General features: G+C 42.0%; 49 protein-coding genes and 5 pseudogenes (1 of these 54 running past the window's edge). 24 read left to right on the top strand and 30 right to left on the bottom strand.

What is annotated here, in order from left to right; all coding sequences use genetic code 11:
* A protein-coding gene (locus V7K30_RS12495) for an MvdC family ATP-grasp ribosomal peptide maturase (protein WP_334999510.1) crosses the window boundary here: on the bottom strand, nt 1-8 show its beginning. It extends 1,006 nt beyond the left edge of the window; the window shows 8 of its 1,014 coding nt (coding positions 1-8); it begins with the start codon at nt 6-8; its stop codon lies off the left edge, out of view.
* Nucleotides 9-196: 188 nt separating this feature from the next.
* A complete protein-coding gene (locus tag V7K30_RS12490; RefSeq protein WP_334999756.1) occupies nt 197-523 on the bottom strand; it encodes a microviridin/marinostatin family tricyclic proteinase inhibitor in 327 nt (108 codons plus the stop codon).
* A gap of 956 nt (nt 524-1,479) precedes the next feature.
* On the opposite strand from V7K30_RS12490, the gene V7K30_RS12485 reads away from it, so the two are divergent.
* Entirely contained in the window at nt 1,480-1,857 is a 378-nt protein-coding gene (locus V7K30_RS12485; protein ID WP_334999509.1) for a hypothetical protein, read from the top strand.
* A 190-nt stretch (nt 1,858-2,047) separates the two neighbouring features.
* Here the strand turns inward: V7K30_RS12485 and V7K30_RS12480 are convergent, their stop codons facing one another.
* From V7K30_RS12480 to V7K30_RS12465, 4 genes are all read right to left on the bottom strand, one after another.
* A complete protein-coding gene (locus V7K30_RS12480) occupies nt 2,048-3,052 on the bottom strand; it encodes a transaldolase (protein ID WP_334999508.1) in 1,005 nt (334 codons plus the stop codon).
* 150 nt (nt 3,053-3,202) lie between these two features.
* Nucleotides 3,203-4,633, bottom strand: a complete 1,431-nt coding sequence (pyk, locus tag V7K30_RS12475) for a pyruvate kinase (RefSeq protein WP_334999754.1) — start codon at nt 4,631-4,633, stop codon at nt 3,203-3,205.
* Between the two features lie 226 nt (nt 4,634-4,859).
* Nucleotides 4,860-5,903: a type I glyceraldehyde-3-phosphate dehydrogenase gene (gap, locus tag V7K30_RS12470; RefSeq protein WP_334999506.1), complete on the bottom strand. Its 1,044-nt coding sequence runs from the start codon at nt 5,901-5,903 to the stop codon at nt 4,860-4,862.
* A gap of 359 nt (nt 5,904-6,262) precedes the next feature.
* A complete protein-coding gene (locus tag V7K30_RS12465; RefSeq protein WP_334999504.1) occupies nt 6,263-7,306 on the bottom strand; it encodes a DUF2891 domain-containing protein in 1,044 nt (347 codons plus the stop codon).
* A gap of 45 nt (nt 7,307-7,351) precedes the next feature.
* Between V7K30_RS12465 and V7K30_RS12460 the strand changes: the two genes are divergently transcribed.
* Together V7K30_RS12460 and V7K30_RS12455 are read left to right on the top strand one after the other, a co-directional pair.
* Complete coding sequence (locus V7K30_RS12460; RefSeq protein WP_334999502.1) at nt 7,352-7,525, top strand: hypothetical protein; 174 nt, start codon at nt 7,352-7,354, stop codon at nt 7,523-7,525.
* A gap of 130 nt (nt 7,526-7,655) precedes the next feature.
* On the top strand, nt 7,656-8,033 hold the full coding sequence (locus tag V7K30_RS12455; protein ID WP_334999500.1) for a nuclear transport factor 2 family protein: 378 nt from the start codon (nt 7,656-7,658) through the stop codon (nt 8,031-8,033).
* Nucleotides 8,034-8,098: 65 nt separating this feature from the next.
* Here the strand turns inward: V7K30_RS12455 and V7K30_RS12450 are convergent, their stop codons facing one another.
* Nucleotides 8,099-9,697 (bottom strand): B12-binding domain-containing radical SAM protein, encoded by a 1,599-nt coding sequence (locus V7K30_RS12450; protein WP_334999498.1) that lies wholly within the window; start codon nt 9,695-9,697, stop codon nt 8,099-8,101.
* A 190-nt stretch (nt 9,698-9,887) separates the two neighbouring features.
* Between V7K30_RS12450 and V7K30_RS12445 the strand changes: the two genes are divergently transcribed.
* A complete protein-coding gene (locus V7K30_RS12445) occupies nt 9,888-10,307 on the top strand; it encodes a hypothetical protein (RefSeq protein WP_334999496.1) in 420 nt (139 codons plus the stop codon).
* Nucleotides 10,308-10,349: 42 nt separating this feature from the next.
* Here the strand turns inward: V7K30_RS12445 and V7K30_RS12440 are convergent, their stop codons facing one another.
* The 5 genes from V7K30_RS12440 to V7K30_RS12420 all read right to left on the bottom strand — a co-directional run bounded on the left by V7K30_RS12440 (nt 10,350) and on the right by V7K30_RS12420 (nt 15,748).
* Complete coding sequence (locus V7K30_RS12440; RefSeq protein WP_334999494.1) at nt 10,350-11,333, bottom strand: CHAD domain-containing protein; 984 nt, start codon at nt 11,331-11,333, stop codon at nt 10,350-10,352.
* A 566-nt stretch (nt 11,334-11,899) separates the two neighbouring features.
* A complete protein-coding gene (locus V7K30_RS12435; protein ID WP_069068529.1) occupies nt 11,900-12,304 on the bottom strand; it encodes an NIL domain-containing protein in 405 nt (134 codons plus the stop codon).
* 418 nt (nt 12,305-12,722) lie between these two features.
* Nucleotides 12,723-13,430: an actin-binding WH2 domain-containing protein gene (locus V7K30_RS12430; RefSeq protein ID WP_334999491.1), complete on the bottom strand. Its 708-nt coding sequence runs from the start codon at nt 13,428-13,430 to the stop codon at nt 12,723-12,725.
* Between the two features lie 42 nt (nt 13,431-13,472).
* Nucleotides 13,473-14,177, bottom strand: a complete 705-nt coding sequence (locus tag V7K30_RS12425; RefSeq protein WP_334999489.1) for an actin-binding WH2 domain-containing protein — start codon at nt 14,175-14,177, stop codon at nt 13,473-13,475.
* Between the two features lie 23 nt (nt 14,178-14,200).
* Nucleotides 14,201-15,748: an FAD-binding oxidoreductase gene (locus V7K30_RS12420; protein ID WP_334999486.1), complete on the bottom strand. Its 1,548-nt coding sequence runs from the start codon at nt 15,746-15,748 to the stop codon at nt 14,201-14,203.
* A gap of 57 nt (nt 15,749-15,805) precedes the next feature.
* Here V7K30_RS12420 and V7K30_RS12415 point away from each other — a divergent pair.
* From V7K30_RS12415 to V7K30_RS12400, 4 genes and pseudogenes are all read left to right on the top strand, one after another.
* A pseudogene (locus tag V7K30_RS12415) lies at nt 15,806-16,021 on the top strand (protease HtpX); the annotation flags it as partial.
* Between the two features lie 58 nt (nt 16,022-16,079).
* A pseudogene (locus V7K30_RS12410) lies at nt 16,080-16,334 on the top strand (hypothetical protein); the annotation flags it as partial.
* 269 nt (nt 16,335-16,603) lie between these two features.
* Nucleotides 16,604-17,908 carry a M16 family metallopeptidase gene (locus tag V7K30_RS12405; protein ID WP_334999484.1) on the top strand — a complete coding sequence of 435 codons (1,305 nt, stop codon included), beginning with the start codon at nt 16,604-16,606 and terminating at the stop codon, nt 17,906-17,908.
* 93 nt (nt 17,909-18,001) lie between these two features.
* Nucleotides 18,002-18,886 carry a fructosamine kinase family protein gene (locus V7K30_RS12400; RefSeq protein ID WP_334999752.1) on the top strand — a complete coding sequence of 295 codons (885 nt, stop codon included), beginning with the start codon at nt 18,002-18,004 and terminating at the stop codon, nt 18,884-18,886.
* A gap of 17 nt (nt 18,887-18,903) precedes the next feature.
* Here the strand turns inward: V7K30_RS12400 and V7K30_RS12395 are convergent, their stop codons facing one another.
* Together V7K30_RS12395 and V7K30_RS12390 are read right to left on the bottom strand one after the other, a co-directional pair.
* Complete coding sequence (locus V7K30_RS12395) at nt 18,904-19,155, bottom strand: hypothetical protein (RefSeq protein ID WP_334999482.1); 252 nt, start codon at nt 19,153-19,155, stop codon at nt 18,904-18,906.
* Nucleotides 19,156-19,230: 75 nt separating this feature from the next.
* Complete coding sequence (locus V7K30_RS12390) at nt 19,231-19,551, bottom strand: TMEM14 family protein (RefSeq protein WP_334999480.1); 321 nt, start codon at nt 19,549-19,551, stop codon at nt 19,231-19,233.
* Nucleotides 19,552-19,638: 87 nt separating this feature from the next.
* Here V7K30_RS12390 and V7K30_RS12385 point away from each other — a divergent pair, with 87 nt between their 5' ends.
* The 3 genes from V7K30_RS12385 to V7K30_RS12375 all read left to right on the top strand — a co-directional run bounded on the left by V7K30_RS12385 (nt 19,639) and on the right by V7K30_RS12375 (nt 23,964).
* Complete coding sequence (locus tag V7K30_RS12385; RefSeq protein WP_334999478.1) at nt 19,639-20,988, top strand: ATP-binding protein; 1,350 nt, start codon at nt 19,639-19,641, stop codon at nt 20,986-20,988.
* A gap of 261 nt (nt 20,989-21,249) precedes the next feature.
* A complete protein-coding gene (locus tag V7K30_RS12380) occupies nt 21,250-22,539 on the top strand; it encodes a tellurite resistance TerB C-terminal domain-containing protein (RefSeq protein WP_334999476.1) in 1,290 nt (429 codons plus the stop codon).
* Nucleotides 22,540-22,635: 96 nt separating this feature from the next.
* Nucleotides 22,636-23,964 carry an ATP-binding protein gene (locus V7K30_RS12375; RefSeq protein ID WP_334999474.1) on the top strand — a complete coding sequence of 443 codons (1,329 nt, stop codon included), beginning with the start codon at nt 22,636-22,638 and terminating at the stop codon, nt 23,962-23,964.
* Between the two features lie 262 nt (nt 23,965-24,226).
* Here V7K30_RS12375 and V7K30_RS12370 read toward each other — a convergent pair whose 3' ends face one another.
* Both V7K30_RS12370 and V7K30_RS12365 read right to left on the bottom strand, forming a co-directional pair.
* Complete coding sequence (locus tag V7K30_RS12370) at nt 24,227-24,709, bottom strand: cupin domain-containing protein (RefSeq protein WP_334999472.1); 483 nt, start codon at nt 24,707-24,709, stop codon at nt 24,227-24,229.
* Between the two features lie 222 nt (nt 24,710-24,931).
* On the bottom strand, nt 24,932-26,113 hold the full coding sequence (locus tag V7K30_RS12365; RefSeq protein ID WP_334999470.1) for an AGE family epimerase/isomerase: 1,182 nt from the start codon (nt 26,111-26,113) through the stop codon (nt 24,932-24,934).
* Between the two features lie 191 nt (nt 26,114-26,304).
* On the opposite strand from V7K30_RS12365, the gene V7K30_RS12360 reads away from it, so the two are divergent.
* Complete coding sequence (locus V7K30_RS12360) at nt 26,305-27,183, top strand: aspartoacylase (protein ID WP_334999468.1); 879 nt, start codon at nt 26,305-26,307, stop codon at nt 27,181-27,183.
* 15 nt (nt 27,184-27,198) lie between these two features.
* Here the strand turns inward: V7K30_RS12360 and V7K30_RS12355 are convergent.
* The 4 genes and pseudogenes from V7K30_RS12355 to V7K30_RS12340 form a co-directional block, all read right to left on the bottom strand.
* Nucleotides 27,199-27,572: pseudogene (locus V7K30_RS12355) on the bottom strand (FAD-binding oxidoreductase); the annotation flags it as partial.
* Nucleotides 27,573-27,835: 263 nt separating this feature from the next.
* Entirely contained in the window at nt 27,836-29,881 is a 2,046-nt protein-coding gene (locus tag V7K30_RS12350) for a pentapeptide repeat-containing protein (protein WP_334999466.1), read from the bottom strand.
* 889 nt (nt 29,882-30,770) lie between these two features.
* Complete coding sequence (locus V7K30_RS12345) at nt 30,771-32,987, bottom strand: hypothetical protein (RefSeq protein WP_334999464.1); 2,217 nt, start codon at nt 32,985-32,987, stop codon at nt 30,771-30,773.
* A gap of 258 nt (nt 32,988-33,245) precedes the next feature.
* Nucleotides 33,246-34,306: pseudogene (locus V7K30_RS12340) on the bottom strand (IS630 family transposase).
* 400 nt (nt 34,307-34,706) lie between these two features.
* Between V7K30_RS12340 and V7K30_RS12335 the strand changes: the two are divergent.
* Nucleotides 34,707-35,879 carry a glycosyltransferase family 4 protein gene (locus V7K30_RS12335; protein WP_334999462.1) on the top strand — a complete coding sequence of 391 codons (1,173 nt, stop codon included), beginning with the start codon at nt 34,707-34,709 and terminating at the stop codon, nt 35,877-35,879.
* A 187-nt stretch (nt 35,880-36,066) separates the two neighbouring features.
* Nucleotides 36,067-37,212, top strand: a complete 1,146-nt coding sequence (locus V7K30_RS12330; RefSeq protein ID WP_334999460.1) for a glycosyltransferase family 4 protein — start codon at nt 36,067-36,069, stop codon at nt 37,210-37,212.
* 100 nt (nt 37,213-37,312) lie between these two features.
* Here the strand turns inward: V7K30_RS12330 and V7K30_RS12325 are convergent, their stop codons facing one another.
* Both V7K30_RS12325 and V7K30_RS12320 read right to left on the bottom strand, forming a co-directional pair.
* Nucleotides 37,313-37,684, bottom strand: coding sequence for a hypothetical protein (locus V7K30_RS12325; protein ID WP_334999458.1), 372 nt, complete (start codon nt 37,682-37,684; stop codon nt 37,313-37,315).
* A 621-nt stretch (nt 37,685-38,305) separates the two neighbouring features.
* The gene (locus V7K30_RS12320; RefSeq protein ID WP_292720957.1) at nt 38,306-38,575 is read right to left on the bottom strand and encodes a hypothetical protein; all 270 of its coding nucleotides are present in this window, start codon (nt 38,573-38,575) and stop codon (nt 38,306-38,308) included.
* Nucleotides 38,576-39,110: 535 nt separating this feature from the next.
* Here V7K30_RS12320 and V7K30_RS12315 point away from each other — a divergent pair.
* Nucleotides 39,111-40,409, top strand: a complete 1,299-nt coding sequence (locus tag V7K30_RS12315; RefSeq protein WP_334999456.1) for a cation:proton antiporter — start codon at nt 39,111-39,113, stop codon at nt 40,407-40,409.
* A gap of 187 nt (nt 40,410-40,596) precedes the next feature.
* On the opposite strand, the gene V7K30_RS12310 is transcribed toward V7K30_RS12315, so the two are convergent.
* The 4 genes from V7K30_RS12310 to V7K30_RS12295 form a co-directional block, all read right to left on the bottom strand.
* Complete coding sequence (locus V7K30_RS12310) at nt 40,597-40,986, bottom strand: hypothetical protein (protein ID WP_334999454.1); 390 nt, start codon at nt 40,984-40,986, stop codon at nt 40,597-40,599.
* A 278-nt stretch (nt 40,987-41,264) separates the two neighbouring features.
* Complete coding sequence (locus tag V7K30_RS12305; RefSeq protein WP_334999452.1) at nt 41,265-42,371, bottom strand: saccharopine dehydrogenase family protein; 1,107 nt, start codon at nt 42,369-42,371, stop codon at nt 41,265-41,267.
* 198 nt (nt 42,372-42,569) lie between these two features.
* A complete protein-coding gene (crtD, locus tag V7K30_RS12300; protein ID WP_334999450.1) occupies nt 42,570-44,087 on the bottom strand; it encodes a C-3',4' desaturase CrtD in 1,518 nt (505 codons plus the stop codon).
* A 154-nt stretch (nt 44,088-44,241) separates the two neighbouring features.
* A complete protein-coding gene (locus V7K30_RS12295; protein ID WP_334999448.1) occupies nt 44,242-46,257 on the bottom strand; it encodes a pentapeptide repeat-containing protein in 2,016 nt (671 codons plus the stop codon).
* Between the two features lie 757 nt (nt 46,258-47,014).
* On the opposite strand from V7K30_RS12295, the gene V7K30_RS12290 reads away from it, so the two are divergent.
* From V7K30_RS12290 to V7K30_RS12270, 5 genes are all read left to right on the top strand, one after another.
* Nucleotides 47,015-47,488 carry a DUF29 domain-containing protein gene (locus V7K30_RS12290; protein ID WP_334999446.1) on the top strand — a complete coding sequence of 158 codons (474 nt, stop codon included), beginning with the start codon at nt 47,015-47,017 and terminating at the stop codon, nt 47,486-47,488.
* A gap of 303 nt (nt 47,489-47,791) precedes the next feature.
* Complete coding sequence (aspS, locus tag V7K30_RS12285; protein ID WP_334999445.1) at nt 47,792-49,579, top strand: aspartate--tRNA ligase; 1,788 nt, start codon at nt 47,792-47,794, stop codon at nt 49,577-49,579.
* A gap of 95 nt (nt 49,580-49,674) precedes the next feature.
* A complete protein-coding gene (locus V7K30_RS12280) occupies nt 49,675-50,847 on the top strand; it encodes a DNA cytosine methyltransferase (protein WP_334999443.1) in 1,173 nt (390 codons plus the stop codon).
* Between the two features lie 3 nt (nt 50,848-50,850).
* Nucleotides 50,851-51,513, top strand: a complete 663-nt coding sequence (locus V7K30_RS12275; RefSeq protein WP_334999441.1) for a restriction endonuclease — start codon at nt 50,851-50,853, stop codon at nt 51,511-51,513.
* A gap of 55 nt (nt 51,514-51,568) precedes the next feature.
* On the top strand, nt 51,569-52,318 hold the full coding sequence (locus V7K30_RS12270) for a Uma2 family endonuclease (protein WP_334999439.1): 750 nt from the start codon (nt 51,569-51,571) through the stop codon (nt 52,316-52,318).
* Nucleotides 52,319-52,449: 131 nt separating this feature from the next.
* Here the strand turns inward: V7K30_RS12270 and pirA are convergent, their stop codons facing one another.
* A complete protein-coding gene (pirA, locus tag V7K30_RS12265) occupies nt 52,450-52,605 on the bottom strand; it encodes an arginine synthesis PII-interacting regulator PirA (protein ID WP_334999437.1) in 156 nt (51 codons plus the stop codon).
* Nucleotides 52,606-52,717: 112 nt separating this feature from the next.
* Here pirA and V7K30_RS12260 point away from each other — a divergent pair, with 112 nt between their 5' ends.
* Nucleotides 52,718-53,521, top strand: coding sequence for an SAM hydrolase/SAM-dependent halogenase family protein (locus V7K30_RS12260; RefSeq protein WP_334999435.1), 804 nt, complete (start codon nt 52,718-52,720; stop codon nt 53,519-53,521).
* Here V7K30_RS12260 and V7K30_RS12255 read toward each other — a convergent pair.
* Both V7K30_RS12255 and V7K30_RS34230 read right to left on the bottom strand, forming a co-directional pair.
* Nucleotides 53,518-54,183 (bottom strand): GUN4 domain-containing protein, encoded by a 666-nt coding sequence (locus V7K30_RS12255; protein WP_334999433.1) that lies wholly within the window; start codon nt 54,181-54,183, stop codon nt 53,518-53,520. The two genes, V7K30_RS12260 and V7K30_RS12255, sit on opposite strands and share 4 nt — an antisense overlap.
* Before the next feature lie 219 nt (nt 54,184-54,402).
* Nucleotides 54,403-54,492 (bottom strand): annotated as a pseudogene (locus tag V7K30_RS34230) (IS982 family transposase); the annotation flags it as partial.
* A gap of 49 nt (nt 54,493-54,541) precedes the next feature.
* On the opposite strand from V7K30_RS34230, the gene V7K30_RS12250 reads away from it, so the two are divergent.
* Nucleotides 54,542-55,987 carry an alpha-L-fucosidase gene (locus tag V7K30_RS12250; RefSeq protein WP_334999431.1) on the top strand — a complete coding sequence of 482 codons (1,446 nt, stop codon included), beginning with the start codon at nt 54,542-54,544 and terminating at the stop codon, nt 55,985-55,987.
* Nucleotides 55,988-56,778: 791 nt separating this feature from the next.
* A complete protein-coding gene (locus V7K30_RS12245) occupies nt 56,779-57,024 on the top strand; it encodes a nuclear transport factor 2 family protein (RefSeq protein ID WP_334999429.1) in 246 nt (81 codons plus the stop codon).
* Between the two features lie 113 nt (nt 57,025-57,137).
* On the opposite strand, the gene V7K30_RS12240 is transcribed toward V7K30_RS12245, so the two are convergent.
* On the bottom strand, nt 57,138-57,293 hold the full coding sequence (locus V7K30_RS12240; protein ID WP_334999427.1) for a hypothetical protein: 156 nt from the start codon (nt 57,291-57,293) through the stop codon (nt 57,138-57,140).
* A 170-nt stretch (nt 57,294-57,463) separates the two neighbouring features.
* On the opposite strand from V7K30_RS12240, the gene V7K30_RS12235 reads away from it, so the two are divergent.
* Nucleotides 57,464-57,589: an SDR family NAD(P)-dependent oxidoreductase gene (locus V7K30_RS12235; protein ID WP_334999425.1), complete on the top strand. Its 126-nt coding sequence runs from the start codon at nt 57,464-57,466 to the stop codon at nt 57,587-57,589.
* The last annotated feature ends 82 nt before the right edge of the window (nt 57,590-57,671 follow it).

Raw genomic sequence — 57,671 nt, 5'->3', positions numbered from 1 at the left:
TGGTGCATAAAACATTTTAATAAGTTCTTGTGTTTTGCTTACTGCAAACTATTAACAGGGGAAAACACTAAAAAAGCAAGCATACTAATCATGGGAAGCCAACCCCTAGATGGAGTTGGCAAAGCTAACAGTATTTTTGTTCTAGAAATAGTTTTCAAAGCCGCATCTCTGGTGTACTCAAAAATAGAAAGTACAGTTATCTTGTGGCCAAAGACTCATCGCCGTCTGAAGGGTACTTCAAAGTTACTACACGCCCATCTTTATGATCAGAAGGGCACTTCTGAGTAACAGCCTCATCGCTATCAGAAGGGTACTTCTTAGTTACTACACCGCCGTCTTCATTATCAGAAGGGTACTTCTGAGTAATAGCCTCATCGCTATCAGAAGGGTACTTCTGAGTTACGACTATGTTTCCGCCGCTAATTGCTTCTGATTGTTGATCAGAAAGGTCTTCACAGTTTTGCCCTTCTAGGAATCGGGCGAAGAATGGTACTGCTTGTGAATTCAAATCTTCTGGTTTCATTTCAGACACAATCTTTCTCCTATTAAAAGTGAATCTCAATTTATACTACATCTGAATCTGATGATATTACATAAATGTACGTATAGCAAGTATTAATTTTTTGTTAACTCAATATTTAGTTATGTAAAAATACGTATCTGAAGTTGAAATTATAATAATTTTTCTTAAGTAGTTTATTAATAATTGCTACTGAGTACTGGTTTCACTTATTTGATTTTTGAAATACACGTAGGGGAGCCAGTGCGTTGCCGATACAGTTCGGTTAAAAAAGGAGTCGCCGCAGGCGGGGGGATCTTATCCGAACCGTATTGAGTCTTTATAGTTATTTTGTCCAGACTTTACCAATTAGCGATCGCTAGGGATTGGAATGTTTTTCGGATCTACTATTGGCAGCTATATCCCGATATTATGGGGTGAAAGTTTGCTCTCGATTACCTCGATCCTATGGAGCGTTATTGAGGCATTGTGGGTATTTGGATCGAGTATCGCATCTCAAAATATTTAAGATTTATATGAGTCAGGTTGACTGGAGCTAGAAACCTGATAACAGCTTATTATTTACAGTTTCCACTAAGAATATTTAGCAGTTATCGTTTACATTAAATCCACTTTTGATACTTGTGGGATGGAGAAAAGTCTAATTTAAGGCTTCCTTAAATCCAAACCTGGGAGCATCTTGCCCTTACTAAAAAAGGCTTTCCGGGCCATCTACCCAGAAAAAATGTAGTGTATTCAATTAATAAATGCTATTCTTTGTCGATGTAGAAAAAATTACATTTTGCTAGATACTGACTATTTATATACACAGATTAAAAATATTACAATTATCCATAAGGGTGAAATTGGAATATAAAATTTCATCCTAAATTAAGTTTAAAAAAAGTATAGAAGCGATAATTTGTTGACTTTAAGGTGTTTAATAAAGTTATTAGCGAAAGTTTAGTAGAGGCAAAAACATGAAAGGTTTCAGGAAGTTATCCTCAATAGCGCTATTGCTATGTGCCTTTGTGTATCCGCCCTCATTAGCTGAAGCGAAGGATATTTCTCTAAGTGATGTTCGCAATGAACAGAGCGCTGCGCCAGAGGCTAACCTAGTTGGAGATAAAACCGGAGGGCTTTTAATTGCTCAACGGCGCTCAGGACGATACCAAATCATCCGACGACGGGAGATTATCCGACAACGGCAGCCATTCGGACGATACGAAAATATCCAACGACGGGAGCGTTTTGGACGATACGAAAATAACCGACGACGGGAGCATTTTGAACGATACGAAAATAACCGACGACGGGAGCGTTTTGAACGATACGAAAATAACCGACGACGGTATTAATGACTGCTGATGCAACTAAGTAAATTGTTAATGGTTAGTGGTTATTAGAATAACCACTAACCATTAAATAATAGACCTCTTGCAAAAGTCCCTCACACCCTACCCCCAACCCCTCCCCGCTCTTCGGGAGGAGAGCGTTTGCGTTAGCAAATGGGGGTGGGGTTCTTAATTTTTGATTTATGCAAGAGGTCTAATGGCTTGCTACTACCTCTCCTTCAAGGCGAACTAGTCGGTCTGCCAAAAGTTTCTCAAGGTCTTCTAATGCCTTGGTGAAACCTTTGATGCCTTCGTCTAGTTTGTCAGTTGCCATGCGGTCAGCGGCGTGCAATTTGTCATAGGTAGCTTTGTCAATGGATATCTTTTCAATTTCTAAATTTGCTACCTTAGCGGGGTCGAGTTTGCGTGGCAGTTCTCCAACAGTTGCGTGCAATTCCGCTAAAAGGGATGGCGAAATTGTCAACAAATCACAACCTGCTAGTTCGGTAATTTCACCAATGTTGCGGAAGCTAGCTCCCATAACTTCGGTTTTATAGCCGAATTTTTTATAGTAGTTGTAGATTTTGGTGACAGACAAAACTCCTGGGTCTTCGGCTGCTGGGTAGCTATCGCGTCCTGTATCTTTTTTGTGCCAGTCGAGAATCCGACCGACGAAGGGAGAAATTAAGGTGACACCAGCTTCTGCACAGGCGATCGCTTGGTGAAGACCAAACAACAAGGTAAGGTTACAGTGAATACCTTCTTTCTCCAGAATTTCCGCAGCGCGAATGCCTTCCCATGTGGTGGCAATTTTAATCAACACGCGATCGCGGCCAACTCCAGCAGCTTTATACTGGGCAATTAATTCCCGTGCCTTAGTCAGGGTAGCTTCGGTATCGTAGGACAGGCGAGCATCCACTTCCGTAGATACGCGACCGGGAATGATTTGCAAAATCTTTAATCCAAAGGCAACTGCCAAACGGTCAAAAGCTAGAGAAACTATCTGTGCTTGGTTGGCTCCGGCTCCGGCATCTTTCTTTGCCTGGAGTAAAGTATGATCAACAATTCCCTGATATCCTGACATTTGCGCCGCAGCAGTAATCAGAGAAGGATTGGTGGTGGCGTCTTGGGGTTTGAACTTTTCAATTGCTTGAATATCCCCTGTATCTGAGACCACAACAGTCATTTTCCGCAATTGTTCTAGTAAATTCTTAGACATAAAATACTCCGTGATGAATGTTACAGGATTTACTTAATTCCCCAGTTCTTTACACTCTTTACTCTTCCTTCAATTCTGATTCTGGCAATTTTTCTTAATCATTGCCCAAGTTTGTTTACTATCCACAGCCACAGCCCTATTCTAAGTGGGTTATGCCGAAATTGGCTGTCCAATGGAATGCACTTTGATTAAACTAGTTGTGCCTGATTTACCAATAGGGACACCAGAGGTAATCACTACTTTATCGCCCTTATTCGCTAGACCCATATCTACAACTGTGTTCACCACATTGGTAAACATCTCTTCGGCATTGTGGACTGGTGGGATCAGCAAAGCTTCCACACCCCAAGAAAGCGCTAGTTGGCGATAAGCGGTGATGTCAGAGGTGAGGGCAATAATCGGAGAAGTAGGCCGATATTTAGACACCATTCTCGCCGTACTTCCTGATGAAGTATTACAGAGAATTGCCCGTGAGCCTGTTTCATAGGCGATGCGACACACAGATTCTGCCACAGATTCGGTAACGCTGAGACTGCCTGCTTCATGACACCAGGCATGTCTGCTACCTTCATCTAGAGCCTGTTCTGTCCGCACGGCGATATTGTGCATCATCTGGACGGCGGCGATGGGATATTGGCCGACAGCGGTTTCACCAGAAAGCATTACTGCATCCGTACCATCTAAGATGGAGTTGGCAACATCGGTTGCCTCGGCGCGGGTGGGGTCAGGGGCGCTAATCATCGACTCTAGCATTTGCGTGGCTGTAATCACCGGCTTGCCAGCCCGATTGCAACGGCGAATAATATCTTTTTGAATCAGGGGTACTTCGTGAATTGGTACTTCCACCCCTAAATCGCCACGGGCAATCATAATCGCGTCGGCAACATTCAGAATAGAATCAAAGCTCTCTACTGCCTCTGCTCTTTCGATTTTGGCAATTAAGCGGATGGAAGCGCCAGCTGCTTCAATCATCCGCTTGGCAGGTTCTAAGTCTTGTGGCGATCGCACGAAGGACACTGCCACCCAGTCTACACCCAACTGAATCCCAAAGCGCAGATCCAGCAAGTCTTTTTCGGTGATTGAGCTGACAGGTAAAGGAGTTTGGGGCAGGTTTACTCCTTTGTGCGTAGAAATTAGCCCGCCAATTTTCACCTGGGCGCGAATGCGATCGGCATCGCGAGCGGTAACAATCAACTTAACGCGACCATCATTAATCAAAATCGGTTCACCTGGTCGCACCATTGCAAACAAAGTCGGCAGTGGTAGAGGTATTTCGTCAATACTCTCACCCTTTTCTTGCAAAACAAAGGTAACTTCACTACCAGCTTCCAGATTTAACCCTTCTGGTGGTAAAATTCCTAAGCGAATCTTCGGGCCACAGAGGTCTTGCATAATTGCGATCGGCTTTTGCTGCTCAGTACTAATTTGCCTAAGATAGTGAGCAGTTTGGGCGTGGAATTCATAAGCCCCGTGGGAGAAATTCAACCGTGCCACATTCATTCCAGCTTCTACTAAAGCTTGTAGCTTTTCAGGTGCAGATGAAGCCGGCCCAACAGTACAAATGATTTTGGTTCGACGCATAGGGATTGGGGGTTGAGGAATAACCTGCAAATTTGGATGCTTTGTGCGATCGCAAACCATCCAAATTTGCACGTGCTTCATATCACTGGTTTGCTAAGTAAAGATACTAAATTACGTTTTATTTTTGGAGTATTTACCATTTGACCCAAATCCCAAAAGTCAAGGGTCAAAAGTCAAAAGTTAATGACTAATGACCAATGACCAATGACAAATGACTAATGACCAATCAAACCACAACTGCTGTCGGTGCGAGTTTTTCCTTTTGTGACATAGACAACATCAGGTCAATCACACGATTCGAGTAGCCCCACTCGTTGTCATACCAAGCAATTACCTTGAAGAAGTTTGAGTTCAACTCAATCCCAGCACCTGCGTCGAAGATACTGGAATGAGTATCGCCTTGAAAATCTGTGGAAACTACTTCTTCATCTGTGTATCCTAAAATACCCGCTAGTGAACCTGCGGCAGCCTCCTTCATGGCAGCACAGATTTCCTTGTAACTGGTGGCTTTGGCAGTTTTGAAAGTTAAATCAACTACAGAGACATCGGGAGTCGGAACTCGTAATGCCATACCAGTTAACCTGCCCTTCAATTCTGGTAAAACCAGTGCCACGGCTTTAGCTGCGCCTGTGGAGGAGGGAATAATATTCTGGCTTGCACCTCGACCACCCCGCCAATCTTTCTTGCTGGGGCCGTCTACAGTTGGCTGAGTGGCAGTCATGGCATGGACTGTGGTCATCAACCCTTCAGTTAACCCAAAGTTGTCATTGATCACCTTAGCTATGGGAGCTAGACAGTTTGTTGTGCAGCTAGCATTGGAGACAATGATATCCTTGCTGGGGTCAAATAGGTGATGATTGACACCCATTAGCAGGGTAGGAACTCTATCTGGATCTTTGGTGGGAGCGGAAATTACCACTCGCTTTGCACCTGCCTTCAGGTGGTTTGCGGCTCCTTCATAGTCAGTGAAGAGTCCCGTAGATTCCACGACATAATCTGCACCTAATTTTCCCCAAGGTAACTCTGCTGGATTCCTCACCGACACACAAGGTATGAAGTGCCCATCAATGAGGATGCCATCTTCCTTGGCTTCAACCTTGAGCTTTAATTTCCCGTGGGTTGAGTCGTACTTTAATAGGTAAGCGAGGTTATCTGGTGGTACTAGGTCGTTAATCCCTACAAACTCGATATTGGGGTTCTCGATGCCAGCGCGAAGCACAAGTCGCCCGATTCGACCGAAGCCATTGATACCAACTTTCAATTTAGTCAAGATTAAACCTCCCGTTGTGGAAGTTGAACAAAAGGAGAAAGTTAAAAGTCAAAATAGATTGCCTTTTACTCTTTACTCTTTGATCCTGACAGTATCAGTCAGCTAAGGCATATTTGCTTGGCATCTTTTAAGGTTTGGGGCATTAGGCATTGGGCATTGGGCATGAGAAAATCCCCATTTAAACAGTTTGATAGATTGTTATACCGATTCTCTGCCAACTTGCACTTAATAATTAATTCCTCAACTGGTCTCTTACTTTGCGTACTTTGCAGTAGCCTGCGGCAAGCCGCTCCGCGTCTACGTTTAATAAATATTAAGTCCATTTTCATGGAGAATTTGTATTAGATCGCCCAGACTGTTCAACTAATTTGCCCTTGCAGTCCACGATTCGTTAGGAGGTAAACAGCAAAAGTTCCTAGCCAGTGACTAGCTGCATAATGTTCACTTACAACATTTGCTAGTCCATGCTGACGATGGTGAAGGGCAGCAGAGCGAAGTGTTTCTATGCGGCGATCGCTATTTGCCAATCCAGAGATGATACCATCAAGCATCCAAGCGCGACTGAGATTAAGACCGTAAAAGTGGGCTTGCATATAATCTTGAGGATTATCTACTCTGGCTGGTTCTAACCAATTTGCTGAATTCTCAATGGGTATTTGGGGAAGAAAATCGGTCAGCCAGTCAGTGAAAGCTGTTTGTGGTAGGATTCGCCGCATCAAGTCTGCTTCAGCAAGTCCAGGAGAGAGAAAATCGTAGCCAAGTGGCTCAAATTGTAAGGAATAATTGCGATCGCTAAAATAGAATTGCCGTGCTTTGTTCTCCACTAACTGAGTGAAGTCAGTATTTTCGGTAATCTTTGCCCAATCTAGCATTAAACCAAGTGCAAAAGCTGTTTGGCTATGCATCCCTGTGCGATTGGGGAGTTTTAGTCGGTCAATCCAACGGTGTAAGTTACCTGCAATTAACTTTTCTAGCGGTTCCAATACAACCCGCCATTCTTTGGCTTGAGGATGATTCCACTCGTGAAGTTCCGCAGCGAGTTGCAGAAGCCATGCCACACCATAAGGAAATTCATAAAAGGGCAACCTTTGGAAATGGGCAATCTCTCCTTGAATCTTCTCAGGTGTTAGGCTTTGCTCAAGTGCTTGCTTTGAGGCTGCATTGAAAGAGGCTTCAGGAAAGTGACGCAGCAGACGTACTAGTAACCAGTGACCATGTACGGCTGAATGCCAATCTAAGCAGCCATAAAAAACCGGAGTCAATTTACGCGGTGGTTTTATATCCTCGTCGCTATCAGCCCAATACAGATTACTGTTGGGATACTCCCGCTCAATACAATCCAGCACTAATTGAGTAAATTGTGCTGCGATCGTTTCATTAATCTCTAAATTATCGGGTGGCATGGTTATATTATGTCCGCATAATTAGTTACAAGGGATGCATTCACATTGCAGGGGGACGCATTGGCATTGCATCGGGATGCATTCACATTGCAGGGGGACGCATTGGCATTGCATCGGGATGCATTCACATTGCAGGGGGACGCATTGGCATTGCATCGGGATGCATTGGCATTGCAAGGTCTTGAAGCGATGTCTACGACGGGCTACGCCTACGCCTAATTCATATTTTGATTCAGCAACACCAAAGGGCGTGGGTGATTTTCTTGTAAGAATGTCCTTGTCTGATAAACTCAAAAAATATCTTAACTAGTATGTTAAGCCCTGCTGCATGTCCTTCACCACACCTCTTATGCCAGATAAATCTGCACCAGAAATTGAACTGATACGCGCGGCATACGCTGCCTTCAACGCGCGAGATATTGATGCCGCCCTCGCCACAACGACTCCTGACGTGGCTTGGCCGAAAGCGTTTGAAGGCGGTTATGTCGATGGACATCAAGCAGTCCGCGCTTACTGGACGAGGCAATGGTCTGGCATCAATCCGCACGTTGAGCCGATTTCCTTTCACCGAGAGGATTCCGGGCGTATTTTAGTCGATGTGCATCAGGTCGTGCGCGACCTAGCTGGAACAGTTCTTTCCGATCAGCACGTTGGTCATCGTTATACCATTGAGCATGGCTTGATTCAAAACATGGAAATCTGTCCACCTCCATTGTCCGGCCACTGAGCCTAACAAGGCGCTGCAACGAACGGCGGGGTAGTGTCTGATGCAGCGTATTGTGATCTGAGTTATTATTTGAAGCTTCCTAACACTTCCATCACTTCTGCTTCAGGTTTTACCCTAGCTTCTGCTTCCAGAAATCCAGCTACTTGAGCCTCAATTTCATCCCGGACAATCTGGCGATACTCCAAGAAATGCTCAATTTGGGCACAAACAGCTAAGTAGCTACTCACCCCCCCCGGATTATGCTGATACATGTTCCACAAGTTGGGCCAGAATTGCCAGCGCGTTTGACGAAGTACACCCTGCCGCCAGCAAATCACCAGCAACGCCCGGAGTACTTTCCAGTTCAATGGTTTCTTAGCAGCTTTGCCCTTTTTCGGATAGGTTGCTTCGCCCAAAATTCGGAAGTGTTTGTATGTACGCTCCAAAAACCGCTCTGGCTCATACAAATCACAGAATGCCTGCACATATTCACGAGCGATGTCTTCTAACGGTCGAGTTGGGACAAAATTCATCAACGTGGTTTGGTTGATGTTGGCCGATTTATTGCGGAGTCGTCCTTCCTTTTCTAATCTATGCCAGAGGGCTGTATCTGGAAGGGCTTGCAGCATACTAAATAAGGCCGTGGGAATTGCTGTTTGCTCGACAAACTTGACAATTCGTGCGCCGGCTCCTACTTTCTCGCCATCAAACCCAATGATAAAGCCTGCCATGACTCGCAACCCTGAACGGGTAATCTTATGCACCGCTTCACTGAGTGAGTCTCGCGTATTCTGGTATTTCTGAGTGAAAGTGAGACTTTCTTCGTCGGGGGTTTCAATTCCCAGGAAAACCGCTCCAAAATTACACGCCACCATCAAATCCATCAGTTCTTGATCTTGGGCTAAATCAACTGAAGCCTCTGTGGCAAAAGAAAAGGGATAGTTATGTTCCACCATCCAGGGTAGAAGAGACTTCAAAAATAATTTGACATTCCGCTTATTACCAATGAAATTGTCATCCACCATAAAAATACTGCGCCGCCAACCCAGTTTGTAGAGATAATCAAGTTCTGCTAACAGTTGTTCTGGGTTCTTGGTGCGGGGTTTGCGACCGTATAGCACAATAATGTCGCAGAATTCACACTGGAAGGGACATCCACGCGAAAATTGTACCGACATCTCTGCATAAGCTTCAAATTCTAGCAAGTCAAAGCGAGGAATCGGAGTGTTGGTAACATCTGGTTTTTCACCGCCAGAGCGAAAGATACCTGTGCGATCGCCCTGTGCGATCGCTGCTACAAATAAGGGTAGGGTGATTTCCCCTTCGTCTAATATCAAGTAATCTGCACCGACGGATGTCATTTCATTCGGTAGCGCTGTCGGGAACGGCCCACCCACAGCGACTCGCTTACCTCTCTGCTTTGCTTCTAATATCTGAGAGAGCAAATCCTCTTTTTGCACAATCATCGCCGACATAATAACCAAATCTGCCCAAGCCCATTCTGCTTCTGTACAGACGCGAACATTTCGATCTACTAGCTTATACTGCCATTCTTGGGGTAGAATTGCGGCTACAGTTACCAAGCCTAAAGGCGGTAGCATTGCTTTCCGGTCTAATAAAGCCAGTGTTTTTTCAAAAGACCAAAAACTTTTTGGAAAACGGGGATATACAAGTAAAACGTTCATATTTGATGCTTATAACCCTTGATGTTTGCTGCTGCTTGAGTTCATGTCAAACTAAACCAGTCTGACAACAGATTAGATGAGCTTCTGTATACAGTAGCTATAAGCTCTACTATGACTTATTTAGACAAAGCAATATTTTGTGAGGGCAATTATTATTGTTTTCAGACCAGAGAGAACTCAAAATTGCTCAATGAATGTGAGGAGTGCGATCGCAATTTCCATAATTCCTCAAACATGTATCGGTAAAGGATTTAGCCGGAAATACCAGAACTTGTGGGAGGATTCTAAATCTGTTCTTTTTATGACTTGGCAAATTGGCAACTCTGAGAAAATTAACTATGTTATTTTCAACACTATACAAGGTGTATTTGCACTTTCAAGCTATTTAGACGGGCTGCAACCCGTCTTTATTTATCGCCAGACGCCTTTTAAATCCCGTAAATCTCGTTTCCAGGTTCTACCTGGAAATACATTTCAAAACGGCTCTGCCCCGAAGTTGGGAGGCAAAGCCTTTCTATGGGCATTCCCAACCAGAGACTGGGAACGAGTTAAGAAATTAAAGTTCCCCACCCTCAACTTTAGTAGGGTGGGGATGGGCACTCGCCTATGAGTACAGAAGCTCAGACAACAGAGGCAGGCAAGTCTGAGTAGTTCACTTTATTACTCCTGAAAGTGGGTGCAGTATTGTTAAATGAAAACTATGCCTAGTTTCAGCTTTTAGATACCGTTCTTGCAAGGGTTGCCATTGCTGCCACGACTGGTAACGATTTTCAGTTAACAAGTTAGCAAGGGTGGGCATCTGGGTCTGAATTTCTGACTTGAAGACATCTGTAAGCCAGTCAGTTAAGACCGCACTATCTTGCATCGTACCCAAAATTTCTTGGATACTTTTTACTTCTGTAAGATAAGCTGCGTAAGACTCGCCATATAAGTCAGTAAATAACTCCATCTGGTAGCGTATACGTTTAGCTTCTTTTCGCAAACTATGAATAATTTCACCTTCTGTTGTCAATTGTTTTTCTATCTTTTCTGGTTTCCAGTTTTTCTGGATTTTCACTTCTGATTCCACAAATTGGGTGCCAACTAGCCAACCCGGATGCAGTAAAAAGCTACTCACTTCTGGCAAAAGTAAATCTGGTAGCACCTGCTGAATAGTAATAGATGCCAAAGGTTGATAACTGGGTTTCTCTAACCATTTCTCTAATGCATCTTTTAGAGACTTGTAAGATTCATCCTTTAATGTTTTCTGTACATTCGATAGTACATCTTCACGTTGTTCCGCCAAAGCTGTGAAAACTGTTTGCAGAGATTCCTGCTCTTTGCGGGGTAAGTTTGGTTTGTAATTATTTTCCAAACTTTCTTTGAGTACGTCTAAATCTCTGAGACTACCAAGACGACGGGCTATTTTACCGATATTTTTATCGCTGACTGGTTTCGGCACATCCACCGCTAGCCCAAACCGAGTTACCGCTGTCCGTAGGCGACGCATTCCCACTCGCATTTGGTGCAGCGCTTCTGGATCTTCATCTTTCTTTACTGATTTTTCCCACTTCAAGGTTTTCTTAAAGTGTTTTTCAATCGCTTGGTAGGCATAGTCCCCTAGAGTTTTTACTGTGGGTTGTGTGGCTAATTTCATAATTGTTCTTAATGACTACCTCATGAGGTTATTGCATAATAACATTAGTTAAAAATTTGCATCTACTACTTTTGATATTTTTTTATTTAATGAAAGTTGCAAAACATTATTATGACTATTGATAGTTGCATACTATTCTATAAATATGCAATATCTATCAAAGGTCTAAATAGCAGATTACCCCTGGCGATTTGATATAAACTATAGTTTATAGATAATTTTTTAGGGGTATTTAACTTTATATTAAAATGGCATGATTAACATTTTTGTAAATATTAACATGATTTAGAATGCCAAACTCACATTTGCTCAATCAAGTTTCTTTGACTTTTGTAGATAATTTTAAAGAACATAGAGAAGACTTATCAGCAGTGTTGCTAACACATCAGAAATGAAGAGTGGTGAGTTCCGAGTGCTGAGTGCTGAGTTAAAAGACCACCCACAAGGGGCCTTGCTCGTACCAAGTACATAAGTGCTGAGTAGTTTTTTACTTGACTCAACTCAGCACTCAGCACTCAGGACTGAGTGTTGTCAATTTTGGATTTTGGATTTTGGATTTTGGATTGTTAAAGGTTAGTGGAGATTGCTTGTACGGGACAACTGGGGATACACTGCTCACAGACGATACAGCGCGATCGCGTGAATGTCAACTTGTATGTCTCTGGGTGGAGGGTGAGGGCTTCGGTAGGACAAACCCCAGTACACAAACCACAGTGGACACACACATCCTCGTCGATCGCAATTTCGCCTAATGTATAAGAAACGTTAACATGGCGCGATCGCATCCACTCGATCGCTGCATCTAACTGATCGATATCTCCCGCTAGTTCCACTACCAGTTTGCCAATTTGATTTGGGGCAACTTGGGCGCGGATAATATTGGCGGCGACGTTGAACTCTTTGGCCAGTACATAAGTGACTGGCATTTGCACGGCACGTTTCGGGAAGGTGAGTGTTACTCGTTTTTTCACAGGTTTAGCAGAAGGTTTTTTCTGTTGTAGCGCACTGGGAGTTTTATGACTCCAAAGATCATTACTTAGTTAGAGAATGCAATGCAGTGTCGTAGGGTAGCACAGCTAGCGGTGCTACCCTACTCTATAGTTTAATTACCTAAAAAACTTTTTAGTTTACTGAGATTAAAACACCAGCAGTGGTTAGTAAGTAAAAACTAATCAATTGTGAACATTACATTGCATTTCGTTGCACTCGCAATTATATATTATAAGGAATTTACCGGACATGATTAGGACTTACGCAGAAGAGATCCCCCAACCCCCTTAAAAAGTTGGCTCTTTCAGATCCCCCCCTTTTTAAGGGGGTTAGGGGGGATCGAGGTTTCAGGTTGCAGTGCGTAAGTCTTAATGATATAAAACACGTATAAATCTTAGATTAACGCAAACCTAAAATTTCGGAAATCGCCGCTACAATATCCAGATAGAAGTTGCCTTTCACTGCCCGAAACAATTCAAATTTAGAGTCAGGGGCACCAAAAAACGGTCTGAGAAACCATCCCAACTGCATACCAACAAAGGCATAAAGCAATAACCAGGATCTTAAAATAGTGGTGCGGGTTTTTTTGCCAACTTCATCTTGTTGAGAAAGTAATTGCATTCCTTCATAAAGGAATTTAACGCCAAAGATGCCTGTAATGCCAAAAATTAACACATTCAATAGTTTAAAAAATTGATAAGAATCGGGTGTAGTGATCAGAAAAAATAACGTAACTGGTGCCAAGCTGAATAAAAGCACACTAATCACCGATACAGATGTGAGCAACACAACGAAATGCTGTTGAATACTACTCCGGGAACCAAACAAAACATTAAAAAAGAATAAAGTCGGGAAACAAATAATCAGTGTTAATAAATAAAATGCCGGAAGTTTAATAGCACCAGATAATGCCTGTGCCCAACTGTTAGATGCACCGATAATTGCGCCATAGATGGCAAAGAAAATGGAACTAGTTACGAACAAAGAACTGATTTTATTTTGTAATCGGACTCCCTGACGAATTTCTTCTAAGAATGCCTGGCGATCGCGGAGTAAATTAACCAAAACTCCAAATTGTTGAATCCCGTGATTTTGTTTTTTAAGCATAATTTTATCTGTTGTATTTTTTGTTAAATTACTAATGACTAATTAACGGATTCCCAAAAGATAGCTAATAGCTTGAATCACGCTCAAATAGAAATTACCTTCTCTTTCGCGGAATAGTTCAAAAGCAGAACCAGGTGTGCCAAAAAACGGTCTGAGAGTCCAGCCTAACTGACTGCCTACGAAAGCGTAAAGAAATAGCCAAAATTGTAAAATTTTCTGGCGTGTCTTGCTACCTTCATTATCTTGTTCTAAAACTAAACTCGTGGCTTGATATAAAGACGAAACACCAATAAATCCAGTCAGTGCAAAAATGAATACATTTAACAGAATTAAAAATTGGTAGTTATTCGTGGTAATTAAGAAAAACAATGTGATTGGTGCAAAGCTAAATAAAAGTACGCTCGTGACTGAAACCGCAGTCAATACTAATGCTAAATGCTGTGCAAAAGTCCGCTTAGAACCAAAAATAATATTAGCAAAGAACAACGTCGGGATACAAATCAAAAGTGTGATTAAATAAAGGGCTGGGAGTTTAATGGCGGAAGACAAAGCTTGCATCCAACTATGGTATGCACCAATAATTCCGCCATAAGCAGCGAGAAATAAAGAACTGCAAACCAGCAGAGAAATGATTTTAGTTGGTAATCTTGTACCTTGGCGAACTTCTTCTAAAAAACCTGGGCGATCGCGCAGAAAACCAATCAGCACCGCAAAGTATTTTATTCCTAAAGATTTCCGTTCAATCATGTTCTCCTCACAGAGGTAAAATTCTAAGTTTCATCTGAGTAATCACCGCCAGAACCATACTTCCAGGCATCAATCAAACGATGCCAATAATATTGTTGTTCATTTGGTTGATTCTTAATCCATGTTTCTAGCATTGGACTCAACCAAAACAAGGCAGTATATACACCTAAGTTCCCGTAATGCACCATCCAATCTAACAAACTTCCTAAACCTACTTGCGGAATTATCTTGGCAACTAATCCTGGATGGGATAAACCAGTTTTTAATAGTGTTTGCGTTAGTGCCGAAAACTGCACTATATCTTGTAAAAATGGTTTTAGCACTGGTGTACCCAACTGTTGCATTTCCTGAAATACCGTCGAGAGTAGTTGGTTAATTTGATCGGGCGCAATTTTCTGATTTATACCAACACTCATCGCCCTTTGAAACAACCAAGTAACAGTCAAACTTGGCTGATAGGGTTGCAGCAGTGCTAACCCTTTTGCAGATAATTGTTCAGTTTCCAGCGCTTCGTAAATGCCAAATGTTAAACGCTTCAGGTGACGCACCATTGCCCCAAAACCACCAAAACTCAAGGGAGATTGACTACCACTACTATCTCCCACTGGTAGAATGCGACTCCAAGGGGTTTTGAGGGGACTTTGGCGATAGGTGGGAAAGAAACCAAATAGCGCTCGTTGAAATTTCAGCTTGCTCAATTCCACTCCCTGATATTCTGGTAAAAGACGCAGATATTCCTCAAATAGAGCTTCTAAACTCAAACGTTGGGGATGTGCATCTATGTAGGTAAACAAGTAAGTGGTTCTGCCATCCCTGGCTGGGAACGCTTCCCAAAAATACTGACATTGATTCTGCAAAGATGTGAATGATAACAATAAATCGCCTGAGTTATTTTCTGGAAATCCTTGGGCGCAACTTCCTACCACCAAGCACAGGGCGTCTGGTTTTTTGCCTTGGCGGGCTTGTTGGGTAATGGGTGAAAGATGTCCCATCGCGTCGATTAATAACCGAGTTTTGAATTGATTATTTACCATCACCCCATCTGGATGAACCACCGCTTCGGTAAAGGGTGTGTTTTCTAACAACTTTCCACCAGCAGCGAGAAATCGGGTTTTCAAGGTAGCTAGTAGATAAACTGGATCGACGCCGATATTCAAAACATCCTCTACCCAAACTTCTGTACCGCCATCAAAACTAACTCGTGCTGGGTTATATTTAGTGGCGATCGCACTTGATAATTCTTCCTCTGTTAGCAAGTTCAATTCCACAAACACATCTAATTCTTTGCGAGAAATATTCCACTCTTGTTCCCTCCCCCGCAAAATACCCCGTTCCATCAACGCCACCCGCAGTCCCTTCACTGTTAAGGCGCAACCAATTAAAATGCCTAAAGTGCCACCGCAGATAACTACATCGAAGTCTACGCCGCCTAAAGGCTGTTGACTTTCTTTAACTAACGTTGGTACTGGTGCAGAGTTTTCTCGCAGAGATGTGAGGATGCGATCGCCTTGACGCAACCCTGCTAAAACGTCGCCGGGTAATTGGGAAAGAATTTCTTCAGTTAAAGACATTTTGGAAAAATTCAACTCTACATTCCAAAACTACCTGAGAATGAAGAAAGTAGATACGGTAATCCCCGCGCCTTAGCTAGGGCGCTGCAAAGATTAGAAGCCTCAGCAAAGCAGATGCCTTTAAATGCCAATCCAGCATTTGAGCCGTTATTAATTATCAATTCCATCTCTGGACAGTTTCTGCGTAACTTATTCTCCAGTCACCCTGCTACAGAAGTGCGAGTTGCAGCATTGCTGAAATTAGAGCAACAACTGCCAACAAAAGCTTATTAAATTTTTGTCATTAGTCATTTGCTAAATCACCAATGACTAATGATTATCAGTATAGGGCGCTCAAGCTGAGACTGATTGGGCAGGTACTCTCACGCCTGAAACATATTTGAAAGCTGTGCGTCAAGCACGGGAATTAATTGAAGGGAGGAAACTCAAAGAACGCGATCGCTTAGAAAACTCTTGGGCGGTAATTCAGGACGAAGCTGAGAGAAACTGGCACTTAATGATGAATGATGTAGTAGACATCAGCTTTCGTTTGCAAAAGGCAGCTAAAGTTCCTTGGGAAGCGTTCAATAACCCTTACTCTCGTTAAATAGCGCAGATAAATGTAGGGGATCACATCTGTGCATGGGTGTCAACTTAAGGTGATATCGGCGGTTAGAAACCGCGTTTACACGAGGCTTTACCCGCCTTTGCGGGTTACAAAAACTCAATTTTTTCTTAGTCCGCGGAGGCGGACGAGAGTTTGTGTAGACGCGAATTCCATTCGCCCTGGCTCTGCTTGAAAGCAGGGGCTTGCGCTCAATGATTTTCGGTGACGGATAAGATAAAGAAGTAACATAGCTCCTCACACAAGTAGCAATGACTTCAACCCTGCGGAAATTTCCTCGTCTTAATACCCCAACCCTGCATCAGTTGCCCAATGGTTTGACAATCATCGCGGAGCAGATGCCAGTTGAAGCTGTAAACCTCAACGTATGGATTAAAGTTGGTTCAGCGGTAGAATCTGATGCCATTAACGGCATGGCTCACTTTTTAGAGCATATGATTTTTAAGGGAACAGAACGACTGGCTAGCGGCGAGTTTGAACGGCGAATTGAAGAACGGGGTGCTGTTACCAATGCCGCTACTAGTCAAGACTATACTCATTACTATATAACCACTGCGCCCAAAGATTTTGCCGATCTGGCTCCACTACAAATAGATGTAGTATCTAATGCTAGTATTCCTGATGATGCTTTTGAACGGGAGCGATTAGTAGTTTTAGAAGAAATTAGGCGTTCAGAAGATAATCCCCAGCGGCGGATATTTCGACGGGCGATGGAGACAGCGTTTACCGAGCTACCTTATCGCCGTGCGGTATTGGGGCCAGAATCGGTGATTGCCGAACTTAAACCCCAGCAAATGCGGGATTTTCATGCTAATTGGTATCAACCCCAGTCAATTACTGCTGTAGCTGTGGGCAATTTGCCTGTGGAAGAATTAATTGCGATCGTTGCTGAAGGATTTACAAAAGCCACTAAAACTCCCCACTCTCAAACACAGACGCGATTAATCGCGTCTCTACCAAATCCCCACTCCCCATTAAATCCTGAGTCACCATTTACAGAAATTGTCCGTCAAGAATTTATAGATGAAAGTCTCCAGCAAGCAAGGCTAGTGATGGTTTGGCGGGTTCCAGGAATGACGCAGTTAGATCGCACCTATGGACTGGATGTTTTAGCAGGAATTTTGGGACATGGACGAACATCAAGACTGGTGAGGGATTTACGAGAAGAACGGGGATTGGTTTCTTCAATTTCTGTGAGCAACATGAGTAATGAGCTGCAAGGGATATTTTATATTTCAGCTAAATGTGCAGTAGAAAATTTAGCAGAAGTAGAGGATGCGATCGCTCAACACATTCGCAAAGTCCAAACCGAGTTGGTAACAGACTCAGAAATTGCCCGTGTGCGGCGACGAGTAGCGAACAGATTTATATTTGGTAATGAAACACCAAGCGATCGCTCTGGGTTGTATGGTTATTATCAATCTTTGGTGGGAGATTTAGAACCCGCCTTTAACTACCCAGATTATATTCAGAGTCAAGATGCAACTGACTTGATGCAAGCTGCCAAAGAGTATCTTTCTCCAGATGCTTATGGTGTTGTTGTCGTCAAGCCGTAAATTAAAAATTGGGCATGGGGAAGACGAGAATAACTAATACCCAATGTCCAGTTACTAATCCAAAATCCAAAATCTAAAATCCAAAATTGCATGATGTGGACTCAAATCGATGCTCATATTAGCCAGGTGACGGGCGAAAAATTTCAGAGTCAGCAACGGCGATCTGTTGGTGGCGGGTGCATCAACCAAGTTTATGCTGTTTCCAATGGTGAGATAACCTACTTCGTCAAGCTTAATCAAGCATCCCAAGTTGCGATGTTTGAGGCTGAGGCATTGGGTTTAAAGGAAATGTTAGCAACAGCTAGTATTCGCGTCCCAAAACCTCTAAGCTGGGGTGTAGCTGAGAATTCTAGTTACATCGTGCTGGAATGGTTAGAACTTGGTAACGGTAACAGCAATTCTTCTCTACGAGACGCTCTGCGATGGGAAGAGATGGGGCGCAAGTTAGCGGCGATGCATCAAGCTAGCAGTAGTGAAGGTTTTGGTTGGAAAATAAACAATACCATTGGTTCAACGCCCCAAATCAATACTTGGACAGCAGACTGGGCAGAATTTTATATTAAACATCGCCTGGGTTATCAATTTCAGTTGGCAAGGCGACGGGGAGGAAATTTTCCTCAGCAAGAAAAATTACTCGCAGCTATCCCTGAACTCTTAGCAAATCGCCAGGTGCAACCTTCTTTAGTACATGGCGATTTATGGGGCGGAAATGCTGGGTGTACAGTGTCAGGAGAACCCGTGATTTTTGATCCAGCAACTTATTTTGGCGATCGCGAAGTTGATATTGCCATGACAGAATTGTTTGGTGGGTTTCCCGCAGCCTTTTACAAAGGTTACAAGGAAGTCTTTCCTTTAGATCCAGGCTATGAGCAGAGAAAAACGCTCTATAACCTATATCATATTTTGAATCACTTCAATTTATTTGGGGGCGGTTATGCTTCCCAGGCGAACCGGATGATTGACCAGATTTTGCGCTAAGTACAACATTTCATTATTCATAGCAAATTAAATTTGGCAATACCCTGCAATGCCAATGCATCAGGATGCATTGTTAATGCGTCGGCTTGCATTGTTAATGCGTCGGCTTGCCTTGTTAATGCGTCGGTTTGCCTTGTTAATGCGTCGGTTTGCCTTGTTAATGCGTTCCCCCGCATTAAAAACGCTACGCTTTTACGCAAAACTGTATTAAGTACACGATTGCAGAAACACAGGAACACCCGATTGGTTGATTCACTGCTGCAAATCATCACCTCCCTCACTCTGAAAGAACGCCTTAATAGGTAACAAAAAATACGAGGGTGGTTATTGCTTGGAAACTGATGCTACCTTAAAGCCACCATTTGATTTACCATCACCGCCAATGTCAGCATCCCCAAAATCGTCATTAATCCCGCCGGCATAAACTTGCGTGTTTTAGCCAGTCGAAATGCAAAGACTACCACTAAAACACCAGTAACTAACACTGCTAAAATCGAACCCCAGGTTTGCCCTTGGAGTTGAAAGTAAGCCGCAAGTATTAGTAATAAACCGCTAATGCTACCACTTAACAGTGAAACCCTACTTCTAGCTTGAATGTAGCCAATAATGCCACCAACAATCGCTAATATGCCGTAAGCAAAAGCAGCAATTATACTTAAATTCATTGTTAAAACCTATGTAGACTTTGACTTTACTGCCAGGGTCAGCAGACAATCTACCATAGCTATTTAGCTATACCACACAGTTTATTGATGGATAATCAAGCGATGCCAATGACAAATACTTCCTCATATACAAAAGTTCAATATCTCCAGCGCCAAGCAGCCTCACTTTTACTGTACCAATCTGTTCTGCAAGGCAAAGTGGGGATGGCATTTCTGGAACTATTGCAAGCTATACGTTACACTGAGGCCGATGCACGGGGTTGTCTCCAAGCTTACGGCAGTTACTTCCACGCTTTAGCTGCTAAAAATCAAAACTGGGAAGACTATTTAATTACTCAACTTCTTTTCTCTGAGAATCCTTTTACAAGGCTGGCCCAAGTACGAGAATTTGAGGATTTGCCCCCGGCTTTAGTAGCAGCAGTTCAGCATGATTTACAAGTATTGCAAAGCCTCTATGAATGTAGCAGTGCTTCTTTGAGCGAGTGGATACAAGGCGTAGCTCATATGCCGATTTCGCCAGTAGTGTGGTATAAAGAGCAAGAATTGGTAGGAGTAGAGACAAAGTTCGCTACATATCTACAAGAGTTAGATAATTGGGGTGATGCTGTAGAAGAATTAGCGGCTTATTATCGGCAATATGGCTCTGGTTTATTTGCAGAATATCGCGCTTTACGCTGGCAAGCTGGACAGTTTATCGGTATTCGGTATTCTGACCCAGTTAAGCTGAGTGCGCTTGTAGGTTACGAGTCTCAAAGAGATGCTTTGCTGAAAAATACAGAGTTTTTATTAGCAGGAGAGATGGCACTGCATGTATTACTTTACGGTAGTCGCGGTTCTGGCAAATCTTCTTTGGTGAAATCTTTATTGAATGAATATAGTAATCGCAGCCTCCGCTTGTTGGAAGTGACAAAATCTGACTTAAAAGACTTACCAGAAATTGTGGAACATTTACGGGGAGTGTCACAAAAATTTATCATCTTTGTCGATGATCTTTCCTTTGAAGAAGATGATGATGCCTTTAAAGCCCTCAAGGTAGTTTTAGAAGGGAATTTAACTGCGCGGCCTCAAAATGTAGTTGTTTACGCTACTTCTAATCGCCGCCACTTAATTCGGGAGTTTTTTGTGGATAGACCTGCCCCCAAGGATAACGAGGAAATCCATGCCTGGGATACGATGCAGGAGAAGCTTTCGTTTAGCGATCGCTTTGGTTTAACCTTGACCTTTGAACCAGCCAATCAGAAAACTTATTTAAAGATTGTACAACATCTAGCCGCACAAGCTGAAATTAATATTACCCAAGAAGATTTGGAATTTCAAGCATTACAATGGACGACTCGCCATAATGGTCGTTCTGGACGCACAGCACGGCAGTTTGTTGATTTTTTAAAAGCAGATTTAACACTTTTTCATGCAAATAACAATACATCCAACACCTAGCATTAAAATTAATTCATTGATAATTGCACTTTTTTCTGACTTACAAAACAATGTTATGCACCAGTAACTAAAAATAGAGATTTCAGAACGACCATGATACCAAAGTTAGGAAAAATGTCTTATTTCACCAAACAGAACAACAGATTGGAACCCTTTTTTAGGAAGTATTTTTATCTGTGTGTTCTAATTACGAATTCCGAATTATAAATTAGTATGAGAGCTACTTATTCTGATAATTTAACTACGCTAAAAACCAGCAATATGCAATCAGTAATGATCAGCAATCGATTTATACTAGTGATAGTTGCCTTTAGTGTGAGTTTTGGACTTAGCCTTGTCCCAAGCTGGGATTTTAATAAAGCCTTTCTCACAGGTGTAATTACTGCCGTTACTATCTATGGAGCAGCATTATTCGTAGATAAGCGACGCAGAAATTATGAAATGTTTGTTTTAGGTTCTCTCCGCAAGCGAATTAAAGAAATGGAGGGATTGAAGGCTCGTGTTGTCAGAGAAATAAACCAAATTGAAGAACATCATAATTTATTATATGTAGAGTCACAACAACTGCAAAATCAAGTTACAGAAAGCCGTAACCAAAGGGATAGTTTACATCGAGAATTAAGAACATTTGCCGGACAAAAAAAGCAGTTAGAAACCGAAATTAATAGCCTGCAAACTGAAATTAATAACTTGCAGAAAAATCAAGCGGAATTGAACAATGCTTTTTCTGTCCTCACAGCAGAGAAGCGCCGTCTAGAGTCGAATTGTAATGTATCTCGCACTGAAATCACCCATTTGCAAAGTCAAATTTCCGAACTCAAGCAGGATAAACAAGAAGTTGAAAGCAATTTAACTCTTTTAGGCAGACTCAAACCCCAATTAGAAGAAAAACTATACGAGCTGCGAATTGCAATTCAAGAGCTAGAAGTTGAGACAACCCAAAAAAATCAATTACTGGTAGCGACAAAAACCGAAAGAGAAAATATCCAAGCTATCCTGAATTCTTCACAAACCCAACTAGCAGAACAAAAAGCCGAATTACAGCAGTTGCAAGGGCAAATTTCATTATTACAAGAAGAACGAGATTCATTACAAAATCAAGTATGGGAATTACTCCAACAATTAGAAACATTCAATCCAGAACCTGGCTCTGATAATTCTCAAGAAGATGATACTGAATTGTTTCCTTTTTCTGAAATAATGGAAACTACAGCAATCATAGATACTTCAGAAGTTGATACATCAGAGAATATACCTGAAGAATGGACTAACTTTTTAGAAAATCTCCCAGGATACGAACTAGAAGTATTAAAAGCTATAATCGAACAAGATAATCCCAAGGCTACTATTAAAAAAATTGCCGAAGCAAACATCACTATGCCGAATCTATTAATCGATTCTATAAATGAACGGGGCAATGATACTATTGGTGAATTAATAATTAACTCAGATTCGGAAAGTCCAGAAGTTTACCCTGAGCATATTACCCATGTAAAAAAAATGATTGCAATGCATGAAAGTCTTATGGCCAAACATGCTTCGTCAAACTAAAATATTATTGCTGTCGTAAGATTAGTACTAAGGTGAATATGTACCTTACCTATTTACTGCGTGTTTCTGCGTTTAAAATAAAGTGAAGTGTAATACATGGCAAAGCTCAAAATCTCGAAAAAAATCTCCACTGCTTTAATCAATTCCCTTGGTGCGGGGGTAGTACCAAGAGTGGGAGTTGAATATATAGCAGTAGGCCGAGAAAAAGAACTTAAAAGCCTATTACAAAATCTCGATGATATTGCAGAAGGTGTAGCAGCATTTCGCTTCATAATTGGTAACTACGGTTCTGGGAAAAGTTTTTTATTGCAACTAATTCGCAACCGGGCTATGGAGCAAGGTTTTGTAGTAGCTGATGCTGATTTATCTTCTGAACGCCGATTAGCTGGAAGCAACCATGAAGGTGTAGCCACCTATCGAGAATTAATGAGCCACCTAGCTACAAAAACTCGTCCTGATGGTGGTGCTTTAGTCTCGATTTTAGAGGGGTGGATTAATAAAATTCAACAAGAAGTGGTGAAAGAAACTGAAATGCGTCCCAATGACGATGGTTTTGATGACCAAGTTGAATCGAAAATTAGGGAAGTAGTTCAGTATATTGAAGACTTAGTTCACGGTTTTGATTTTGGTAGCGTGATTATCGCTTATTGGCGTGGCTACCGATTGGATGATGATAATTTAAAAAATGCGGCAATGCGCTGGTTGCGTGGAGAATTTACTACTAAAGTTGAGGCGAAAGCAGCTTTAGGAGTGCGGGTAATTATTGATGATGATAGTTGGTATGACTATATCAAACTGTTTGCTAAATTTGTAGTTGAAATTGGCTATAAAGGACTGTTAATTATACTTGATGAAGCCGTACATTTATATCAAATATCTACTACGGTCACGCGGGAAAAGAACTATAATCGACTCCTCGCAATGTTTAACGATACCATGCAATGTAAAGCAGAACATCTTGGTATTGTCGTTGGTGGAACAACTAAATTTTTAGAAGACCCCAAACGGGGACTTTTTGCAGACCAAGCTTGGCAAAGACGCACAAAAGAAAGTCGTTTTGTTGCACAATCTGGCGTTCAGGAATATTTGGGGCCAGTGATTCGGCTAAATCCGTTGAGTGAAGCAGAAATTTTGACGCTTCTGCAACGTTTAGCTGAGATTCATGCACTCAATTTTGGGTATGAACAGACTTTGACAAATCGTGAGTTGAAGGATTTTGTGCAAGAAATTATTAATCGCTTGGGTGCAGAAGCATTACTGACACCAGGGGAAATTGTGCGAGATTTTATGAGTGTGCTGAATATTCTTCACCAAAATCCAGGAATTGCGTTTGCTGAATTAATTCATGGCTCTAAATTTAAACCTACTGCGATGGGTAAAGATGCAAATGTGGATGAGGATAATGCAGCAGAATTTAGTTTGTGATTAATAATGAAGACACTGAGCCAGAAGAATAGCAGATTGAAAAACCTTCTTTAGAATATTATTTAACTCTTCAGTTTTCTGTAACACTTTGCAAAGTTGGTAAGCTCTTCCACATTTAACTTGAGAGGGTTAACACGATTAAAGTCTGGCAACTCGATGGTACTTTGCTGAGAACTCTGGCGACTCATATCGTCATCTGGATGATGCCATTTCAAATACTAATGAGTAAATCTCTGACAAAAGTCTAAATCTATCATCAAATTCATCTGCTTTTAGGATTGGTTAAAATAGCTTTTGGTTGATTAGCATTAAATAGAGAAGCAGACAACAGAATAATCGGCTTGTTTGTTTGGTTTTCTGCATAATGAACCATTCCGGCAGATTCAACTAAAGAATCTCCAACTGTAAGTTGTATAGTTTTCTCTTTTTGAAGAATCAATTCTGTGCCGTTAGCTTTCGTTACTTTAGCTTCTCCTTCCACAACAGTATAAGTTAAAGTTCCCGCCTCTACTCGTTCAATCTGCATTCCCGGATGAGTATGAGTAGGGAGTTTTGTTCTTGGTGCGATGGTATACCGTACAAGCTCAAGAATCTGCAAATGATCTTGAGTAGGATAACCACTCGCTAAAACTTCACGGGTAACAGATTTAGTGTAAGTATTGGGTGAGGAGATTCCTTGGCTCTTAACAACTACACTGCCAAAAGCTAGGATAGCTAAGGGGAGAATCAGAGACAGTTTTCTCATATTAAAAGTTTTTTGTTTGGGCAATACCTTTAATTAAATCATTTTGTGTTCTCGAATTAAATACGAGAACAATGCTCCTTAGGATGAGTTAAACCGTGCAGATGGTGCTCTGATCGAGAATTAAACTCACTGCGTTGTTTACCGCAGCAGGCATCGCAATAACTGAAGCTGTCGTTACCTCAGCTTCGGTTGTGGTTATGAACATGAATTTTTGTAAGAAATCTATTGCAAAGGAGTAGCGATCGCCTCAAATTGCTGCCAACATAGGTACAATGCCCGCGGGACGTGAAAACATCCTTTCCATTTGCCACCTTTAAGGTTCAACAATACTTCTCCACGCCGATTCAGATAGCCAAACCACTCACCGTATTCTGAATCAGCAAAATGTGACCAGGCATAATCGTGCATCTTTTGATACCATTCCCAACACACCTCACGCCCGGTCAGGCGATAGGCCATCGCTAATGCAACCAAAGACTCTAGGTGAACCCACCACAGCTTTTGATCCCATTCCAATTGTTGTGGAGGATGACCGTCTGCATCCATAAAGTAATACAATCCGCCATACTCGCTATCCCAAGCAAAATTCAGGATATTTAGCACCACATCAACGGCTTGGTTAATAGTTTTAGTATCGTTTTGGCGACGGGCGATGTCCATGATAAACCACATAGCTTCGATACCGTGACCTGGGTTAATCAGCCGTCCCTCAAAACAATTTATGTGGGAACCGTCAGGGGCAACATTTTCGTACATTAGTCCCCGTTCTTGGTCGAGAAAATCGGTCATCACTTCGCGGACAGTCTCGGCTAGGACATTCTCTAGTGTTTCCTTTGGCAGCAGCCATTCCATTTCTAGAGTCAAGTTGGCTAAAATCATCGGTACAGCCAATGATTTCATCGCGCGTGTGCCGGGATAGGTTTTATTATATTTGCCCTTCGGGTTATCTTTGCGGCGTAACACGTTGTTGTAAGCCTCCATTGCCATATCCTTTGCCCATTCTTCACCCCCAGCGAGTGCATATTGACTAAATGCCATTGCTGCAAAGCAATCAGAAAAAATATTGTAAGGCTCAACCAGTGGTTTCCCTTCACGGGTGAGGGCAAAGTACCAGTTCCCATCACTATCTCTGCCGTGTTGGGCGAGAAAATTAGCGCCATTGCTGGCGATTTTTAACCAGTTTTCGCGTTTTTCTAGCTGGTTGTAAAGCATGGAAAAAGTCCACACTTGGCGGTTTTGCAGCCAGATGAATTTGTCTGTATCATAAATTTTGCCGTAGCGATCGAGGCAGGTGAAATAGCCGCCTTGCTGCCAATCGAGAGAATATTTTTCCCAAAATGGGAGGACATCGTTGAGGAGAGCGTTTTTGTAAAGTTCAGCGAGCGCTTGAAAATTATACTCCATAAATTTCCTCCCCTTTTGTGCTAAAACCAACAGCTTAACAGTTATCACATTTTGGCTCGAATATGGAGCGTAGGCGTAGCCCGTCGTAGACATCACGTCAGTCTCTTACAAGATTTAGTCAGCAGCAGGTATACTTCTATCTTGTATCTTGCACCATTCTCAATAACCGTAGGGGAGCCAGTGAGGTTGTTATGAGTCAGATTGAACGAGTTGCGATCGTTGGAGGAAACCACGGTAATGAGTTAACAGGAGTACATCTAGTCAAAAGGTTTCAGCAGTATCCAAATTTAATCAACAGAGTAAGTTTTGAAACTCTGGCATTACTTGGCAATCTCAAAGCTATTGAAGAAGGCAAACGATATATTGACAAGGATTTAAATCGTTGCTTCACCAATCAAGGCTTACAAAATCCCCAACTCTCAAGTTATGAAGATACGCGGGCAAAAGCAATCCAACAAATACTGCAACCGCAAAATCAGCCCTTTGTAGATGTAATTGTTGATTTGCACAGCACAACTGCCAACATGGGGTTAAGTCTGATTTTTTGTGATCTGCATCCTTTATTACTTCGGTTAGGCGCTTATTTAAGTTCTATCAATCCGATGGTAAAGGTTTTTGTTAATCAGCAATCTAGAGAAGGTGGTTTTCTCCGTTCTTTGTGCGAATTGGGTTTTGTTATAGAAGTTGGTGCTGTGGCTCAGAATATCTTAAACGCCGAATTGTTTCAGCAAACAGAGCAGCTTATTTATGCAATTTTGGATTATTTTGAAGGGTGCAACCAAGGTAATATTCCGCAGACAAGCAGCACGCTTACATTCTATCAATACATTGGGACTATCGATTATCCTAGAAGCGATCGCCAAGAGATTCTAGCGATGATTCACCCCCAGCTTCAGTTTCGGGATTATGAACCTCTGAATCCAGGTGATCCAATGTTTCTGACTTTTGAAGGAAAAGATATTTTCTATGAGGGAGAGTCTACTGTTTATCCTATTTTTATTAATGAAGCAGCTTACTACGAGAAAGGAATTGCGATGTATCTAACTCAAAAGCGGGAAGAGATAGTTTAATTTATTCGCGCTTCTAACCTTTGCTGGGTTATATTGAGTGGCGATCGCACTTGCTAATTCCTCCTCTGTTAGCAAGTTCAATTCCACAAATACATCTAATTCTTTACCAGAGATATTCCACTCTTGATCCCTCCCCCGCAAAATTCCCCGTTCCATCAACGCCACCCGCAGCCCCTTCACCGCCAAGGCGCAACCAATTAAAATGCCTAAAGTGCCACCGCAGATAACTACATCGAAGTCTACGACGCCTAAAGGCTGTTGACTTTCTTTAACTAACGTTGGGATAGGTGCGGTATTTTATCGCACAGTGTGAGGATGCGATCGCCTTGGTGCAATCCTCCTAAAACATCGCCGGGTAATTGGGAAATAATTTCTTCAGTTAAAGACATTTTGGAAAAACTAAACTCTACATTCCAAAACTACCTGAGAATGAAGAAAGTAGCTCAATCAAAAAACCTCTCCCTGGTTTTACTACGCAAAACCGTCCCTCTCCGAGTCGGAGAGGGACAGACTTGAACTAAAGTTCAAGACAGGGAGAGGTTTGTTGAACTCACGTTACAGCAGTTTTCATCTATTTGAACCACATCTGTCGTAGGGGCGCAAGGCCTTGCGCCCCTACCGCGTGGTCTATTTACCTGAAAATAGCTGTAAATTATCCCAAACCGAATAGTTTTGCGATCGCAGGCAATAATTTATTACCCGCTTCTACCACCGAGGCAACAGCAGGTAAGCCAGAAAATATCCCTTTCAACATGGTGATTGCATTTTTTGCCGTTTTTTGCTTGGTCGATTCTTGAGGACTTTTACCTGCTTCTGCTAAAGCTTGTATCTGTATTAATGCATCAGCTTTGTCTGTTTCTGGCAAATCTGCCGACTCTGAAATGCAAGAGTGCAACTGTGTCAACAGTTCTTTAATTCCCGGTTTCTCGGCATCCGGTGAATCAGGTAACTGAGTGAGGGCAATACTCACATTACCGCTGATGGTTCCCAGATTAGCAACAGAACTATTGCCAGCGATACCGCTGACATTACTGCTGCCTTGAATGCTGATGCCGCTGATATCAGACATGATGGTATTTCCTTGTGTATAAGATTTAGGCTGCCCAAGTGCAGTATTTACCATAATTTCTAAATTACGAATGCGCTTGTCTTTTTCTACCAGCAATAATTGCTGACTCTGCGATAAAGCTTTGAGTTGATTATAATCATCAAAATATTCTGCACTCAATTGAGATTTATCGCTACCGGGTGCGGTTTTGGCTCTGAGTAAAAATTTATCATTGCCGTGTTTCTCCATTGCGACGATTTCTAACTCGGCTTCGGGATGTTTTTCGGCAAGGTTTTTGAAAGCAATGGCAACAGCGCGGGGGTCAACGCCTTGATTATGGTAAAGGTCGAGGGTATCAAAAATTGGCTGGATAAAGTCGGCAAAGTCTCCGTCTGCAAATACCTCTTGATTATTATCAGGTTTGCGGAGGGGGTCAGGGTCTTCTTTGGTGGGTAAGCGCATGAAGACATATTCACACCTCACCCCATGCAACTTAGTTGTATTTGTAATGCCCCAATCTTCAATGTAGGTGCCAGTGAGTGTTGCACCTGTTAAATCTGTGCCGTCTAATTGCGTTTGCTTCAGCTTTGCTCTTGACAAATCAGCATCCTGCAAATTAGCTTCACTGAGATCAGCGCCAATAAAGCTGGCATCTGCTAGGTTAGCTTCTTTTAAGTTGATACCTCGTAGGTTTTGATGGTCAAAGTTTTTGTCCTGTCCCTGTCCTGTAGTTAGCAGTTGACGTACTTGTGAGTTTTGCAGATAAGTCAAACCAGGACGAACACGGTCAAGCATTTTAGCTTGATGCCAACAGCTACAGATAAGGATAGTGTTTCGGAAATCTGTACTTTTGAGCGTAGCTTGGGTGAAATCAGCACCTGTTAAGTCAGCGTAACGAAAACTTGTACCTCCTGTTGCAGCAAAGGTAACAGCGATATTACGAATCAAGGAGTGCTTTTCGTCTCCTTTCATGTCTCGCCAACTAATGTAGATGCTAAGTAACGTTCCAGCTCCGGCAAAGGCTCCGGCGAAGCCAAAGGCTCCGGCGAAGGCGAAGGCGAAGGCGACGGCGACGGTGACGGCAACGGCGAAGGCGACGGCTCCGGCTCTGGCTCCGGCGATGGCGTAGGCGAGGGCGAGGGCGTAGGTTCCGGCTCCGGCTCCGGCTCCGGCTCCAGCAAAGGCGATGGCGACGGCTCCGGCGACTCCGAATGCGGCGACTCCGAAGGCTGCGGCGACTCCGAAGGCTGCGGCGATGGCGTAGGCGAAGGTTCCGGCGATGGCTTGTAAACCAGCTGCTACTCCTTGGCGAATTGTGACCAAGAAAAAGACAATTAATACGATTAGGACAGTACAGCCAGCAATCTGCTTCTCTAAGCTGGAAGTATCAAATATTAGTGACACAAAATAACCGTTTAAAGCCCATAAAAATCCTGAAAATACCGACCACAGCCACGAGACAAAGACTAGGAAAATTGCCCAACGGCGTTGCAGTCCAGCTTTGGCATGGCTGAAGTTTGCACCTGTTAAATTAGCATTAGTGAAGTTTGCCCCTCGGATGTCGGCATAGCTAAAGTTTGCACCCGCAAGGTCTTGTCTACCTTTGAAGTTGCGTCCTCGGAGATTTTGACCGGAGAAGTCTAAAGCCATGTTGCACTTTACAGAGGTGAGCAAATTTTACTACACGCTCACCCCTGTAAATTCAGGAAAAGTTAGATATTTTTCATTAATGGAGTTCAAAGACTCATTCACGAGTATCAAAGACTCGTTAACGGAGTTCAAAGACTCATTCACAAGTATCAAAGACTCGTTGACGGAGTTCAAAGACTCGTTCACGAGTATCAAAGACTCGTTGACGGAGTTCAAAGACTCATTCACGAGTATCAAAGACTCGTTGACGGAGTTCAAAGACTCATTCACGAGTATCAAAGACTCGTTGACGGAGTTAAAAGACTCGTTCACGAGTATCAAAGACTCGTTAACAGAGTAAATCTTAAGTAGGGTGCGTTATGGCTTCACTCTAGATAATTTAGATTATGCGTATTGTGCCTGTCCCATTGCAGACGGCACAAATTTTCTTTCTAACCTTCCCCATCTCCCAACATTTGAGGCACGTAAAAAGGCTTGCTCTAATTGCCTCCTTATTACTGCAATATCATGTCCGCCAAATTACCCATAATAAAAGAACCTTTCCCCACAGTCTTACAGTGTACACACAAGTCGAATTACCCCCCTTAATCCCCCCTTGGAAAGGGGGGAAACAAGAGATTCTCATTCCCTCCCCTTTACAAGGGGAGGGTTAGGGTGGGGTAATTCGAGGACTGGTAGTGATTCGATAACTTGTGTGTACACCGTAGCTAATCTTCGCGAGGGAAACAAGATTTCTAGTTCCCTCCCCAATCTTCGGCGGGGAAAATAAGATTTCTAGTTCCCTCCCCTTGACAAGGGGAGGGTTAGGGTGGGGTAAAACTGACGCTAAAACCTCAGTTAATCAGTTCTTGGGGTTTAATAACTAATCAAGCGGACATAATATAAATACTCACCCCGCCAGCCGATACATAATCACTTTTCCTTTCCAGTTTTCTTCCACAAATACCAAATACTCACCATTGGAACGCCGAAAAGCGCGGATACCATAGGGTATATCAATCCAGCCACTTTCGCTGCCAACTTCTGGGCCTGGTTTTAACTGTTGTACTTGCGCTCCCGTCTTGGCATTGTAGACATATACCTCTGCGGTTTTAACTGTCACGGCAAATACATGATCTCCCGCCACACTCATCGCAGCTGTAGAGACTTCACGTTTGCCTGTGGTGTCGTAAGGAATCACAATCCGCCAACGGGGAGTCCGATTTCCTTGACTCCAATTGTCAAAACGGGCAATCTCAGAACCAACAACTCCAGCATCGTCACCGAATGCAGGGTGATCTACTGTGAAGCCTGACAAATACATAGTATCTGTTTCGGGGAAATATTCCAGGCGCCGCAAGTCGTTAAATATGTTGGGAGTAGTTTGCTTCTGCATCAAACTATAGTTGTAGATGGGGTTGCCTTTAGCATCTATTCCCTGTAAAGGATAGTGGCGAATGCCATCTTGGGTTCGCAAAGCTTTCCAAACATCTCCTTTGCTGTCTACCCACCATCCGCCGATATAGGGATAATCTTTGCTGGTATCATATTCGTTCTTTTCAAATTTGCCATTACCGTTGCGATCGCGCCAGATCCATTCGCCTTTTTCTGGTTGATGCGGTGGCCAATTCCCGGTGAGAAATGGTTTATCGGCGCTATTGGTACCGACAAACATTCCGGCTGGGATGGCAATTTTGCCATCTGTGGCTGGATTAAAACGATATATTTGCAGAAAGCTGTTATACATATCCGTGAGGTACAAAAACGGCTTTCCTTGGATACGACGAACAAAGGTTCCATCTGGTGATGTATGCAGACGGGGATCTTGAGGATATTTGAAACCATTTAAAGTGTAGGCTTTGTAAGTCCATTGCTTACCAGCAGGCTTACTGTAGTCCATGAGATAGTGTTCTTGTTTGGTGAATAAATCTCCACCATCAGTTTTAGGATCAGCATCTGCATTATCGACGAATATCAATCCCAGCGATCGCCACATTAGTTTTCCCGATGGCGAAAATTTCCGCAAATCTGTTCCTGATTTGTTGAAACCATCACTATTTATATAGATATTACCTGAAGCATCTGTACCGACTCCGGTAAGTCCATAAAGTTTCAAATCTCGAACTTCACCAGCAACTCCTGCATAGATACCGCCTTTACAGCCGAAACTACCCACCTGCACGGGCTGATCTTTGATGTCATAAATCAACATTTGCTGACGCGGGCCATTTTCTGCCACTAACAGCTTACCTTGATGATCAACTGCGATCGCTGTTGGTTCGACGATATCTGCAATCTGTTGGGGCAATTGCTTTCCACTTTGGGAATAATGGAGAATCTTGGCAGGATTACTACCATTTTTGCTTTGAATAATCCACAGATTTTTTTGTGGATCAACTGCGATCGCTCCCGGATTAGCAACGGTAAAGCTGCGGAGTTCCTTCATCGTATCAGGATCATAGACACGAATGCGGTTAGCAGCAAAATCACTCACATACAACTCGCTTTCCACAGTTGCTAATCCAGTGATTTCACTTTTAGTGCTGGTAATCAACATACTTTTATCCCAGCCCCGCCCTTCAGGAAACGGCGCAGGTTTTCCCGACAAGTCATAGCGTCTAACGCAATGCCAAGTTGTTCCTTCTGGTGGGTAATCTTCATTTGTTTTGCCCCTCGAACCCTGAGTCATGGCAATGTAAATATATTTACTATTTGCTGTTACAGCTTTGCCACCACCACGACTCCAGCCGTGAGTATCCCCAATAGCACCAATAACTTTACCATCCTTATATATGGCTGCCTCCATTCCCGCCTCATCCCAATGACTGTTGGTATAAACTGTGCCATCAGGGGCAACATACATTGCCTCAATATTGTTTTGTACCCGCAGATTTCCACTGCCAAAAGTATTACCTATCCACGATGTTTTGTAGGTAAGTGTGGGTGTTCCAGTTGTCGCCCAGTCTGTTGTAATTCCAATGGTGATAACAATTACTCCAACAGTCAAACTGAGTAAAAAGTTGAAAGTTTTACTTCTTTGTAAATATCTAATCTTAGATAATTTTTTGATGTGCTGATTGAGCTGGTGACGGAGTTTTCCTAACTGCGTCAGTAATTTATTTCTCATATAAATTTTAAGCTTTTAATTATTTATATACAACCACTATTTCTAAAATCCGCACAAAATCTAACTATTTTCAAATGGATAAGATACAAGTTATGTAGGGACACGACATCTGATGAGATATCAATAACAAACAATCTAGATGAGGAAATTGCTGTTTACATAAACTTTATCAAAATAACATGGTTATTTAAAAATTAAGCTAATATTTGAAAAAAGATTAGTTAAGGTATTATATCATGTCCGGGTAATTAGTTACGATTAAACTCCAATTTGAATCCACCAATGAAAACCAGTTAATCCTTGAATCAAATCTTGCTGTTGGAGCAGAGATTGGCATCGCTCAAATAAAACTTCCTCCAAATCATCAAGAGTTGCAAACGATTGATTGGCGATTGGTTCATCTACTATTGTCCACAATCTTTCTGCGGGCTGTAATTCGGGTGAATGAGATGGTAAAAATGTTAAATGTAACCCTTCAGGAATTTTTAAATCATGACTAATATGCCACCCGGCTTGGTCAACAGCTAGAAGAATATGTTTTTTAGCACCTAATTCAAATTCACGAGCAAAATCTGCTAAAACCTGACTAAAAAGTTCGGTATTGACGTATGGGAGAATCCACCAATATGTTTCGCCTGTTTTGGGATGTACAAATGCATATAACCATAACCATTTAAATCTCCAGTTGACATTGGCGATTGGTGTTTCTCCCTCAGGTACATACACTCGTCGCAGAATTGGCTTGAGTCCCAAGCGGTGTTCATCTTCACACCAAAGTTCGATTTCAGCCTCTGGATGCCTAGCTTGGAGTTCCTCAACGTCTGTAGCTAGTTTTTTTTCCAGGCTTCTTGCTCAAAAAAATCACTTTCAGTGTGACATGGGCGAGGTACTCGAAGCCTAAAAGTCATCTGGCGCAATATTTCCCATCCTCTCTGGCGGGTGATGCGTTTTCCAGTTACAGATGTCAGCCAATCTGCGACTTTGCGACCATTCCATAGTCCTCCGTCTGGGGCACTTGCTTGTAAAACCTGCCATAAGTGCGCTTGTTCAATATCCTCAATTAATGGCTTTGAACCTTGATTTTGGCATCGGCGATCGCCAATGCCAGAAATACCCAATTCGTTATACCTTTTAACTAATGCGTATATCCATGTTCTGCTGTAGCCTGTGATTTCCTCAACTTCCTCTGTTTTTTTCCCTTGTGCCAGTAACCATATAATTTGATACTGACGGCTTTCTATTCCATCTTTAGCTTGACGATAAAGGTGTTCTAATTCAGAAATATTTGAATGCTCCGCTATACTTATCCGCCTTGGCATAAATCATATTTTCGCTCTCTGCTTTTATCATAAGTGATTAGACGGACATGATATTAATGGTTACTTTGTTTCAAAGAAAAATAGTAGTAATTAATACAAAATCAATTTGAAAATTCTTGATATATAATGGCTTATCCCTTTCCCCATCTAGCATTCACCTTTCTTGATTGGTAAGTATCATATTTGTCATAGTCGGTGTTATCTGGTTAATAAAAACACAGATTTTAATTGCTTGTTGACGTGGACATATAAATAGTTTATAAATTGGTGTTCTACAAAAAAACTCTTATTCGTAATGTGTATTTGTAAATTCTAGTAATTCAGGCTGGGATACAACACGCAGTAGGGGCAATTCATGAATTGCCTCTACTGTTTTAATATATTTATAGGAGACACATTGATGGAAGGTAATAAAGAAAGAAGCTTTGGTTCATCATCTGCATCTATTCTCACCCTTGGTTTAGGCTGGTTTCCCAAAAGTCCCGGAGGATTAGAAAGGTATATTTATGAATTAACTCATAAATTAGCAGCAAATAAAGACCAAGTTGAATTATGTGGAGTTGGTCTACCAGAGGCTGAACTAAATTCGCCGGTTAAGCTGACTAATTTGGCTTCTGTTGATAGTGCTATTTGGCAAAGATTATGGTCGATTCGTACTAATTTCCAAAAAACAAGAACAAGCAAACCAGATGCTATTAATCTGCACTTTGCATTATATAGCTTTCCGATTTTAGATATTTTACCAAAGCGAGTACCAGTTACTTTTAACTTTCATGGCCCTTGGGCTTCGGAGAGTCAGCAGGAAGTTGTTAATAAAAATCTCAGTCTTTTAATCAAACACTGGCTAATAGAACAAAACACTTATAATCGCTGCGATCGCTTCATTGTTTTGAGCAAAGCATTTGGTAAAATTCTACATGATAAATATCAAGTACCGTGGAGTAAAATTAATATTATTCCTGGTGGAGTTGATATTAACTGGTTTCAACCAAATTTATCACCCCAGGAGGCTTGTACAAAGCTAGGCTGGCCAAATAATCGCCGGATAATATTTACATCCCGCCGCTTAGTACATCGAACGGGAGTTGACAAATTATTGCAGGCACTAGCTATAATTAAGCCCAGAATACCAGATGTTTGGCTAGCGATCGCAGGTCGTGGTCACATCCAAGCTGCACTACAACAACAGGCTACAGAATTAGGACTAGACGACAACGTTAAATTTTTAGGTTTTCTCCCTGATGAGCAATTACCTATAGCTTACCAAGCTGCTGAATTGACTGTTATGCCTAGTCAATCTTTTGAAGGATTTGGATTAGTAATTATCGAGTCTCTAGCCTGTGGTACTCCAGTTTTGTGTACCCCAGTTGGGGGAATGCCAGAAATTTTATCAGAATTTTCACCCGATTTAATTACTACTTCCACCGAAGCCTCAGCTATTGCTGAAAAATTAGAGCAAGTGCTTTTGGGAAATATCCCCATACCATCACGCGAAGCCTGTCGCCAGTACGCCACCACACACTATGACTGGAATCAAATTGCCCAAAAAGTACGGAATGTTTTATTAGCTTAAACAAGTGAATCTAATAAATAGACTTCTTGTAGAAATCAAAAATTAAGAACCCCACCCCGCATTTGCTGACGCAAACGCTCCCCTCCCCGCAAGCGGGGAGGGGTTGGGGGTGGGGTGTTAGGGACTTTTGCAAGAGGTCTAATGTTAGGGGCGCTATGTGGGTCAAATTAGATAAAATAGAGGTTCAATGAAAATTCTTTTTCTAGACCAAAGCGGTAAACCAGGTGGTGCCGAATTATGTTTAATAGATATTGCTAAACCATATGGCGATCGCGCTTTGGTAGGTTTATTTGCAGATGGGTCATTTAAATATTTACTACAGCAAAATAATATCCCGGTCGAAGTTCTCACAACTCAAGCAATCCAAGTTCGCAAAGAAAGCAGTTTGGTACAAGGATTAAAGAGTCTAGGACAACTTGCACCTTTGATTACTAAGGTAGTTAAAAAAGCGCGTGAATACGATTTAATCTATGCCAACACCCAAAAAGCATTAGTTGTCGGAGCATTAGCAAGTTTTTTCAGTCGTCGCCCTCTGGTTTATCATTTACATGATATTCTTTCCAAAGAACATTTTAGTCAAACTAATCTTTGCATTGCTGTTAACTTAGCTAATCGTTTTGCATCATTAGTAATTGCTAATTCCCAAGCTAGTAAAACAGCTTTTGTGCAAGCTGGAGGACGCCCAAGCATTATTGAAGTTGTCTATAACGGCTTTGATCCAAAAACTTATCAAACTGATGAGTCTGACATTAATAAATTACAGCATCATTTAGGATTAGAGAGAAAATTTGTCATCGGACACTTTAGCCGTCTTGCACCTTGGAAAGGACAGCATATTTTAATTGATGCCCTTGCTAAATGTCCGCAAGAAGTGACAGCAATTTTAGTGGGTGATGCACTGTTTGGCGAACAAGATTACGTCCAAAAGTTACACCAACAAGTTGCCCAACTGGGATTAAAAAACCGCGTTAAATTTTTAGGATTTCGTTCTGATATTCCCCAATTAATGGCAGCTTGTGACTTGGTGGCACATACCTCTACTTCCCCAGAACCCTTTGGTAGAGTGATTGTAGAGGCAATGCTATCTGGAAAACCTGTAGTTGCAGCAAAAGCTGGGGGTGTAATGGAATTAGTAGAACACGGACTTAATGGTTTTCTGGTGACACCAGGAGAACCCCAGGAACTTGCACAAGTAATTATCACCTGTCTTCAGGAGACGGAAATAACTGCAACTATAGCCAATAATGCCAGGACTAGCGCTAGTAGGCGTTTTGATGTAGCAATTATTAATCAGCAAATTGCCCAACTGCTATCCCATATCATGTCCGCTTGATTGCTTATTAAACCTGAAGAACCCCACCCCTTAATCCCCTCCCCGCAAGCGAGGAGGGGAGACAAAGCAGCAGACTTAAGTCTGGGGTTTATGGGTGCGATTACAAACCAACTAATTCACGAGATTCTAAATCAGAGAGTTGTTGAGCGATCGCTAATCTTGCTTCCAACTTAGCTACACTAAACTGGTTACGCAGATATTCCAAATGAGCGCTCGCATTTGCTTTATCGAGAGTTAATCGAATTTGGGTGTCTATTGACTTTTGATATTCCTGATTCACAAGCAGCACCTCAAAACGACGAGCCTTGCGTTGAGCATCATTTTTCAAATCCATCTCAAAGGCGGCGACGCGATCGGCATTGCCTTCAAATCGGTTAACTTGGTGCTGCACTGCCATCAACTGAGAGTCTATTTCATTAGCGCGTTGGGCAGCTTGTGCGATCGCAGCTGGATAATGACTCAGTTGCATCATTTAATAATTTTCCTCTAAGGTAAAGAATGTAGTGTTTAAGTATAAGACTAACCCTGGAATCCATTTCCCAAAAGGCTGTCACAGAGCAGTTTTACACTTAACTAAGCTGGGTGGACTCTATATATCTATTATAGTAAAAATGTACTAAATTAGGTGAAAAAAAGCGATATCTGAGGTGCGGGGATCGCGATCGTTATTCACCACTCTTTTACACTAACTTTAGTGTATTCCACCGAAAATGAAGTTCAAATAAACTCTTAACAAATTCCAATTAGAACCTCATATTTACATATACTTTGTATTAGACAACTTTTTGAATTTTTAAAATTAGCTTTGAACAACGCCATTAATTTTGCTGGGATTAAGTCTGCCCATATACCCATGATTCCGTTAGCCGTCATATCATGTCCGCATAATCAGTTACGATTCCCACAGTCATTGCACCCCTTAATCCCCTCCCCGCAAGCTCTTAGGGGAGACAAAGCATAGCTTTGGCTCTTTGGGGTTCTTCGGGTTTAATAAGCAATCAAGCGGACATGATATCAGACTGAAGTCTGCGGCTACACGAAGTTAGCCTGCATAAGCAGGCTAATTATTCTCTGCTAAACTCTACACTCTAGCTCAAGCTACTTCCCGCAGTTGTGGTTGTGAGGGCACACTCACCTCTGGAAATGAAAGCGAGAGTTGTTCGGCTTGAGGTACTGCCGCTTGCTGCAAAACTTGAACTTCGATATTCACGCTCACCAAATAACTGCCTGTATCAGCACCAACTGCTTCAGCAATTAGTTTAGCAATGTCTGGGCGTTTGGCAGTCAGTGGGTCACGTAAAATACACCGATCCCATTCATGCTTGGCAGTCGGATTGAGGTTGAGAATGTAATGCTTCATCATCGAACTAACCCTTGAATCCATCTTCCAGAAGGTTTTCACAAAACCGTTATGCATTTGGCTAGGCTTTGTGGACGCTATCTATATTATAGTATATTTGTACTAAAGTGGAGAATATCTGAGAAAGTAGGGAAGATAGACTGTTCGTAGGGGCGCACAGGTGTGCATGAGTGATATTCCCCTGCTATACCTCATTTAGAGGGTGTGTTTTAATCCAGACGCGAATAATCAAAGTGCAATGCCTACGGCGGGCAAAGCCAACGCCAAATTTATATAGGACTTACGCACAAGAGATCCCCCAACCCCTTTTTTAAAGGGGCTTTCAGGGTTCGCCCCTTTTTAAGGGGGGTTAGGGGGGATCTAGGTTTCAGGTTTTCAGTGCGTAAGTCCTGTTATCTATTCCCTTCTTCTCCAATTTAGTGGCGCGTCTGAATCCCTAATCTTTAATTCAAAAAAATCTGCCCATAGGTTATTTATAATAAAAAGCTATTGCAACTAAGCTTACAAAGCAACGCCTAATTTTTATATAAATAGCTATATGGTAGATGTCTATATTATTGACCTATTTGTGATTGGTTTACTTTTGCTGATGGTAACGTTGGGGTCAGGTTGGATTGCTCGTTTACCTCTTTCTTTTGCCATTATTTACCTACTAGTTGGTATTTTTCTAGGCCCTTACGGCTTAGGGCTGATTCAATTACGTCGAGATGAAGTTTTCAACGCCGATCTGCTGGAGAAAATAACAGAACTTGTAGTAATTATTTCTGTATTTAGCTGCGGCTTAAGAATTGTTCGGCCTCTAAGGTTGGGGGTTTGGGATATTACGGTGCGATTGATTGTATTTCTGATGCCAATTTCAATTTTTGCTCTGGCTGCTGTGGGTAAATTGTTTTTAGGGATGAATTGGGGAGAAGCAATTTTATTAGGAGCAATTCTCGCACCTACCGATCCAGTATTAGCATCAGAAGTACAACTGACCGATACAAACGACCAAGATGAGTTGCGATTTGGTTTAACTTCTGAAGGTGGGTTAAATGATGCTTTAGCTTTTCCCTTCGTTTATTTTGGCATTCATGCATTAGAAGATGACAACTGGGGCAACTGGTTTAAACAGTGGATTGCAGTTGATTTAATTTGGGCGATCGCAGTTGGCATTGTTATGGGAATTGTTGTTGCCAAATCTATAGTTTGGATTGAACAAAAAATTCAAAAACGCCGTCCTGCTGATAAGTTAATGGAAGATTTTATTGCTATCAGCACAATTCTACTAACTTATTCCTTAACAGAAATGGTGAATGGCTATGGATTTCTGGCAGTATTTGTTGCTGGGTTAGTTGTCCAACGCAGTTACAGAAATCCTGAAAAATCGCTAGCACAATTGGAATTTGTTGAGCAAATTGAAAAGCTGCTGGAAGTTGGGACAATTTTACTATTAGGTTCAATCTTGTTATTAAAGCCAATGCTCAATTATGCTGGGCAATCTTTGATAGTGATAATTTTGTTATTCTTAATAATCAGACCTGTAGGAGTTTGGATTAGCACAATAGGTAAACGTCCTCTAGAATCATACCGCCGAACCTTGCACCCAGGAACTCGGTTGTTATTTGGATGGTTTGGTATTCGCGGTGTTGGTTCTTTATATTATCTTGCCTATGCATTTGGTCATGGCTTAAAAGGTGAAATAGCCGAACAAATTGCTTGGATAACTTACACTACTATTGTGGCTTCTGTGATTATACATGGCATTAGTTCAACTCCATTAATGAAGTGGTATGAACACAATCTTGCTAATCAAAGAAAGACTACCCCTCGCGCCACAATAGATGAATTTGAGTAAAAGCAATTTTTCTAGGGTGTGTTATCGCTTTAGCCTAATGCACCATCAACAATTTAGGATGCGTTAGGCTTTGGCATAACACACCCTACAATTTAGTTTTCTGAACCTCACTCCAAACCGTAGAGAGGCTTCGACTCTTATTCCCCTTTCTTTTTAGGAAAGGGGTTGGGGGTTAGGTCTATATTCCCTATTTACCTGTCACCTTTTCAATAACTTCTTTCGCTTTTTCACCAAAACTTTCTGGGGGATTTTGTTCTCTCTCAGCTTTCAAATTCCTTTCGTAAGTCTTCTCTATAGTATTAAGGTTTTTTGAATCTTTTACTGCTTGCTCATAAGCTTCTTCTCGGTTTTCTTCTTGAACGCCAACACCTGGGTCATATTCGTTAGCACGATTAATTTTTTCTTCAGAGTTTGGTTTAGACTCTGGAGGTATTAGCTTTAATTCTTCAAGAGTAGTTGCATAACTAGCTGGCTGAACGAAAATAAATGAACCTGACAAGCTGATGAAAATTATTAAGCCAACAATCAAAAAGCTTGAACGTAACGCTTGCTTTAAAGTTAATAGAATTTTTTGCATGGAAAAAATCTCCTAGTTTTTTGGTATGAGCCTTGGTCATGTATAAATACATTCAATATTCAAGGCTCACAGGCATCCTAAGTGTTTAGGTACAGTTCTTCCTTCTACCGCAGGGTATATTAATTTTTACCTATAGTTCAGTTAATGCTATCTGAACATTTTAAGCCTTAGCACTACCTAGATTTTTGTAATAGTCAGATTGTCGTGCTTACACATAGACAAAGGCACTCATGTTGCCCACCCCACAAGATTGGATAATTTATTTGTTGGAAATCCTCTTATAACCAACTGTGATTAATTTGAATTCCTCGGCTTTGCATTACCTCTTCAAATAAATTTGTTGGTAATGCTTCTTCCACAGCAAAAACACCTGGTTTCTTGAGTTTACCTTCTAGCAATAATTGGGCAATACTACCTGTGCCGCAACCAGAAGCCACGGCTGTATTTTCATGTACTACAGTTGAACAATAAACGGCTGTTTCACCATTTTTTTGCCCTGTAACTTCTGAACGAACTGCTACCCCAATTCCACTAAAATTATTAGTGACATCTGTCATCGAATGGCTGACATGAGACAGAAATTCAATCATGTAACGACGCTGCATTAACCATTTGGGAAAAACGTGTGCCGCAATCCAAGTTAGGTGATTGTAAAAATCTGGAACAGAGCCAAACTTAGTAATTACAGTTTTTACTGATGGGAAAGCTTTGGGCAGTGTAAAGGTTTCTGGCATATCAAACCAGTAAACTCCGCTGCGTCCATAGGGAGGTGGAAACTCAACTACTTCTCTTTCACTATAAGGCTTGACTACTTCCCACTTTCCATCTATCCAAGTCTCAAAAGGATACTGCAACCCCAGAAAAGTTGTCCGCATCACTGTAATGCCAGCACCACCAGAACCCGAAACCAAATAACTTAAATGGATCTTTTCTGGTTTATCAAATTGTTCAACACCTTGACGTACCATGCTGTTAGAAATACCAGGAAAAATGCCAGTATTAATAATTGCCGTCACACCAGCAGCAGCAGCTTGTTCATGATAATTGAGAGCTTTGCTGGTATAAGAACGATGGTCGCTGACATCTACATAATTAACGCCTTGAGCAATACAGGTTTCAAGAACATTAGTATCTCGATAGTGAAATGGGCCAGCACAGTGGATGACTAAGTTAGAGTTTGCGATCGCATCTCGCAATTTGTCAACTTCTGCCAAGTCCAATACCAAAAACTGCACTTGTCCTCCCGAAGACAAGCTAACAGCCCTCCCAAACTCCGCAGAACGTCCAGTAATCGTAATCTGTGCCTGGGTATGGGTAGCTAGATCCTGAGCAACAGTGCTACCAATCCGCCCCCGTCCACCAATAATTAAAACGCTGTCTGTCATTACTCCAGATTAGCAATACTAACCTTATTTCATCAGTTTTGCGCTCTATTTGCCATCGGTTACAAGTATGACTTGCCTGCCAAGGAAGGAGGACTTTTCAATTATTGGTAGTTGATATAGCGGTTCTCGGTTGACTGAAGTACAAGAACCCCACCCCCCTCTTCGCTTGCGGGGAGGGGGCTATGATATTAGGAAACGCTATAAGTTTTGCGCGTCAATTTGCCTGACTACCGTTAGCGCCGAATAACTCACCCCAGCAGTACCTTCGCCGGGATGTGTGGAGTCACCAACTAACCACAGATGCTTGATTGGTGTACGATTGGCGAACCCAAAGGGGCCAAAAGTGGGGATTCTTTGACCAATACCGCCAACTATACCGCGATCGCGGGCTGTGAAATGAGCAAAAGTCCGGGGTGTTGCGGCTTCTTGATGAATAATCGTTTCTGGTTTGAGATAGAAATATTGGGCAAGACGAGCGATCGCTTCTTGGGTAAACTTATCTTTTAGTCCTTCATAATCATCAGTCTGCCACCACTGTGCAGGATCGACAAATGAAGAAGCAATAATTGTCGCTTTCCCATCTGGGGCGCGACCGTCTCCAGGATGACTGACGGAAACAAATAGGGAATTATTCTCGCCAATGGGGCCATCAGCATCATACAAAAATTGTAAATGGGGAGGACACCCAGCCGGAATCGCGCTGGCATCTACACCCAAATACACCACAAACGCACCCGATGCTTGGGGCAGTTTTTCCACCCGATTTTGATAACCAGATGGCGCTTGTTCTCCCAACAACTGCACCAAGTTTTGCACGGTGACATTGCTAACTATGTGGTCGGCTGCTTCTGTCCAGACTTCGCCAGTTTTCTGATTTCTAATGACTACAGCAGTAGCTTTACCATTCTCTACTTTGATTTGTTCTACAGTGTGGCGCATCAACAATTTGCCGCCATCTCTTTCTAAAGATTGTACCAGGCGATCGCTTAATACTTGCATACTTCCCTGGAGGTGAAACAATCCTTGGGGTAGTTGGGATACACTCAACGCTGTGGCGGCGTAAAGTAATGCTGTCTTCTCTGCATCCACCTGGGAATATAGCTTTAATTGCAAATCTAAAAAAGTCCTCAATCGCTGGTCATTTCCCAGTCCACATAACCGTAAAGCGTCTCCTACCGTAAACAACGTGAAGGGTACGGTTATTAATGTACTGGGACGCACCGCTTGCGTTAGCTGCCACAAATCCCATAAATTACGTGGTGGTAGCACCGGATCGCGTCCTTGAAATTCCCAACTGGCATTAAATAAAGTTGCCATCAATTGCCAGAATGGTTCGCTACCGGGAAACTGTTTTTGTCGTTCCTCTTGCCATTTCTCTTGGTCGCGCCAGACATTAATCGGTGTGCTTTCCCCAGGTAAATACACCGCACAAGCAGGATCACAAGGCGTTGCTGGCGGTAAATCTATTGACAATTCTGAGAAAATGCGGTGGTGAATTCCCCCTGGTTCCAACCCCGCCACCTGAGTTGCTCCCACATCAAAGGTAAATCCCTGGCGTTTAAACGTCGAAGCACAGCCGCCTGGTACGAGGGCTTGATCTAAAATTAAGACGCTGTAACCTCTATGAGCTAATAATGCTCCGGCAGTCAGTCCACCTATGCCGGCACCAATAACGACGACATGAGAGTTACTTTTGTCAAGAGGTATGCTGGACATTGATTAGTTTGTTTAAGATTCTTAATATTTTTATTTATAATTTTACCTTCTTTGAAAGTTAAATAGTGACCTAACCCCCAACCCCTTCCCTACAAGGGAAGGGGAGTATGATTCAAAGCCTCTCTCCTTTTAGGAGAGAGGAATGGAAGTGAGGTCAGCCTAAACCCAAAAAAGTTGAAATTAACGGCAATAGATTGCTGCACTGTTCAACCAACTTTGTAGCACTGGGTAAACTAGAAATTGTCCCTTTTAAAATCTTTATCGCCGTTTTCGCAGCCTTTTGCATCGCCCCCTCTTGAGGACTTTTCCCCGCTTCTGCTAAAGCTTTCACCTGTTCTAATGCCTCAGCTTTATCTTCTTGCAGTAAGTTTGTATCAGCTTCAATGGCTGCTTGCAATTGCGTCAACAATTCCTTAATTCCCGGCTTATCAGGTTCGGGAGACGCTGGTAACTGGTTGATTGTGTTTGTCACCGTACCACTGATTTCACCTAAATTAATCGTGCCGCTATTATTTAAAGTTCCGCTATTTTCAAATTTACGGCTGGCATCATTGCTGTTAGTCATATTTTTATTCTCAACTTTATTGTCAACTTGAACATTAATTGGTTTATTTGCTAATAATTTTACAATCTCTGTCATTTCTCCACTTTGTTGGCGATAGATAACTATTTGCTCATCTTTAGCCTGTAATTGTACTTTATATTTTTCTTCTACAGCTTGCAATGCCAGTTGATAATTTTGTGTAAAATCACTATGAATCTTTTCTTTGTCAGCACCATCAGGTACACCAACTTTGACGACAACAACACCATCACCTTTATTTTCAATACTCTGTAGGGCTAATTCTGTGTCTTCATTTTGGTCTTGCACTGTTTGAAAGGCATTAACAAAAGCCTTCCAATCAATGCCATTACGGAAAATTAAATCAACAGTATTTAAAACCTCTTCAAACAGCTTAGTAAATTCTCCTGGTTGAAAGTCGCCACTATTGGGGCGGCGTTCGCGATCGTCTGTTTCCGGCTTTGGGTTTTCGAGAAGATAGATAAAGCGACAATCTACATTATCTAATTTGGTTGTACTTTCAATATTCCATGCTTCCACAACTGCACCTGTCATTTGAGCGCTGGTGAAGTTAGTACCTACAGCTTGAGCTAGAGTTAGGTTTGCCCCCTCTAAACAAGCGCCTTGAAAGGTTGCTTCAGTAATATTAGCATCTCTGAGATTTGCCTCTTTTAAATCTGCATCTATGAGGTTAGCACCTTTCAGGTTTACACCAGCATAAGATTTTCCTCGACCATTACCAGTGACGAGTAATTTTATAACAGCTAATTTAGTTAATATGGTGTCGTCAACTCTGGCAAAGTCAAGTTTTTTTGCTTCATAAAAACGGGTGCGTGTTAGGTTTGCTTTTCTAAAATCTGTGTTTTTCAGGGTTGCACCAGTAAAATCAGCATCGGTTAAATCGGCATTGCGGAAGCTAGTTCCACCTGTCGCAGCAAAGGCAATGGCAAACGAGCGAACCCAAGCATATTGTTCATTTCCAGCTAGACTACGCCAACCAATGTAGGCACTAACTATTATTAAAGGGAAGGGGATTAATAAGGCGAGGGATAAGATGCCGGAAAAGCTATTAATAGAGTCTAAAGGAATGGAAATACCTTTGAAACTTAAGAAGGTAACAACCACGACGATAGCGATGGCTATGACTAAGGCGAAAGCTCCAGCAATAGTAAAAGCAAAGGCGAAGGCTCCGATTAAGACGACGGCGATAGTAATAGGAACAGAGATTAAGAGGGAGACAACATTTCCTAAACCTGTTAGGAAACCCTTTTGGATGCTAACAATAAAAAAGACTACTAACAAAATTAAGAATAATGCATTACTGATCAAGTCTTGAAGATTAGTAGTGTAAAGAGCCAATGTTACTAATGCACAAATAAAGAAAAAGAAAAACCCTGAGATTGCCGACAGCAACCACGAAACTATAACTAAACCAATTACCCAACGCTTCTGTAATCCAGCTTTAGCACCTGTGAAGTCAGCATGTTTTAGAATAGCGTTGGTAAAGTTTGCTCCTCTAATATCCTGACCGCTAAAGTTGGCTCCAGTCAGGTTTTGACCTTTAAAAGAGCGACCTCGGAGATTTTGACCGGAGTAGTCTGGCGGCATAATTACTAATTCGTAATTCGTAATTCGTAATTCGTAGTTAAGAAAGTTAGATTAAATCTGGGTTTGGGGGTTTGAATCTGGTGACGGATTTTAGGCGTAGGTTGGGTTGAGGAAGGAAACCCAACATTATCGAGACTTTGTTGGGTTGAGCGATCGCTCAACCCAACCTACTATTCTGAAATTTTATACAACTTTACTCTGCAATATTCCGTATGTTAGCAAAATAAAAATAATACAAATATTTTGGATGCAACACGCAGTATAAAAGCATATCTGTGTGTCCTTACCTTTAAATACTTAAGTTATTATCAGTAATATTGAAGTTGATGTCACCATATTTAAGCTGTAGTTATTAATATTGCAAGTGTAGCGGTCTAATTTGTAACGGGAGTGGTTCCCGAACTTATGGGAGTGGTCTAATTTGTAACGGGAGTGGTTCCCAAATTTATGGGAGCGGTCTAACTTGTAACGGGAGTGGTTCCCGAACTTATGGGAGCGGTCTAACTTGTAACGGGAGTGGTTCCCGAACTTATGGGAGTAGTCTAACTTGTGACGGGAGCGGTCTAACTCATGACGGGAGTCGTCTACTTTGCAACATTACTCACTAATTGCGGTGTTTCAAGTTTCGCTTACTAATTATTCATTCATAATACAGGAGCGATCTAAATTTTTCTATAATTGCACTATACCTGAACAAGTTATCACTATAAGCTTGGTCAAAATTCCCTGTTACACCTTTGTTTTTTAGGATTGCTAGATGAATAATCAACTGTACGAACAAGATTTTAATCTTTGGCGACAAAGCATTATTGAGCAGATTAAAGAACATCGTTTTAATGATATAGATTGGGAGCATTTGCTTTTAGAATTAGAAGACATGGGAAAGTCAGAGAAACGGTCATTTATTAGTAATTTAACAATCTTGATTGCTCATTTACTCAAGTTAACCGTTCAATGTGATGCTCCAGAGATGATGAAAGCAAGCTGGTATAGTTCTGTCACAGAACATCGTTTCCGAGTAAACAAAGATTTAGAAGAAAATCCTTCTTTTAAGAACTGCATTACCGAAGTCCTTTTTAAAGCCTATGCCGATGCTTGTAAACTGGCAATCAAAGAAAGTAAAAAAGCTAAATTAGGAGTGAGAAAACCAACTGACGCAGAATATCCTCTCGATTGTCCTTTTTTGATAGAACAGTTATTAGATGAAGATTTTTATGGAGACACTGATTAAAAGTTATCAGTTATGTTCCATAGTTAAGTTACACAAGAGAATTATTGTAAAAACGGAAACATTGTATCCCGTAAAACATGGTGGCATGGGACACGCTGAGGGTCTTTGATAATTTCTTTGCCTCATGGGGTCTTGTTTCACCTTCTGCGTCTCATCCACTCACCCTACAGCCTCGAATCGACTTTTGGCAAATTGGCGTGAGATTCTTGTATGTTTATTACTACAATTACTATTGATGCTAGATAATGGGAAGGCTTTGACATTTTCTTGCCAATCTAGCCCAGACAAACAGAACTAACACTTATGCGAACTCACTATTGCGGCGAACTCCGAAAAGAACATATTGGAGAAACAGTTACCTTTTACGGATGGATAGACCGTCGCCGCGATCATGGTGGTGTGATATTTTTAGATTTACGCGATCGCTCTGGAATTGTCCAAATCGTCAGCGATCCGCAACGCACCCCAGATTCATACCAGCAAGCAAACGCCCTGCGAAATGAATATGTTGTCGAAATCACTGGTAGAGTAACGCAACGTCCCGAAGAATCGCTGAATACCCGCATCCCCACAGGCGAGGTAGAAATTTACGCTGATAAAATTCAACTCCTGAATGCTGTCCGCAAACAGTTACCTTTCCAAGTTTCCGTAGCTGACACTGAGACAGTGCGGGAAGACTTGCGGCTAAAATATCGTTATTTGGATTTGCGACGCGATCGCATGGCGCAAAATTTGCAACTGCGTCATCAAATTGTCAAAGCCATGCGTCGTTATCTAGAAGATTTGGAAGGTTTTATCGAAGTCGAAACGCCAATACTTACCCGTTCTACCCCAGAAGGGGCGCGGGATTATGTTCTACCCAGTCGTGTCAATCCTGGTGAGTGGTATGCTTTGCCGCAATCACCCCAGCTATTTAAACAATTGCTGATGGTATCTGGCTTGGACAGATATTATCAGATTGCCCGTTGCTTTCGTGATGAAGACTTACGCGCCGACAGACAACCGGAATTTACCCAGTTGGACATGGAAATGAGCTTCATGTCCCAAGAGGAAATTATCGAACTAAACGAGAAGTTAGTTTGCCATATCTTCAAAACAGTTAAAGGAATTGAGTTACAGCGCCCTTTTCCGCGTCTCACTTATGCTGAAGGGATGGAACGCTACGGGAGTGATAAACCAGATACCCGCTATGGTTTGGAATTAGTTGACATCTCAGATATTGTCAAAGAATCTGGTTTTAAAGTCTTTCGGGACACTGTTACCAATGGTGGTATCGTCAAAATCCTGCCCATTCCTAAGGGTAACGATGTAATTTCTAATGTCCGCATTAAACCAGGCGGCGACTTATTTAAAGAAGCTAGCGAAGCCGGTGCTAAAGGTTTAGCTTTTATCCGCGTCAGGGATGATGGCGAAATTGACACCATTGGCGCGATTAAAGACAACCTCAGCGTTGAACAAAAACAGGAAATTTTGCGCCGTACAGGTGCTAAAACTGGACATTTGCTGTTGTTTGGGGCTGGTGATGCTGCTACAGTTAATAAAACGTTAGATAGATTACGGCAAGCGATCGCTAAAGAATTTAGCTTAATCGATTCAGAAAAAATCAACTTGCTGTGGATTACAGACTTTCCGATGTTTGAGTGGAATGGTGACGAAAAGCGTCTAGAAGCACTACACCACCCGTTTACAGCACCTCATCCTGATGATTTAAGCGACTTAAAGACTGCACGCGCCCAAGCTTACGACTTGATACTCAACGGCGTGGAAGTTGGCGGCGGAAGTCTGCGGATTTATCAGCGAGAAATTCAACAACAGGTGTTTGAAGCCATCGGTTTATCTCCTGAAGAAGCACAAAGTAAATTTGGCTTTCTCTTAGAAGCATTTGAATATGGTACACCGCCGCATGGTGGCATCGCCTACGGTTTAGATCGTTTGGTAATGTTGCTAGCTGGAGAAGAATCCATTCGAGATGTCATTGCTTTTCCGAAGACACAACAAGCGCGTTGTTTGTTAACAGATGCACCTTCGAGTGTAGATGCTAAACAGTTGAAAGAATTGCACGTTGCTTCGACTTATAAACCAAAGTCTTAGTGAACTAGCGAATTGTCTAAGTAGGGTGGGCAATGCCCACCAACTACATAATATACCTGTTTGCCTACAGCTATAATTTGTTTCAAAATTTGTAGATGACAACAAACAAACTCAAAGCCTTAGAGCTTTTTGCTGGTATCGGTGGCTTTCGCCTGGGTATGGCAAATGCAAATATTCAAACAGTATGGGCGAATGATATTAACGAACTTTGCTGTAAAGTTTATGAAAGTCATTTTGGCAAAGACTCAATTACTTTAGGCGATATCAACGAAATCTCTATCTTAGACATTCCCAATCACGATATATTAACTGCTGGCTTCCCTTGCCAACCGTTTAGTCCGGCTGGTAAAAAACTTGGCGTGAGAGATATAGTTAGGGGAACACTATTTGAGCGCATTATAGAAATATTAGACCAGAAGCAACCAAAATATTTCTTTTTGGAAAATGTCAAAAGACTTTTGACAATGGAAGACGGCTATCATTTTAGATTAATTTTAAATGCACTTTCTGAATTAGATTATTTTATCGAATGGCGAATAATTAGCCCCTTGAGCTTTGGTATCCCTCAAAATAGAGATAGAATTTTTATCTTTGGCACAAAATTAAACTCAACAGATATAACACCTAATACTTTAGAAAGGCTATCAGTCTTTTTAACTAAAGAAGACAATATTTTATTACCAAATATAGAAGTTCCATTGGTAAAATATATGTTACCAATCATGACGATGAAAAAGAAAAATGATAATTGGGGAATTGCCTATAAAAACCAGATGTTGACTCAAAATATTTCGTCATTGCCTAATATTAAGCCGAGAAAGAGGCTTCAGGATATTCTTCAGGATGAGTCAATGGTGGATACTCAGTTTGATTTTACTGCCGATACGCTGGAGCGGATTAAGCAAAGTAAGCCTGTAAATCGTTATTGTAATGGAGTTGAAATTTTGTACAACCAAGATGGAGGCGCGAGACTTGGTTATACTATATTCGGAACTAATGGCATTGCATCAACATTGACTGCCTCAACATCAAGGCATTATGAACGCTACCAAGTAAGTGATAAATTTCGACGTTTAACTAATATTGAATATGCCAGACTCATGGGTTTTCCTGATGATTGGTGTCAAGTTGTCAGAATTTATGATCAATACGCATTATTTGGAAATGCTATTGTACCAGCTTGTGTAGAGTGGGTGTGCAAAAGAATCGGTCAAAAAAACTTTGAATTGAGTAAACCTGGTTGGCAACAATTAACTTTGGCTATTTAAAAAATGGAAGTGCTAACCTTATCCTCTCTCAAAACTGCTGCACGAGATTTTTGTGTTGTACTTGGCGCAACACCGATTCTTAATTTGTATGGCGTTACAGATGGCAAAGCAGTAGGAACCTATGTTGAGTTGACTTTTAATCAATTTTTGTCCACAAAGTACGAATACACCCTTGGTAGTGCTGCTTTGGGAATTGATTTTCCCGGATTAGAAGTTGATTTAAAAGTGACATCCATTCGTCAGCCCCAATCTTCTTGCCCCTTTCGGAATGCCAGTCAAAAAGTGTATGGATTGGGCTATCATCTGCTGATATTGGCTTATGAAAAGAGTGATGAGCATAGCTCTCGTACAGCTAATTTAAAATTCCAGAATATCGTCTTTGTATCAAGAGAAAGAACTGGAGATTATCAAACAACCTATGGGTTAATAGAAATCTTACGCCGTAATGGGAACAAAGAAGATGTAATAGCATTTTTAGAGGAACGCAACTTTCCTTTAGATGAAATTGGGCGTGAAATACTCGCAGAAAGAATTTTGCAGCAACCGCCAGAAATTGGCTACCTGACAATTTCTAATGCACTACAGTGGCGGTTGCAATACAGTAGGATTATCCAGGTAGCAACTACGACGACAACAGTAGGTGTAGAAAATCTACTGCTAGAGTGAAGGGAATTGATGCAGCTGCCACAATAGAATTAAGCTGTTACCCCCAGAATTCCTTATGAGTGAATCTATCACCTTGACAGACGCTGGCTTATTACCAGAAGAGTTGTTACCAGATGTTAGTCATTTGGTGACAGAGGACGATGAACCCTTGGATAATCTACCATCTGAAAAACAACAAAGATTACTGACAGAAACCCTTTACAGTTCTTGGAATGGCGCAAGTAATGCCCAAGGGTTTCTCGTGGCCGCCAATGTGGGGTTGTTTGCCAGTAACAAGCAACCACCAATTGTGCCTGATGTATTTTTGAGCCTGGATGTACAAGTAGCTGAAAACTGGTGGGAAAAAAGGCATCGCTCCTATTTCTTTTGGGAGTTTGGCAAACCGCCAGAGGTAGTAATTGAAATTGTCTCCAATCGAGAAGGCAATGAAACAGGGCGGAAAATCTTAGAGTATGCCAGGATGCGGGTAATGTACTACATTATCTTTGATCCAACCCGGCAACTTGGTAGTGAAGTTCTACAGATGTACGAGTTGCGAGGGCGGCAATACATACCCATGAGTGAGCAATGGCTGACTGAAGTTGAGCTAGGTTTATGTTTGTGGGAAGGTGCGTATGAAGGTAAGCGGGATGTTTGGCTGAGGTGGTGTGACGCCACGGGGAATATAATTCCTACTGGTGCAGAACGAGCAGAACTTGAACGTCTACGAGCCGAACAAGAGCGAGAAGCTAAAGAAGCTGCTCTGCAACGGGCTGAACGCTTGACAGCACAGTTACGAGCCTTGGGTGTTGAGCCAGAAGTGTGAGGATGGGGATGTAGTCCAATTAATTGAATAAATGCTGTTGTAAGAGCGAAATTACCAGGAAACCCCATAAAAACAAAAAAAAACCCGCCATAGCGGGTTACACAACAAACTAAGAACATTGAAAACTTGATTTAGCTGGAATACCTCATCTCAGCTTCCAGTTGATGAATCAGTTGTTCGTCGCCATTTGCTCTGGCCACTTGCAAGCGATGCTCTAGGCTTTTTTGAATATTCGCTCTGTGAGCTTCTCGTGATTTGCTTACACTTTGTAGTCTATTTTGACTCATAATGATTACCTTCTTTAATTTTTAGCTTTATGTCTTGTATTCTTAACATAGCATATATTTTGTAGCTGTTGTTACAGAAAAATAATTTTTTATATAATGATTTTACCAAAATATGTCTAAGAACCAGATAGGTCAACAACGCCTCGTGACTTTACTGAGCGATTTCGGCGATCGCGATGTTTATGTAGGGATAATGAAGGGAGTCATAATCCAAATCAACCCCAGACTGACGGTGGTAGACTTAACACACCAAATTGCGCCGCAAGACATCGCCGCAGCTAGGTTTTGCCTGATGAATGCTTATCCCTATTTCCCAATTGGGACTGTGCATGTGGCAGTAGTAGATCCCGGTGTGGGAAGCAAGCGACGAGCGATCGCAGTAGAATTTGCTCAAGGGTTTCTGGTCGGCCCAGATAATGGTATATTTAGCGGCGTACTCAGTCAAAGTCCAGCGATCGCAGCCGTCGAACTGACAAATCTTAATTATTGGCGAACTCCTCAACCAAGCAAGACTTTTCACGGTAGAGATATCTTTGCACCAGTGGGAGCTAATCTTGCTAGTGGTGTCCCCCTCAAACAGCTAGGACAAGAAATTGATCCAGCAAATTTGGTAAAACTGGATATAGGCGAGTGCAAGCAGACAACCACTGGTGTAGTGGGTTGCATTCAATATATTGACAATTTTGGCAACTTAGTGAGCAACATTCCAGCAAGTTACGTGCAAGGCAAAACTTGGTGTGTGCAAGCCGCTGGGTTGACTATACCAGGCTGTGAAACTTACAGTGATGTCAACGTGGGAGAGATAATAGCTTTAGTTGGCAGTCAGGGTTGGGTAGAAATTGCCATTAATAGCGGCAATGCTCACTCAAAGTTGCAGTTAGATTGGCAAGAACCGCTTCAAGTTGTGCTGACTTAAATCCCGCACCTCGTCAGTGCCACATCCAGAGAAACACCAAAGTTATATCCTCTCTCCACAGTTGGTAGATGTCCTGGGGGGAAGGTTTTAAAGTTTGGTTCTTTGCCAGGTTTATACTCGTATCTTTTAGTTTGCTGATTATAGTTCCACTGAATCAGCCACTCACCTGTTAACGTTTGCCATCCAACCGCGTCATACATCTTGCGATAATCGTTTTTTTGTTCCCTCAAAATCTTTTCTTGAGCGCTAAAGCCCAACTTACCATCACTGGCTGTACTCCAAAGCTTGTCAATGGTTTTCAAATCAACACACGAAAGTGCATTCATTTCATCTTTCCCAATATCACCCTCTGCTTGTGCCTTAGTGCCTGCAACATCTAGCATTTTCAGGTAAGTTTCTCGGTCAGATTGTTGCCAATCTTTGTTTTGTAAATATTTTTGCAACTGACTGGAATCGACATTGCGGGCTGTGGTAATTTCTACTTGCTTCAATGAGCCAGAATTAGTAGTTGTGTTAACTAAATCAGTGTTTCCGGGATTTTTACTCTCAGACTTAGACCGGGTTAACGAATATCCAATCCAGCCCAAAACAGCAAATATACCGATAAGACTTGCTGTGATTAGTAAAGTTAGTGTCAGAACAGTCTGATTATTCTTTGCCATTTTTGGATGCTTCTGATTACTTTGAATACCCCAGGTTGAATTTAGTCTAACCGCTACTACATGGATGTATATATTGTCATATCATCTCTCTCTTATTTCTTAACAGGTCTATTTTACAATGTCATCTTTTTGGAGAGAATAAGATATTTAGTCACTTACTTCAGACTGTCTCAGGAGAGTTGTTACGGTAATTGTTTAATGATTCTAGACGTGAGAGCCAATTGATATTCCGTGTAATCGTCGATTCAAGCGCGATTTTTCTAACATATTGGCAATCAGATGATGGACTTTCATGTACTCGCAGCCTTTGACGAGATCCAGTTGTAAAATTATATATCCCTCAGTCAGGAAAATTGTGATGTTTAGACCTTTACTACTTATACTAATTATTACAGAAATTCTAAGTAGCTTTTTGAACCTGACACCCTCTACTGCCTTTGCACAACAGACATATGAACCAACAAATGAGTCGCTCTCAAAGCATGAAGTTCCAGAGTGGTTCAAAGATGCTAAACTCGGCATTTTCATTCACTGGGGCGTGTACTCTGTACCTGGTTGGGCACCACTGACTGGTGAACAGAACAAGGTAGTTGCAGAACGCGGTTGGGAATATTGGTTCCAGCATAACCCTTATGCTGAATGGTACTACAACTCCATGAAACTTGAGGGCAGTGATACCTATAAGCATCACCGTGCAACCTACGGTGAAAATTTCACCTATGACGACTTCATCCCTACGTTCAACGCAGCCATCACACAGTGGAATCCATCTCAATGGGCAAAACTGTTTTCTAAAGTAGGTGCGCGGTACGTTGTGCTGACGACCAAGCATCATGATGGCTTTCTGTTATGGCCTAGCAAAACCACAAACCAGTCAGGACGAGTGGCGGCGCGGGATGTTGTGGGCGAACTGACACAAGCTGTTCGTAAACAAGGTATGCGTATGGGTCTGTACTACTCCGGCGGTATTGATTGGTCTAAACAAGATACAACGGTGACAGACTTTAACACGTTGGTCGCAGCCATTATCCAAGAAAAAGCTTACGCTGAATATGCTAACGCTCACTGGCACGAACTCATTGACCGCTATCAGCCGTCTATCTTATGGAATGACCTTGGCTACCCTGTTGGTCAAGCGAATGAGATTATGGCTTATTTTTACAATCACGTACCTAACGGTGTAGTTAATGACCGCTTTGATTTAAATGGGCAATTCGGTTTACACTTCGACTTCTCCACACCTGAATACAGTCAACTCAAACAAATCGAACCAAAGAAATGGGAAAGCACAAGGGGTTTAGGTTACTCGTTTGGTTACAACCAGAATGATACCGACTTGAACATGATTTCAGTAGATGAACTGGTTGACTCATTCGTTGACATTGTTAGTAAAAACGGCAACTTACTGCTCAACATTGGCCCAAATGCCGATGGTTCAATCTCCAAACTGCAAACTGAACGGTTGCTCGGCTTAGGCAAGTGGCTAGATGTAAATGGTGAAGCCATCTTTGGCTCGCGCTATTGGATACGCTCAGAAGATGTATCCACTCAAGGCATCCGAGTGCGCTACACCACAAACAAAGGTAATTTGTATGCTGTCTTGCTTGATACTCCCAAGAGTCAGACGCTGACAATCCCAGGGCTAATTCTGCCGAAAAATGCAAAGATTACAATGCTAGGGGCAAAAGGTAAACTTGAGTGGCACCAGTGCGGACAGAATTTATTTGTCACGCTACCGGATATGTCTGCGGTGAAAAAATCACCAGCCTACACGTTGAAAATCAGCCAGATACCTCTTTCCTGAAGCTCGGATAGTAACTCAACAAGATCTGCTCACGAAACATTCACCCTTGATTTTGATTTGTAACGCTAATTCAGCAGTTATAGCAGCCGCCAATACGGTTAGGACGCTGTACGAAGAACATTTTCCATAGCATTCCGAACGCAATGAAGAGTGCTGAGTTCCGAGTGCTGAGTGCTGAGTTAAAAGACCACCCACAAGGGGTGGGGTATCAACCAACTCAAGAGTTAAGAAGATTCCGTCCACAAGGGGCCTTGCTCGTACCAAGTACATAAGTGCTGAGTAGTTTTTTACTTGACTCAACTCAGCACTCAGCACTCAGCACTCAGGACTGAGTGTTGTCAAATTTAATTAGCTGTTTACGAATTCGACTTTTCAACCATGACCAGAGTGTTGGCTTGTGGTTCGGCAAGCCCTAGCATTATTTGTTCAATGCGGTCTAGTCTGCTTGGGAAGTACTCAGGCGTGTCGGTCATTTTAGGTTAAGCTTAGTCCTCTATTAAAAATTATATAAAGTTGTGACCTCTGTCCGCCCGTTATTTTAGCAACAGTTCTTGGACTGAAAAGCCTGACACGCTTTAGACTGCTAGTTTTGCATAGGAGGCGAAAAGTACAACACAGCGCGACGCGATCGCTGTTTTCTCTCTCAGCCGCCCCACCTACCCTAGCGTAAAGCCGTGACCGAGCAAGAAGGTTTCTGCTGGATCGGGGGTTGGAAGCTTATAAATATAGCCTTTTAACAGAGTAAAGTAGACAATCATTGTGATGGAAAAAAATCAGTTGAGTGGCAAGCGATGATACAAATAGACCAGGATTTACTGGCAAAAGCTTATTCTGCATTTAACGCCCGTGATATTGATACAGTTCTTGGGGTTATGGATTCTAATGTAGAGTGGGCAAACGGTATAGAAGGAGGACATATTCATGGGCATGATGCAGTGCGCGATTATTGGACTCGTCAATGGAACTTAATTAATCCTTATGTTGAACCTACAGGGTTTCAATCCGATGAGAGTGGGCGAGTAGTGGTTAATGCGTGATTTAGATGGAAACTTGATCGTGGATCAAATGGTTCAGCACGTTTATACTATCGAGAATGGCTTAATCCGACGAATGGACATTCAGGGTTTATGAATTAAGGGATTTACAAAATTTAAACGAGGTTACTGGTAGTAATTGGAGAACTTTTCACCCAAATATTCCGACTGTTATAAAAATCTCCACGTTGCTCCAAAGTAAAACCACCAAGTAACAATCCTAACCACACCTCCACCATCGACATCTTCAATCCCTGTTGCAGTTTAGTCAAAGAAATTTCATCTTTGACATTGATCAGGTAGTTAGCGTGCTTATTTTACCAGCCGTTAACCCAAAGCAATGAATTGGTTCTAAGCGACAAATAGGCTGTTGTCCCAGCCAGAGTTCTGCACCTAAAGCGTGCAATGGCTTATCCCCAGGTTCCTTATTTTCGTACCAGCAATGGTGAAAAACAAACGGGGTATTATTGTTAACTTTAATTTTGGCTGGGGACGTTCGACTTCAGCCCAAGTTGCACCATACTGTGCTTCTAAGTGGGCAATAGAAGGATTAACTAGGGCTTGCTGAAAAAGTCGTATTTAAGCCAGATCAAGAATCAGTTAACAATGCTTGTAAGTGAAAACATAATTCATTATATGAACCAATTTGA

Origin of the sequence: Nostoc sp. (assembly GCF_036917655.1) — a bacterium.
Taxonomy (GTDB): Bacteria; Cyanobacteriota; Cyanobacteriia; order Cyanobacteriales; family Nostocaceae; genus Nostoc.
Note: the sequence above shows the minus strand (reverse complement) of the source record. Positions and strands in the feature narration are given on the sequence as shown.

Coding starts and splice junctions, on each gene's coding strand:
- V7K30_RS12405 (WP_334999484.1), top strand. CDS start 16,604: ATGACTTCAACCCTGCGGAAATTTCCTCGTCTTAATACCCCAACCCTG.
- V7K30_RS12485 (WP_334999509.1), top strand. CDS start 1,480: ATGAAAGGTTTCAGGAAGTTATCCTCAATAGCGCTATTGCTATGTGCC.
- pirA (WP_334999437.1), bottom strand. CDS start 52,605: ATGAGTCAAAATAGACTACAAAGTGTAAGCAAATCACGAGAAGCTCAC.
- V7K30_RS12425 (WP_334999489.1), bottom strand. CDS start 14,177: ATGATTGAACGGAAATCTTTAGGAATAAAATACTTTGCGGTGCTGATT.
- V7K30_RS12490 (WP_334999756.1), bottom strand. CDS start 523: ATGAAACCAGAAGATTTGAATTCACAAGCAGTACCATTCTTCGCCCGA.
- V7K30_RS12455 (WP_334999500.1), top strand. CDS start 7,656: ATGCCAGATAAATCTGCACCAGAAATTGAACTGATACGCGCGGCATAC.
- V7K30_RS12465 (WP_334999504.1), bottom strand. CDS start 7,306: ATGCCACCCGATAATTTAGAGATTAATGAAACGATCGCAGCACAATTT.
- crtD (WP_334999450.1), bottom strand. CDS start 44,087: ATGTCCAGCATACCTCTTGACAAAAGTAACTCTCATGTCGTCGTTATT.
- V7K30_RS12325 (WP_334999458.1), bottom strand. CDS start 37,684: ATGATGCAACTGAGTCATTATCCAGCTGCGATCGCACAAGCTGCCCAA.
- V7K30_RS12360 (WP_334999468.1), top strand. CDS start 26,305: ATGAGTCAGATTGAACGAGTTGCGATCGTTGGAGGAAACCACGGTAAT.
- V7K30_RS12335 (WP_334999462.1), top strand. CDS start 34,707: ATGGAAGGTAATAAAGAAAGAAGCTTTGGTTCATCATCTGCATCTATT.
- V7K30_RS12375 (WP_334999474.1), top strand. CDS start 22,636: ATGGCAAAGCTCAAAATCTCGAAAAAAATCTCCACTGCTTTAATCAAT.
- V7K30_RS12295 (WP_334999448.1), bottom strand. CDS start 46,257: ATGCCGCCAGACTACTCCGGTCAAAATCTCCGAGGTCGCTCTTTTAAA.
- V7K30_RS12345 (WP_334999464.1), bottom strand. CDS start 32,987: ATGAGAAATAAATTACTGACGCAGTTAGGAAAACTCCGTCACCAGCTC.
- V7K30_RS12350 (WP_334999466.1), bottom strand. CDS start 29,881: ATGGCTTTAGACTTCTCCGGTCAAAATCTCCGAGGACGCAACTTCAAA.
- V7K30_RS12330 (WP_334999460.1), top strand. CDS start 36,067: ATGAAAATTCTTTTTCTAGACCAAAGCGGTAAACCAGGTGGTGCCGAA.
- aspS (WP_334999445.1), top strand. CDS start 47,792: ATGCGAACTCACTATTGCGGCGAACTCCGAAAAGAACATATTGGAGAA.
- V7K30_RS12385 (WP_334999478.1), top strand. CDS start 19,639: ATGGATAATCAAGCGATGCCAATGACAAATACTTCCTCATATACAAAA.
- V7K30_RS12365 (WP_334999470.1), bottom strand. CDS start 26,113: ATGGAGTATAATTTTCAAGCGCTCGCTGAACTTTACAAAAACGCTCTC.
- V7K30_RS12255 (WP_334999433.1), bottom strand. CDS start 54,183: ATGGCAAAGAATAATCAGACTGTTCTGACACTAACTTTACTAATCACA.
- V7K30_RS12420 (WP_334999486.1), bottom strand. CDS start 15,748: ATGTCTTTAACTGAAGAAATTCTTTCCCAATTACCCGGCGACGTTTTA.
- V7K30_RS12390 (WP_334999480.1), bottom strand. CDS start 19,551: ATGAATTTAAGTATAATTGCTGCTTTTGCTTACGGCATATTAGCGATT.
- V7K30_RS12320 (WP_292720957.1), bottom strand. CDS start 38,575: ATGATGAAGCATTACATTCTCAACCTCAATCCGACTGCCAAGCATGAA.
- V7K30_RS12275 (WP_334999441.1), top strand. CDS start 50,851: ATGGAAGTGCTAACCTTATCCTCTCTCAAAACTGCTGCACGAGATTTT.
- V7K30_RS12290 (WP_334999446.1), top strand. CDS start 47,015: ATGAATAATCAACTGTACGAACAAGATTTTAATCTTTGGCGACAAAGC.
- V7K30_RS12310 (WP_334999454.1), bottom strand. CDS start 40,986: ATGCAAAAAATTCTATTAACTTTAAAGCAAGCGTTACGTTCAAGCTTT.
- V7K30_RS12445 (WP_334999496.1), top strand. CDS start 9,888: ATGAATGTGAGGAGTGCGATCGCAATTTCCATAATTCCTCAAACATGT.
- V7K30_RS12450 (WP_334999498.1), bottom strand. CDS start 9,697: ATGAACGTTTTACTTGTATATCCCCGTTTTCCAAAAAGTTTTTGGTCT.
- V7K30_RS12400 (WP_334999752.1), top strand. CDS start 18,002: ATGTGGACTCAAATCGATGCTCATATTAGCCAGGTGACGGGCGAAAAA.
- V7K30_RS12245 (WP_334999429.1), top strand. CDS start 56,779: ATGATACAAATAGACCAGGATTTACTGGCAAAAGCTTATTCTGCATTT.
- V7K30_RS12260 (WP_334999435.1), top strand. CDS start 52,718: ATGTCTAAGAACCAGATAGGTCAACAACGCCTCGTGACTTTACTGAGC.
- pyk (WP_334999754.1), bottom strand. CDS start 4,633: ATGCGTCGAACCAAAATCATTTGTACTGTTGGGCCGGCTTCATCTGCA.
- V7K30_RS12380 (WP_334999476.1), top strand. CDS start 21,250: ATGCAATCAGTAATGATCAGCAATCGATTTATACTAGTGATAGTTGCC.
- V7K30_RS12250 (WP_334999431.1), top strand. CDS start 54,542: ATGTTTAGACCTTTACTACTTATACTAATTATTACAGAAATTCTAAGT.
- V7K30_RS12305 (WP_334999452.1), bottom strand. CDS start 42,371: ATGACAGACAGCGTTTTAATTATTGGTGGACGGGGGCGGATTGGTAGC.
- V7K30_RS12270 (WP_334999439.1), top strand. CDS start 51,569: ATGAGTGAATCTATCACCTTGACAGACGCTGGCTTATTACCAGAAGAG.
- V7K30_RS12370 (WP_334999472.1), bottom strand. CDS start 24,709: ATGAGAAAACTGTCTCTGATTCTCCCCTTAGCTATCCTAGCTTTTGGC.
- V7K30_RS12395 (WP_334999482.1), bottom strand. CDS start 19,155: ATGATTTGCAGCAGTGAATCAACCAATCGGGTGTTCCTGTGTTTCTGC.
- V7K30_RS12315 (WP_334999456.1), top strand. CDS start 39,111: ATGGTAGATGTCTATATTATTGACCTATTTGTGATTGGTTTACTTTTG.
- V7K30_RS12480 (WP_334999508.1), bottom strand. CDS start 3,052: ATGTCTAAGAATTTACTAGAACAATTGCGGAAAATGACTGTTGTGGTC.
- V7K30_RS12440 (WP_334999494.1), bottom strand. CDS start 11,333: ATGAAATTAGCCACACAACCCACAGTAAAAACTCTAGGGGACTATGCC.
- V7K30_RS12235 (WP_334999425.1), top strand. CDS start 57,464: ATGGTGAAAAACAAACGGGGTATTATTGTTAACTTTAATTTTGGCTGG.
- V7K30_RS12280 (WP_334999443.1), top strand. CDS start 49,675: ATGACAACAAACAAACTCAAAGCCTTAGAGCTTTTTGCTGGTATCGGT.
- V7K30_RS12430 (WP_334999491.1), bottom strand. CDS start 13,430: ATGCTTAAAAAACAAAATCACGGGATTCAACAATTTGGAGTTTTGGTT.